This is a genomic window from Paraburkholderia sp. A1BS-2L (assembly GCF_051125205.1).
Lineage (GTDB): Bacteria > Pseudomonadota > Gammaproteobacteria > Burkholderiales > Burkholderiaceae > Paraburkholderia.
The window spans coordinates 510,960-568,630 of record NZ_CP120430.1; the positions used below are offsets into that span (position 1 = coordinate 510,960).

48 protein-coding genes and 2 pseudogenes (2 of these 50 cut by a window edge) are annotated in these 57,671 nt (G+C 65.3%); 10 read left to right on the plus strand and 40 right to left on the minus strand.

Annotation, left to right across the window (positions count from 1 at the left end):
- The 22 genes and pseudogenes from dmeF to tssJ all read right to left on the minus strand — a co-directional run.
- Positions 1-349, minus strand: the start of a protein-coding gene (dmeF, locus tag P5W98_RS26865) for a CDF family Co(II)/Ni(II) efflux transporter DmeF (protein WP_421027770.1). 941 nt of this gene lie to the left of the window's left edge; the window shows 349 of its 1,290 coding nt (coding positions 1-349); it begins with the start codon at positions 347-349; the stop codon falls past the left edge of the window.
- A gap of 7 nt (positions 350-356) precedes the next feature.
- A complete protein-coding gene (locus P5W98_RS26870; RefSeq protein WP_421027771.1) occupies positions 357-629 on the minus strand; it encodes a metal/formaldehyde-sensitive transcriptional repressor in 273 nt (90 codons plus the stop codon).
- Positions 630-848: 219 nt separating this feature from the next.
- The gene (locus P5W98_RS26875) at positions 849-2,054 is read right to left on the minus strand and encodes an MFS transporter (protein WP_421027772.1); all 1,206 of its coding nucleotides are present in this window, start codon (positions 2,052-2,054) and stop codon (positions 849-851) included.
- Between the two features lie 18 nt (positions 2,055-2,072).
- Positions 2,073-2,690, minus strand: a complete 618-nt coding sequence (locus P5W98_RS26880; protein ID WP_421027773.1) for a GAD-like domain-containing protein — start codon at positions 2,688-2,690, stop codon at positions 2,073-2,075.
- Positions 2,691-2,705: 15 nt separating this feature from the next.
- Positions 2,706-6,770 (minus strand): polymorphic toxin type 15 domain-containing protein, encoded by a 4,065-nt coding sequence (locus P5W98_RS26885; protein ID WP_421028037.1) that lies wholly within the window; start codon positions 6,768-6,770, stop codon positions 2,706-2,708.
- A 57-nt stretch (positions 6,771-6,827) separates the two neighbouring features.
- A pseudogene (locus P5W98_RS26890) lies at positions 6,828-7,337 on the minus strand (PAAR domain-containing protein); the annotation flags it as partial.
- The gene (locus P5W98_RS26895) at positions 7,338-8,597 is read right to left on the minus strand and encodes a hypothetical protein (RefSeq protein WP_421027774.1); all 1,260 of its coding nucleotides are present in this window, start codon (positions 8,595-8,597) and stop codon (positions 7,338-7,340) included.
- A gap of 18 nt (positions 8,598-8,615) precedes the next feature.
- Positions 8,616-9,296: a hypothetical protein gene (locus tag P5W98_RS26900; RefSeq protein WP_421027775.1), complete on the minus strand. Its 681-nt coding sequence runs from the start codon at positions 9,294-9,296 to the stop codon at positions 8,616-8,618.
- Between the two features lie 127 nt (positions 9,297-9,423).
- Entirely contained in the window at positions 9,424-11,670 is a 2,247-nt protein-coding gene (locus tag P5W98_RS26905) for a type VI secretion system Vgr family protein (protein ID WP_421027776.1), read from the minus strand.
- 3 nt (positions 11,671-11,673) lie between these two features.
- Positions 11,674-12,843: a type VI secretion system baseplate subunit TssG gene (gene tssG / locus P5W98_RS26910; protein WP_421027777.1), complete on the minus strand. Its 1,170-nt coding sequence runs from the start codon at positions 12,841-12,843 to the stop codon at positions 11,674-11,676.
- A 23-nt stretch (positions 12,844-12,866) separates the two neighbouring features.
- On the minus strand, positions 12,867-14,774 hold the full coding sequence (gene tssF / locus P5W98_RS26915) for a type VI secretion system baseplate subunit TssF (protein WP_421027778.1): 1,908 nt from the start codon (positions 14,772-14,774) through the stop codon (positions 12,867-12,869).
- 14 nt (positions 14,775-14,788) lie between these two features.
- Positions 14,789-15,346, minus strand: a complete 558-nt coding sequence (tssE, locus tag P5W98_RS26920; protein WP_421027779.1) for a type VI secretion system baseplate subunit TssE — start codon at positions 15,344-15,346, stop codon at positions 14,789-14,791.
- A 7-nt stretch (positions 15,347-15,353) separates the two neighbouring features.
- Positions 15,354-15,845, minus strand: a complete 492-nt coding sequence (locus P5W98_RS26925; protein ID WP_421027780.1) for an Hcp family type VI secretion system effector — start codon at positions 15,843-15,845, stop codon at positions 15,354-15,356.
- 44 nt (positions 15,846-15,889) lie between these two features.
- Positions 15,890-17,413 (minus strand): type VI secretion system contractile sheath large subunit, encoded by a 1,524-nt coding sequence (tssC, locus tag P5W98_RS26930; RefSeq protein WP_421027781.1) that lies wholly within the window; start codon positions 17,411-17,413, stop codon positions 15,890-15,892.
- Entirely contained in the window at positions 17,400-17,957 is a 558-nt protein-coding gene (gene tssB, locus P5W98_RS26935; RefSeq protein ID WP_421027782.1) for a type VI secretion system contractile sheath small subunit, read from the minus strand. The genes tssC and tssB overlap by 14 nt, the downstream gene beginning before the upstream one ends.
- A 68-nt stretch (positions 17,958-18,025) precedes the next feature.
- Positions 18,026-19,204 (minus strand): type VI secretion system protein TssA, encoded by a 1,179-nt coding sequence (gene tssA, locus P5W98_RS26940; protein WP_421074010.1) that lies wholly within the window; start codon positions 19,202-19,204, stop codon positions 18,026-18,028.
- Between the two features lie 716 nt (positions 19,205-19,920).
- A pseudogene (locus P5W98_RS26945) lies at positions 19,921-21,114 on the minus strand (protein kinase domain-containing protein); the annotation flags it as partial.
- 128 nt (positions 21,115-21,242) lie between these two features.
- Complete coding sequence (tagF, locus tag P5W98_RS26950; protein WP_421027784.1) at positions 21,243-21,899, minus strand: type VI secretion system-associated protein TagF; 657 nt, start codon at positions 21,897-21,899, stop codon at positions 21,243-21,245.
- Positions 21,881-25,612: a type VI secretion system membrane subunit TssM gene (gene tssM / locus P5W98_RS26955; RefSeq protein WP_421027785.1), complete on the minus strand. Its 3,732-nt coding sequence runs from the start codon at positions 25,610-25,612 to the stop codon at positions 21,881-21,883. Before tssM ends, tagF begins: the two co-directional genes overlap by 19 nt.
- Positions 25,609-26,997 (minus strand): DotU family type VI secretion system protein, encoded by a 1,389-nt coding sequence (locus P5W98_RS26960; RefSeq protein ID WP_421027786.1) that lies wholly within the window; start codon positions 26,995-26,997, stop codon positions 25,609-25,611. The genes tssM and P5W98_RS26960 overlap by 4 nt, the downstream gene beginning before the upstream one ends.
- Positions 26,994-28,412 carry a type VI secretion system baseplate subunit TssK gene (gene tssK, locus P5W98_RS26965; protein ID WP_421027787.1) on the minus strand — a complete coding sequence of 473 codons (1,419 nt, stop codon included), beginning with the start codon at positions 28,410-28,412 and terminating at the stop codon, positions 26,994-26,996. The genes P5W98_RS26960 and tssK overlap by 4 nt, the downstream gene beginning before the upstream one ends.
- 8 nt (positions 28,413-28,420) lie before the next feature.
- The gene (gene tssJ / locus P5W98_RS26970) at positions 28,421-28,957 is read right to left on the minus strand and encodes a type VI secretion system lipoprotein TssJ (protein ID WP_421027788.1); all 537 of its coding nucleotides are present in this window, start codon (positions 28,955-28,957) and stop codon (positions 28,421-28,423) included.
- Positions 28,958-29,423: 466 nt separating this feature from the next.
- Between tssJ and P5W98_RS26975 the strand changes: the two genes are divergently transcribed.
- The 3 genes from P5W98_RS26975 (at position 29,424) to P5W98_RS26985 (ending at position 31,999) form a co-directional block, all read left to right on the plus strand.
- The gene (locus P5W98_RS26975; protein ID WP_421027789.1) at positions 29,424-29,771 is read left to right on the plus strand and encodes a TssQ family T6SS-associated lipoprotein; all 348 of its coding nucleotides are present in this window, start codon (positions 29,424-29,426) and stop codon (positions 29,769-29,771) included.
- A gap of 69 nt (positions 29,772-29,840) precedes the next feature.
- Positions 29,841-31,220 (plus strand): type VI secretion system-associated FHA domain protein TagH, encoded by a 1,380-nt coding sequence (gene tagH / locus P5W98_RS26980; RefSeq protein WP_421027790.1) that lies wholly within the window; start codon positions 29,841-29,843, stop codon positions 31,218-31,220.
- Positions 31,217-31,999 (plus strand): PP2C family protein-serine/threonine phosphatase, encoded by a 783-nt coding sequence (locus tag P5W98_RS26985; RefSeq protein WP_421027791.1) that lies wholly within the window; start codon positions 31,217-31,219, stop codon positions 31,997-31,999. The genes tagH and P5W98_RS26985 overlap by 4 nt, the downstream gene beginning before the upstream one ends.
- A gap of 49 nt (positions 32,000-32,048) precedes the next feature.
- Here P5W98_RS26985 and P5W98_RS26990 read toward each other — a convergent pair whose 3' ends face one another.
- On the minus strand, positions 32,049-32,492 hold the full coding sequence (locus P5W98_RS26990) for a hypothetical protein (protein ID WP_421027792.1): 444 nt from the start codon (positions 32,490-32,492) through the stop codon (positions 32,049-32,051).
- Between the two features lie 239 nt (positions 32,493-32,731).
- Here P5W98_RS26990 and P5W98_RS26995 point away from each other — a divergent pair, with 239 nt between their 5' ends.
- The gene (locus P5W98_RS26995; protein WP_421027793.1) at positions 32,732-33,031 is read left to right on the plus strand and encodes a hypothetical protein; all 300 of its coding nucleotides are present in this window, start codon (positions 32,732-32,734) and stop codon (positions 33,029-33,031) included.
- An 86-nt stretch (positions 33,032-33,117) separates the two neighbouring features.
- On the opposite strand, the gene P5W98_RS27000 is transcribed toward P5W98_RS26995, so the two are convergent.
- The 8 genes from P5W98_RS27000 to P5W98_RS27035 form a co-directional block, all read right to left on the minus strand.
- The gene (locus P5W98_RS27000; protein ID WP_421028038.1) at positions 33,118-34,218 is read right to left on the minus strand and encodes a porin; all 1,101 of its coding nucleotides are present in this window, start codon (positions 34,216-34,218) and stop codon (positions 33,118-33,120) included.
- Positions 34,219-34,418: 200 nt separating this feature from the next.
- Positions 34,419-35,123 carry a response regulator gene (locus P5W98_RS27005; protein WP_421027794.1) on the minus strand — a complete coding sequence of 235 codons (705 nt, stop codon included), beginning with the start codon at positions 35,121-35,123 and terminating at the stop codon, positions 34,419-34,421.
- Between the two features lie 13 nt (positions 35,124-35,136).
- Positions 35,137-36,600 carry a sensor histidine kinase gene (locus P5W98_RS27010; RefSeq protein WP_421027795.1) on the minus strand — a complete coding sequence of 488 codons (1,464 nt, stop codon included), beginning with the start codon at positions 36,598-36,600 and terminating at the stop codon, positions 35,137-35,139.
- Between the two features lie 97 nt (positions 36,601-36,697).
- A complete protein-coding gene (ltrA, locus tag P5W98_RS27015) occupies positions 36,698-38,071 on the minus strand; it encodes a group II intron reverse transcriptase/maturase (protein ID WP_421073477.1) in 1,374 nt (457 codons plus the stop codon).
- A gap of 15 nt (positions 38,072-38,086) precedes the next feature.
- Complete coding sequence (locus tag P5W98_RS27020) at positions 38,087-38,299, minus strand: hypothetical protein (RefSeq protein WP_421073476.1); 213 nt, start codon at positions 38,297-38,299, stop codon at positions 38,087-38,089.
- A gap of 279 nt (positions 38,300-38,578) precedes the next feature.
- On the minus strand, positions 38,579-39,442 hold the full coding sequence (locus tag P5W98_RS27025; RefSeq protein ID WP_421027796.1) for an ABC transporter permease: 864 nt from the start codon (positions 39,440-39,442) through the stop codon (positions 38,579-38,581).
- Between the two features lie 25 nt (positions 39,443-39,467).
- Entirely contained in the window at positions 39,468-40,238 is a 771-nt protein-coding gene (locus P5W98_RS27030; RefSeq protein ID WP_421027797.1) for an ABC transporter ATP-binding protein, read from the minus strand.
- 189 nt (positions 40,239-40,427) lie between these two features.
- The gene (locus P5W98_RS27035; protein ID WP_421028039.1) at positions 40,428-41,414 is read right to left on the minus strand and encodes an ABC transporter substrate-binding protein; all 987 of its coding nucleotides are present in this window, start codon (positions 41,412-41,414) and stop codon (positions 40,428-40,430) included.
- Between the two features lie 615 nt (positions 41,415-42,029).
- Here P5W98_RS27035 and P5W98_RS27040 point away from each other — a divergent pair.
- The 3 genes from P5W98_RS27040 (at position 42,030) to P5W98_RS27050 (ending at position 45,369) form a co-directional block, all read left to right on the plus strand.
- The gene (locus P5W98_RS27040) at positions 42,030-43,196 is read left to right on the plus strand and encodes a porin (protein WP_421027798.1); all 1,167 of its coding nucleotides are present in this window, start codon (positions 42,030-42,032) and stop codon (positions 43,194-43,196) included.
- Between the two features lie 247 nt (positions 43,197-43,443).
- Positions 43,444-44,571 (plus strand): aminotransferase class V-fold PLP-dependent enzyme, encoded by a 1,128-nt coding sequence (locus P5W98_RS27045; protein WP_421028040.1) that lies wholly within the window; start codon positions 43,444-43,446, stop codon positions 44,569-44,571.
- 510 nt (positions 44,572-45,081) lie between these two features.
- Positions 45,082-45,369, plus strand: a complete 288-nt coding sequence (locus tag P5W98_RS27050; RefSeq protein ID WP_421027799.1) for an H-NS family nucleoid-associated regulatory protein — start codon at positions 45,082-45,084, stop codon at positions 45,367-45,369.
- Between the two features lie 22 nt (positions 45,370-45,391).
- Here the strand turns inward: P5W98_RS27050 and P5W98_RS27055 are convergent, their stop codons facing one another.
- Genes P5W98_RS27055 through P5W98_RS27065 form a run of 3 tightly spaced genes read right to left on the minus strand, consistent with a single transcriptional unit; the run spans position 45,392 to position 48,089 of the window.
- Positions 45,392-45,994 carry a phosphatase PAP2 family protein gene (locus P5W98_RS27055; RefSeq protein WP_421027800.1) on the minus strand — a complete coding sequence of 201 codons (603 nt, stop codon included), beginning with the start codon at positions 45,992-45,994 and terminating at the stop codon, positions 45,392-45,394.
- Positions 45,995-46,008: 14 nt separating this feature from the next.
- Entirely contained in the window at positions 46,009-47,430 is a 1,422-nt protein-coding gene (locus P5W98_RS27060; protein ID WP_421027801.1) for an ATP-binding protein, read from the minus strand.
- Positions 47,427-48,089: a response regulator gene (locus P5W98_RS27065; protein ID WP_421027802.1), complete on the minus strand. Its 663-nt coding sequence runs from the start codon at positions 48,087-48,089 to the stop codon at positions 47,427-47,429. Before P5W98_RS27065 ends, P5W98_RS27060 begins: the two co-directional genes overlap by 4 nt.
- A 188-nt stretch (positions 48,090-48,277) precedes the next feature.
- Between P5W98_RS27065 and P5W98_RS27070 the strand changes: the two genes are divergently transcribed.
- Positions 48,278-48,628, plus strand: coding sequence for a YgiW/YdeI family stress tolerance OB fold protein (locus tag P5W98_RS27070; RefSeq protein WP_421027803.1), 351 nt, complete (start codon positions 48,278-48,280; stop codon positions 48,626-48,628).
- Between the two features lie 148 nt (positions 48,629-48,776).
- Here the strand turns inward: P5W98_RS27070 and P5W98_RS27075 are convergent, their stop codons facing one another.
- The 4 genes from P5W98_RS27075 to P5W98_RS27090 form a co-directional block, all read right to left on the minus strand.
- The gene (locus P5W98_RS27075; RefSeq protein ID WP_434716995.1) at positions 48,777-49,172 is read right to left on the minus strand and encodes a hypothetical protein; all 396 of its coding nucleotides are present in this window, start codon (positions 49,170-49,172) and stop codon (positions 48,777-48,779) included.
- Positions 49,173-49,386: 214 nt separating this feature from the next.
- The gene (locus P5W98_RS27080) at positions 49,387-50,223 is read right to left on the minus strand and encodes a MipA/OmpV family protein (RefSeq protein WP_421027805.1); all 837 of its coding nucleotides are present in this window, start codon (positions 50,221-50,223) and stop codon (positions 49,387-49,389) included.
- Positions 50,220-51,140, minus strand: coding sequence for an alpha/beta hydrolase (locus P5W98_RS27085; protein ID WP_421028041.1), 921 nt, complete (start codon positions 51,138-51,140; stop codon positions 50,220-50,222). Before P5W98_RS27085 ends, P5W98_RS27080 begins: the two co-directional genes overlap by 4 nt.
- A 16-nt stretch (positions 51,141-51,156) precedes the next feature.
- The gene (locus tag P5W98_RS27090) at positions 51,157-51,930 is read right to left on the minus strand and encodes a DUF4118 domain-containing protein (RefSeq protein ID WP_421027806.1); all 774 of its coding nucleotides are present in this window, start codon (positions 51,928-51,930) and stop codon (positions 51,157-51,159) included.
- Positions 51,931-52,267: 337 nt separating this feature from the next.
- Here P5W98_RS27090 and P5W98_RS27095 point away from each other — a divergent pair, with 337 nt between their 5' ends.
- Positions 52,268-54,607: a patatin-like phospholipase family protein gene (locus P5W98_RS27095; protein WP_421027807.1), complete on the plus strand. Its 2,340-nt coding sequence runs from the start codon at positions 52,268-52,270 to the stop codon at positions 54,605-54,607.
- Positions 54,608-54,773: 166 nt separating this feature from the next.
- Complete coding sequence (locus tag P5W98_RS27100) at positions 54,774-55,394, plus strand: glycine zipper 2TM domain-containing protein (RefSeq protein WP_421027808.1); 621 nt, start codon at positions 54,774-54,776, stop codon at positions 55,392-55,394.
- A gap of 91 nt (positions 55,395-55,485) precedes the next feature.
- On the opposite strand, the gene P5W98_RS27105 is transcribed toward P5W98_RS27100, so the two are convergent.
- Positions 55,486-57,006, minus strand: a complete 1,521-nt coding sequence (locus tag P5W98_RS27105) for a purine-cytosine permease family protein (RefSeq protein WP_421027809.1) — start codon at positions 57,004-57,006, stop codon at positions 55,486-55,488.
- Between the two features lie 160 nt (positions 57,007-57,166).
- Positions 57,167-57,671: the 3' portion of a LysR family transcriptional regulator gene (locus P5W98_RS27110; protein WP_421027810.1), read on the minus strand. 425 nt of this gene lie beyond the right edge of the window; only the last 505 of its 930 coding nucleotides appear in the window; its start codon lies off the right edge, out of view — the gene reads right to left on this strand; the stop codon is at positions 57,167-57,169.

The window sequence follows — 57,671 nt, forward strand, 5'->3', positions numbered from 1 at the left end:
CGTATCCAATTAGCAGCGCGATCATGGCGAGCACGATGGCGCTGGTAAAGCCCGCGAGGTCGCCCAGCTTGCCGGTGCCGAACACGAAACGGTCATCGCTCGCGTGCCTGCGTGCATAGGTGTACGCCAGCGCTGCAATCAGCATCGCACCCGCATGCGTCGACATATGCAGGCCATCGGCAACGAGCGCCAGCGAGCCGAACATGCTGCCGCCGACGATCTCCGCCACCATCATCGCGCTGCATAGCGCGATCACCATCCAGGTTCTGCGCTCGTTGTCCTTGTGAGCGGCGCCCAGAAAGATATGGTCGTGCCCCGCCCCGAATGCGGCGTCTTCAAAATTGCTCATGGTTGTCTCACTTGAAGTAGCTGTGTACCACTTCGATTAGCTGCTCCTTACCGCTGCCGTGTTCGTCATCGGGCTCCGCGTCGACCAGGTGAGTGCGGATATGGTCCTCCAGCACCACGGCGAGAAGCCCGTTCATCGCGCCCCGGCTGCTCGTGATCAGTTGCAGCACGTCCATGCACCCGCGCTCTTCCTCCAGCGCGCGCTCGATGGCCTCCATCTGCCCCTTGATGCGGCGCACCCGATTAAGGAGTTTCTGCTTCTCGCGGATCGTATGGCTCATGCCTTTGCTCCAGTTATGCGACGTGTGCATATTAGCAAAATAGTATGGGGGGGTATACTAATCTTCGTTCGCAAGCGGCGGGCTGCCGCGTTCAATGGCGCGCCTTTCGCAATCCAGGCGGGGGACGACATCACCGCGAAACGCGGCGCAATGGAACGGGCGGAGTCAGCGTGCGCGGCGGCGGCCATGGCACAGGGTCTGTTCACATTGGAAACAGACCTAGCGATCGTGCCTCCCAAGACGTGGCGCGAAGCGGCACATCACCACGGGGACGACCGCAAGAGCCGCGCCGCCCCAAAATGTGGCCGTAGCGCCGTGCCGGTCCCACAGCCATCCGGCAATGACACTCGCGAGCAGCAAGCAGACACCACTCACGAGATTGAACACGCCGAAAGCGCTGCCGCGCAGCGCCGGCGGCGCCGTTTCCGCGACCATCGCGGCGAGAATGCCTTGCGTGAATCCCATGTGCAGCCCCCATAGGGCAACCCCGATGAGCACCGTGACAATCGACGCGCTCATACCGAGGATCAGATCCGCCGCAATCAAGAGCACGAGCCCGCAGGCCAGCAGAACCCGCCGGTCGATGCGATCCGATAGCGCTCCCACGGGGTACGCTGAAAGCGAATAGGTCAGGCTCATGATGACCATCACACCGGGAATCCATGCGATATTCAACCCTGTCTGCTGCGCGCGCAGCACCAGGAACGCTTCGCTGAAGCGCGGCAGCGTGAAAGCGGCGCCGAGTGCTACCACGAACCAGTAGCGTCCGGAAAACGCTTGCAGTGCGCGCCAGTGCAATGGAGACCGGAACGCATGGGCGGCGCCCTCGCCCGCCGGCTCCTCGATGCCGAATGCGATCAATCCCACCGAGACAAACGCCGGCAATACGGCAAACCAGAGAACCGTGCGAATGTGATCGGAGAACCAGAACATCAGGACAATGGCGGCAAGCGGCCCGGCAAACGCGCCGACCGTGTCCATCGACTGCCTTAACCCAAAACAGGCGCCGCGAATCTCCGGCGGTGCGATATCGGCAATGAGCGCGTCACGCGGCGCGCCGCGAATGCCTTTACCCACGCGGTCGATGATCCGCGCGGTCGCGACCATCAATGGCGTGCTGGCGAGCGGGAAAAGCGGCTTGGACAACGCGGCCATCCCGTAGCCAAGCAACAGCAGCGCCTTGCGTTTGCCCAGCCAGTCGCTTATCGGCCCCGAAAAGATCTTGACGATCATCGCGCTCGCCTCGGCGGCCCCTTCGAGCACGCCTAGCGCGCTGACGCTCATGCCCATCGTGGTGACGAGAAATATCGGCAGCAGCGCATGAATCAGTTCGGAGGAAAGATCCATGAAAAGGCTGACAAACCCGAGCATCCGGATTGCACGCGGAATGGCAATGCGTGGGGCACGGGTGGCATCAGGCAGCATCGTTCGTTTTCCGGAAAATCAAAAACCCCCGACCCGCGGTGCGCCGAGTTGCCGAAGTATCGACAGATGAACGTTCAAATCGACCTTCACGAGATGATCGATGGATATCTCTCCACCCACGATCAGAGCGGGCTCGAAGCCATACATCTCCTCCGGTCCCAGCGGCCCCAAACGCTTGAGCGCGCGCTTGAACAAATTGTCCCGGTCGCAGCCTGCTCGCGAAAGCGTTGCGAAGAAAATACGCAATGCCCGATCGGGGTTCTCAACCCTTTTTTCGACTCTGCCCGGCAGGAAAACCAGCATGTGCAGCGGACATGAAAGAGTGATCGTGGGTCCCGTGACCTCGCCCCACAGAAAAAGATCGCCAAATGCAGTTCTCGCAATGACGTGGTATTTGTCGATGCCTGCAACCGGCGTATTGCGCAGCCACATATCGACGATGCCCTCGTATGCTTGCGGGTCGACGATCCAGACCAGACCGTCTCCATACGAGGACCACCCTTCTTCGCGCCAGATCTCCAGCAAACGGTCGGGCAGTACGCCCCGGTACCGGCTCAATGCGGACTCGGGAACCTGCTGGCGAGTCTTCCCGCGGCCGAACGTCTGGATAAATGCGTCAAATAGCTCGTCTGTCATGTCGTTACAACCCTATCATTTTTTTCCCAGGCCACGGCATAGTTTCAGTTTAATGTTCATGAGATAGCCGCCCCTCCCGATATCAATTGCGGTCTGCGCCCACTGTTCAAGGGCATCCGCGCGACCGTCGCTGTTCCAGCCCGATCCAATCGACGAGTTCACGGGGGAGTCACCCATGCCTACCGGCTCGTAGTGGTGCCACCCTCCGGCGACCATGTCGGGATTATGTAGCGCCGCAAGCGTGTCCATGATTTCTCTGGTGCGTGCCTTTGCTTGCTTCAAGGCTTGTGCTTCGGTGAGGCTCGGGTTTTTCTTCATTATGTCTTCAAGAAGGCTGGCCTGAATCGGAGCTTCGTATAACTTCCGGTAGGCCCGTTGCGCTGCTTTGCCTTTAGGATTTCTTCCGCTTGGCTTCTTTTTGCCGGCTGCCTTCTGCGCCTGGAATGTTGCTTCGAATGCATCGCGCGCGGCCTTGAATTCATCCGCCGTCATGCCGTTGATTCCGCGCTCCTGGCCGCTTAATTGCTTCGCATAGTTTTCCAGGTACTTGCGCTGGGCGCTTTCGGACAAGCCTTTGTAAGCATCTTTGTCGAATGGATGGAAACACGGAATTTTCGGCCATTCCACGTCCACGGGCTCGTTCGATCTCGGGTCCACGACCGGCTTGATGTCCGCCGGATACTCTCCCGGGTGCCCCACATACTCATGATCAGGTCCCTTTCCATCGCAATCGTTCGGATGATCCGCGTTGACACAACGCAGCCCCAGCACGTCGACCTGAACCAGAGGATTCGCCACATACGCGTAGAGATTGATTCCGCCCGACTGCCCGGCCGGGTCGGACTGCAAGTACCGTCCCAGCCCCGGATGATAGGAGCGGAACCGGTTGTCGTGCAGCGACGTGTCCCGGTCGTAATAGTGTCCGGGCCATCGCAGCGCGTAGTCGATGGAATTTCCCGCCGCAACCCGGCTCATCCCGTAGGGATCGATATCCGCCGCAAGCCATGCCGTTTGCCCATCGCAATCGACGATCCGCTCCGGCAATCCCGCCTGATTGCACAGCACGAAATAGGCACTGCCGGATTTCGGATCGGCGTCCAGGCCGGCATAGTCGATGAACATGAACGGCAGCAGCGCGGTTTCGTTCACGTATAGATAAAGGCGAACCCGCCCGTCCGGTCCCACTTCCGCGCCTGGCCGGTCGCCGTCCCAATAGTATTGCGTACACGCGTCGCCCATTCTCGTGGCGGTGCGCCGGCTCAAGCCGTCATACTCGGCGGTCCACAGCTCCGGTCGATCGCTCCATTCGACCTGCACCAGCAAGTCCAGACTGTTATAGCGCCAGGTGGTGCGGCGGCCATCCGCTGCAATCTCGTGCGCGAGGTGATTGCGCTCGTTATAGTGAAACACCGCGGACGACGTATCCGAAAGCCGGTTGCCTTCGGCATGGCGCATCGACGAGCCGTCTGGAGCCAGTAGCAAATTGCCTGCGGCGTCATATTGATAGCGGCGTACTGGCCATCCTTCGCGCGTCTCTCCAATCAGGCGATGAGCCGCGTCGTATTGATACTCGGTTGTCCCCGCTTCGGTATCGATCACGCGTTGCAGTTCGCCCGCCGCGCTGTACTGATAGCGCACGCCCCGCGCCCCGCGCGCCGCCGCGCCCGGACCATCGCGCCATACGAGCCGCCCCGTGCAGCGGCCCGCAGCATCGAAGCTGCACAACAGGTTCAAGCCGTTTCCAAGACTCAAATAGATCCGGCCGTCGTTCGAGCGCAGAAGCCGGTGCCTGCCGCCCTCCGGCGTGCGGATCAGCGTTTCGCCGAGAGCAACCAGGTCGTAGCGAACCACGAAGCGATCAAACCACGTCGTACTAGCCAACCTGTCTTCGAAGTACTCATGATCGACGCCTGATCCATCGCGCTTGTCCGCGGTGCGCCGTCCGTCTTCGTCGTAATCGATCAAGATATCGAACTTGTCGGTCGATGCCTTCGTGAAATTTCCACGGGCGTCGTATTCGTAAAAGTGCGTCTCGCCACTCGCGAGCATTCGCTTGCTATGCAGGCCCTGCTCGCCGACTTCGAATTGAAGCAGCAGATTGCCTTGCCCGTCGTGCTTCTCGATTAGCCGGTCGCCGGCGTCGTACTGATACGTCTCACGCAGCCGACCGTGTCTCGCTACACTGGCGACCCTGCCTTTCAGGTCGTAGGTGTATGCGCTCTCATTGCCATTCGCGTCGATGATGGCGGCAATCCCCGCTTTGGCCGTATACCGGTATCGGACGGTATGGCCCATCGGGTCCGTCTCGCTCTCGCGCAAGTTCCACGACGCAATGGTGTAGTGGTAGTCGCGCCCATCCTTGTCGCGCAGCCGCACCAGATTGCCCGCAGCGTCACGGTGGAGGTGTTCGGCGTTCCCAAGCTCGTCCGTGCGCTCGACCACGCGACCTACTGCGTCATGCTGATCTTTCGGTATGCCAAGGGAGCGGGCCGGCGCGGCAACGGCAACCGCGAGCGCCTCGATTTCCGGCGGCAACAGCATCCGGTCCGGCATGTCCTCGGGATTGTCCTGCCCCCACTGCTGCCCCAACGGCGTCACCGGTACTTCAAGCGCTCTCGCATTGGGCAGCGCGGGCGCATCTTGTCGCGTCGGCCATCGGTTCGCCCACTGATCCAGACGCCCCGTGTTGGCCCCTCGCCTGTCATAGAGCCAGCTCATGACGCGCCCGCCCGAATCGACCTCGCAAGCGACTCGCCCATCGTCGCCCAGCACACGCTCGGTTACGCCCCCGTACGGATCCAGAATGCGCGTCACCGTTTGTGCCGCGTTGTACAGGAACGTCCATTTCCCGCCGTCGGCCCGCGTGACGATGGTGCGGCCCGGCTGATAATCGAGCAGGACGCGCCACAACCCATCCTGCCCCGCACTCTCGACGCAACGCCCACGATCGTCGTAGCGGTAGGAAAACGCATAACCATTCGCGTCCGTTTCCCGGATCATCCGGCGCCCGCTGTCGTAGTCGTGCGTCATCGTTGCGCCAGGCGCATTGGTGGATGCCACGAGGCATCCGGAGCGATCGTAGCGATACCGGGCAATGCATGACACGGCGCCCTGGGCGTCGATCATGTTCACCTCGGTGACATGGTTGTGCGCGTCATAAACGAAGTCGATCAATCTGCGTTGCCCGCCGCGCTGCGCTGCCAGCTCGATTTGACGCAATGCCCCATCGCTCGCATAGCGAAGCGTGCTCTCGACTCCCTCGTTGACATGACGCACGAGCCGCGCCGAACGTTGCGATTCGTCCGCGCGTTCGAACGTGAATTCGCCCGATGCGCCATGCCGCATCACGAAGCGGTTCGCGCTCTGCTGCTCCAGTTCGCAGCCAGCGAACACGCCCGCGTAGCGCCCCATGTCGTCGCGGCGAATCGGATATTGCCGATAAAGACTATCCACGTACACCGCACGCGTGCGCCGCAGGCGCAGCTCATGCTGGAAGACGTGACGAAAGCCGTAGCCGAGGGCGCCGTCCTGATCGCTCCAGGCGCTGCAGTAATAGCGCTCCCATTTGAACGTGGGTGCGACGCGCGTGCTGTAGTCGACGAACTCGTTTTCCGCCGCGCCCGTGACGACATCGACCGGGTGACCATCCTTGCACGGTTCTTCGTGCGTTCTCTTCGGCCCTTCGCCTTCGTCCCTCGGCTTGGTTTTCTTGCGCAGCCCCCATCCCAGCATCAGCATCGCCAGCGCGTCGGGCATTGGAAAGCCGCCGATCAGCACGCTCCCGTCGCCGAGGAGCAGCGTGCCCATTCCCGGCTCCACGCCAGGGTCCTTGCCCATCAGATTGCTCAACGCCATCGCCATGGCATCCGCCGCCGTCTGGGCCGCGGTCACCGCAGCGTCCACCGTGCGGCCGCCGATTGCCTGGTCCGCCGCCGTCGCCCCGCCTGCCACTACGGGCGCCGCCGTTCCGGCAATGTTCATTGCGCGCCTGAACCCGCTCGCCTTCCCCGCCTCCTCGGCAACATGCCCCTTGCCGCTCATCCCGAGCGGATTGCAGTGGCGCGTGAGATCGATCGCCATGCGTGCCGCGCGCGCGCCGCCAATGAAGGTGTTGCTCGAACCGGTGCTGATCTCGAACACCGGTGCGAAGCCGCCGCAGGTGGGCGCCATCCCCACGTCCAGCACGCGTGCGGCGGGCATGCCGCCATACAGCACGCTCAGGCAACCGCTGCCGATGGTCTCGCCGACGCTAGGCAGCGGCACGCCATTGCTCGGAGGATGCGCGTGCGCATGCGGCACGCCCAAATGAGGCACGCCGATGAACGCCGCAGGCATGCCCGGCATCAGATTCGCGCCCGGAATCAGCGCCATGCCGGTATTGAGCAGCTGATCGAACGCGCCAAGGCTGCCCACCGCGCCGTTTACGACATCCGATATGCGGTCCAGCGTGCTCGCCTGGGGATTACCGAGATCCTGAAACGGCTGTGCACCGCTATTGACCGCACTCGCGAGTGCATCGACCGAAGTGTTGCCGGTCGGGGCGATCAGCGGGCCGGGTGGCGCGGGCGGTGCGCTGGCCTCGGTTGCAGCACTGGCCGCTCTGGCCGCTCTGGTCGGATTGCTCGGATTGCCTGGCGGGGTGCTCATCTAGCGCCGTCCCTCCCGTTCCATCTCCCGATGCACAGGAATCCGATCTTTTTCCATTTCGTATGCCATGGCTTGCGTCTTCAACCCAGCCTGCGCGTATAACGCAGCCAGCCGCTCGAGCACCGAATGGCGCTGATGCTCGCAGCCGAAACGCTCGCACAACGCCTTCGCATCGGTCCACGCACGCGCGGCCTCGACGGTCTTGCGCGCGCCCAGCAACGCCACGCCGAGTTTCTCCAACGCATCGACGGCTGCATGCGGGAACATCAGCTTGTCCGCCGTGCGGCTCGCGAGCTCGAAATACTCGACCGCGTGCGCGGGCTGTTTCAGGCTCAGCCGCGATTGTCCGGACGCCATGAGCAAATTCAGCGCGACACTCAGGTTGCCGCTATCGGCCGCGGCGTCGAGTGCGTGCGCATACCAGCGGCTCGCATCGGCATGCTGGCCGCTGCGTGTCGCGACATCGCCGATTCCCCCCAGCGCCAGCGCCTGCCCGAGCGGATTGCGCTGCTCGCGATGCCAGCCATGCAGCAAGCGATATTTCTCGAGCGCCTGGTCGAGGCGGCCATGCGCGAGATCGAGCGCGGCCAGTTGCATGGCCGCCTGCATCCGCTCCGCGAGCGGACGGGCCGCATCGTTGAGCGCGTCCACCAGCGTATCGGCGGTTTTTTCCGGCGAGAAGTCGAGGTCGAGCGCAAGCACATGACGAGCCTTCTCGCGCTGCTCGGGCGTCAGAAGAAAGCGCCGCGCAAGATCCTCGCGCAAGCAGAATCGATGCCCTTCCATCCACGCTTCGAAGCCATCGAGTGCAAGCAGCGGCCAAACTGCTTCCCGATAACTGGTTGCGTCCGCAACTGTCGACGGCATGAGTGCCCAAACGATATCGACGCCCACCTCCACCAGCCCGCGCACATGCTCCACCGCCGCCTTGAGGCGGCTCGCGTGGGGCTGGCCCGGGTCGGTGCAAAGCAGCGGGAGTGCGCCCCAAGGCGGCTCGCCCGCTTTCACGCGCGCGTCGTTCTCTGCGGCGATCTGCGCGGCAAGCGAATCCATGCACTGCTGCAAATAGCGGCCTGGCGCATCGCATGCGAACGGAAACAGCAGATAGATGCGCTGCGCGTCGCGCCGGTCGCGCTCCTGAAGCATCTTGAACGCGAGCACGATGTCGAGATCGGTTGCGCCGAGCACGAGCGTCGGATAGTCGGGCTGCTCGATGAAGTCCCCGAGCGCGGCGTCCGTGGCGGCAAATTCGCGCTGCATTGCTGGCGTGCTCGCGCGTCAGTTCAGCCGGATAAAGCGGCTTCGCACGACCGTATCGGACTCGGTGCGGATGTCGACGCCGCCGCGCCCGGCTTCCAGTTCCAGCGTCTGCGCGCGCAGGCTGAGTTTGCCCGCGGCCTCCAGGTTGATGTCCGGGCTCATGAGCCGCACCACCGGCCCCGCGCCCGAAGCGAGAATCCGAACGAGCGGCTTGCCCTGGACATCGTCGATCTGCACGCATTGGTCGGGCGCGAGTTGGATGGCGTGGCTCGCGTGCGTGTCCTGGTCCTCCTCCAAAGCCGGCGTGACGGGCTCCGCCGCGCCCGGTGCGAAAACACCCGTCACGAGCGGCTCGGCCCAGTTCACCGGCTGCTCCACCAGTACACGATCGCCCCTGCGCGGCCTTTGTCCACGCAGGCAGGCAAGCCAGCACTCCACCATCTCGCCGTGCGCATCGAACCAGCGCACGCGCACCCGGCCCGGACAATCCGGGTGATGCGTATCGATCACCTCGCCGACGAGCAAGCCCTGCGCGGCAGGCGCTCGCGCGGGCGCTGCCGGAGCGGGCGCCATGCCCGCTTCGAACAAGGCGCGCAGCTTCGAGCGCGTGGCGGTGTCGATGGTGTCCGGGTCGATTTGCACGGCTTCCGTTGCCGCCGCGTCTTCGGCGTGATCTGCGTAATTTTCTTGAATATCCATGAGATCCTCTCCGTTTCTCTGCTTGCCTGCCTTCGCGGAGCGATGCAGCTAGTGCAGCACCACCCTTATCGCGTTGCAGTCGGCGGCGGCGCTTGACAGTTAGTTGCATCTACGAGGCGAACCGCAACTAGTTGATGTGCGCGATGGTCCCCTGAATCGTGATGCCGGACGAGTCGAGCGTGATGCTCGCGCCGTCCGTCGAGATCACGATCGTCTTCGCGTTGATATTGACCTGCTTGACGTCCGCGTCGCCCACGTTGATCGTCGGCGCCGAGACATCCACGTTGGTGATGCCATAGACTGCCGTGAAAGGCGTGCCGGTGATGATGACGCCCTTGCCGGTCCCGGTGATGTTCACTCCCCGGCCCCCGCCATCGCCCGTGATGCCGACACCGTTTTCGAGTCCGTTCACGTCCACGCCCGAATCGCTGCCCTTGATCGCGACGCCGCCGGTGTCGCCGGTAATGTGCATGCCCTCGCCTATCGCATGCAGTCGCACCGCCTTTGCGGCGGTCGCGCTGTAGTCGCCGGTATTCACATTCACAATGCGCGAGCCTGCCGCCACCGTATGCGCGCTGGTCTGCTGCACCACTACGGTGTGAGTGCCGGTGGCCACGGTGAAGCTGTGATTGCCATTGGTGACGGCATGCGTGCTGTTGCCCGTCACGGTCACGCTATGGTCGCCGCCCACGCTCGTGGTTTCGTTGCCGCCGATCTGCGCCGTGCGGTGCTGCTTGACGCCCACGGTCTCGTTGTTGCCGATCTGCTTGTTGCGGTTGTTGCTCACCTGCACCGTCTCGTCGCGCCCCACACTGCGGGTGCGGTCGCGGCCCACCGAAACGGAATGATCGACCTCCGCCTCCATGTCGAGATTGCGCTCCGCGTGCATCCACAGTTGCTCCGAGCCCTTGCGATCCTCGAAGCGCAGCGCGTTCGCATGCTCGATTGTGCCGCCCGGCGTAGAACGCGAGAGCAACCCGCTTTGCGTCGCGCTCATCGGCAGGCCCCAGGGCGGCATGCGCGCGGCGTTGTAGCAGCGCCCGGTCACGATTGGATAATCGGGGTCGCCGTTCAGAAAATCGACGATCACCTCGTCGCCCACACGCGGAATCTGCACACCGCCAAAGCCGCCGCCGGCCCATGGGCTCGACACGCGCACCCAGCATGAGGAATCCTGATCATTCTTCCCGTAGCGGTCCCAGTGGAATTGCAGCTTCACGCGGCCGTACTGGTCGGTCCAGATTTCCTCGCCGGGCGGCCCGACCACGACCGCCGTTTGCGGCCCGTTCGTGTGAGGCCGCGGCGTGGCGCACGGCGAGCGGTATGGCAGGCTGTCGGGCTGCGCGAGCAAATCCGTCTCGTGCAGAACGGGCTCGTTGCCCGTATGGCTCGCGTAGGGGTTCTCCTGAAAGCGCCAGGCGCAACGGACGATCAGATACTTGCGGTTCTGATCCGCGCGCGGGCAGCGTGCAAGCTCGAACAGATAGCCCGGCGCACATGCGCGCACGTCGGTATGCGCCTGCGCGCGGTCGTAGACGCCCTGCAGTTCCTCCAGCCGCACGCGGTTGCGATGCTCGCCGTGCGCATCGTCGCGGTAGCCGCCCGGCCACTCGAATACGGCATAGTGGTCGTGATCGTGGCCGCGCGGTTGAGCGCGCTGCACGCCCAGATCGGCAAGCGGCTTCGTGTAGTCGTAGTCGCTCGCCTCGCGGCGTCCCGCGCTCACTTCCTGCACGGGCTGCCAGCGGTCGATATGCTCTTCGTCGGCAATCGCGGCACGGTCGCTGGCGATGAACGGAATCGTCGCGAAGCCGGGCAGGTCGCCATGTGAGGCCGTTGCATCGCAGAGCACCAGCGTATGCGTGCCGGCCTCGTGCCGGAAGAAATAGTAGATGCCCTCCGTCTCCATCAGCCGCGACACGAAGTCGAGGTCGGTCTCGTTGTACTGGACGCAGTACTCGCGCGGCGCGTAGGTCTCGGTGAGCCGGCTTTCGATGGGATAGCCATAGGGTGCGAGCACCTGCTGCACGATCTGCGGCACACTCTTTTCCTGGAAGATGCGGCAGTCGGCGCTGCGGCTCGCGAGCCACAGCCAGGGCCGCACGATCAGTTCGTATGCGTAGTGGCGCTCGGCGTGCCGCCCGATCAGCGTGGCGCGCGCGACGATGCCGTTCAGATAGCGTTGCCCGCCCTCCGCCAACTCGACGCGCACCGTCACCGGCTTGCCGAGCAGATCGCGCAGCGACACGCTATAGCTCGCGGCCAGAGCCTCGATGCGCCATTCGAACGGATGCCCGAGTTCCTCCTGGCCACTCAGGCGATAGAACTTGAGCTCGTCGCCGAGCGGGCTGTCGAGCGTAAAGATGCGCGCCACGCGTCAGCCTCCTTGCGCGCGCGCGAAGACGGGCGGCTCACGGGTGTCAGTGCGCGCAGCATCCACAGCGCGCGCGGCCAGATCGATCACGAGCTCGCGCGCGGGTTCCTCGCTCAGCCGCTGTCCGAGCCAGGTCGAGAAGCCGAGCCGCCCCGCTCCGCCGGGCGCTGCGCGCGGCACCTCGGGCGCGGCCAGTTCGAGTTGCAGGTCCCAGTCGAACTCGGCGCCCACGTACTCGCGCACCCAATGCACGAGTCTCGCGGCATCCGCACCACCGGGCAGGAACGACTGGTAGCGCGCGAGCGGCAGCGGCCCGAGCACGATGCGAAAGCTGCCTTGCGCGTCGCGCACTGCGCGCCCGAGCACCGCACCTTCGCCGAGCGCCGCGCGCGCGCCGCGCCCCCGCCGCCCGCCCTGCGCCACGCCGCGCATGCCGGTTGCGCCTGGCGTACCGGATGCGCCCGGCGTGCCTCGCGCACCGATCGCGCTACGTTGCCGTGCGTCGAGCGCGACCCAGCGAACGACATGCTCGACAATGCGCACCGGCACGCCGAAGTCGTGGTGCAGCATCTGCGCGAGCCCCTCGGGATTGCGCGTCTGGCGCACCCAGTGGCCCGCGTGGAAGTACTTCGCATGACGGCCAGGCGCTTCGCGCGCTGGCAACGCGGGCTCCGTGGCACGCGCGCCGATCAGGCTCGCGACATAGCCGTCGAAGCGCGAGGCACCGGGCCAGTCCAGACCGACGACCGGCTGCGCATCGGCCCAGGCGCGATAGAACAGCACGAGCAGGCGATGATGAAAGACGTCGGCGAATGCGCTCATCGATGCATCGCCCACGCTGTGCGCACGCTCGAATGCGTACTCGGTCACGTGCTGCGGCAGCGCGCCATTGGGACCGAACAGCCCGAAGCCCTGGACGAGCACGCGCGGCGGCGCCGTCTCGCCTGGCGCATCGGCAATGCCGGACACCATCGAAGGCGCGAAGGCAAGCGAAGGAATCTGCCCGAGCCGCACCGGCTCCGCGCCGGGGTGTTGCGCCGCGCCGAGCCGCGCGGGCGCGCTCGCGAGCGCATCGATCCAGCGCAGCAGGTGAAACAGGTCGTGCTCCGCCGGCGCGGCGCGCAGCCGGCGCCAGAACGCCAGGTAGCGGGCGCGGTCATTCTCGCGGCCCATATTTTGATATCCTGATCGATCGTTCATATCGCAGGCCTGCGTCCCACGCGCGCGGGCCATTCGGCGATTTCCCCGCGCTGCGCCGAATACAGCGCGAACTCGACGAACGCGTTAATCGAAGCATGCCGCGCGAAGAATTGCTCCAGCGCCGCGCCAAGCGCGTAAGGACTGTCGCCTGCGAAGGCGTGGTCGTCCACCGTCATCTCCACGCGCACGCCGCGCCCATAGACGAGCGGCCCGGCCACCGGCAAGCGCCTGAATACCGGTTCGCACGCGAGCCGCCGGATGCCGCGGATGCGGCGCGCGAGCGGCGCATCCGCCGGGTCCGCGTAGATCTCCAGTTGCTCGCGCAGCCGCTGTGCGCCGGCCTCGTCGTCGATATCGGCGAGCGGCTGGTAGTTGAGCCCCAGATGCGCGATCAGCCGCCAGTTGGCCTCATCTTGCGCGAGCGGCGGGCGCGGCGTCGAAGGGCCGCGCACGATGTGCACGCGGCTCACCGGTGCGGATATTTTCAGCGTGAGATCGGTCACGCCCGCGGCCGCGAGGTGCAGCGGCAAGTCGCGGTTCGTACACAGCGTGTCGGCGGAAAGCAGTTCGATGCGCTCGTCGAACGGTGCGTGCCTGCGGTCGACGAGCGACACGTAAACGTCCGTGCCCGCATAGTTCGAACGCATGCCGCCGCGCCGCGCCTGAGTACCCACAAGCCGCGTTTCGCGCCGCACGGAAAAGTACGCCCCAGATTCCTCGGCATCGCTGGCATTCGCCATGTAGAGCGGAAGAAACGCAGTCTCTCCCTGGGCGTTTCCATTGCTGCCCTCGCCGGCACGATGACCGATCACGCGCTTCACCGAGAAAATTTCGTAGTCGAGCGCGCGCGTGCGGTCGACCATCAGCCGGTATTCGCTCGCGCCGGGCGTCACAGGTATGCGCTCCGTGCGCTTCGGAAACAGATTGATCGCCGGCGTGCAGTTGAGGGCGAGATGGGTGGCGTCGATGCTGCGTTCGAGATCGGCGTCGTCGCCGTCGATGAGCAAGAGCATCTCGATGCACTCGCCACGCGAGGCCTCGAACGCCTGGCGCAGGCCGCGCACGCTGAAAAATAGATTGCGCGCGCCAAACGCGAAGTGCTCGCGCAGGATCCGGTAGCCCTCGAAGCCGCGCGAGCCGGGTGGAAAGAGCGCCTGGTCCGCGTCGAAGCCTTCGTGAACAACGGCCTCTGGCCCGAGCGAGGCGAGCCGACGGCTTTCCGCGCCACGATCGGATTCAGCGGATTCAGCAGGATTGGCGCCATCGCGCAGCACGACGCCGAGCGTGCGCGCGCACACGAGTTCGAGCAGCCGCATGGCCTGCCGCTCGGGTCCGCCAAGGAAAAACGTCAGCTGGTCGACGGGCAAGCGATTCAGACTCGCCCCGCCTTGCGCGCCCAGCACGACGCGCAAGGCGCGTCTCGCGCCCCTGCCCTCGCCAGCGCCCGCCGGCACCGGCATCAGATCGACGGCGCGCAGCACGAGCGGCCACAGCGTGACTGGCTGCGCGGTGCGAAACTCGCAGGCCGTACCCATGCCGCGCGGCGCGGCCGCCATGAGGCTGGTCCCCGCCGGCACGGTGAAGCCCTGGCCCAGCGTGCCCTGGGCCGGATCGGCCTCGAACTGGACGATCGCCATCGCGGGCGTGGGCGCGAGATGATCGGGATACACGACATCGAGCAGCCGCTCGGAAAAGCGCGGAAACTCGGCGTCCATCTTCAACTGCACGCGCGCGGTGAGAAAGCAGAAGCCCTCGAGCAGGCGCTCGACGAACGGGTCCGCGACGTCGATGCCGTGCATGCCGAGTCCGCCCGCAACCTTCGGATACTGGCGCGCGAACTCCGCTCCCAGTTCGCGCATATAAGCCAGCTCGCGGTTGTAGTAGTCAAGAAAGCGTGCGTCCATAGCGTGACGTTGGTTCAGCGCCGCGCGCGGCCGCTGGTGGAGTCTGCATCGCCGGACCGGTTCAGCGGGCGCAGCAGCGCGAAGCCCGAATCCAGATCCAGCTCGGTTTGCAGCAGCATCGCAATCGGCGGCTCCACGCACGCGAGCCGCCCCGCGATCTCGAAGGTCAGCACGTTGTGCCGGCTCGCGCGCCGTGGGTCGCTCACACACCGCACCTCGACGCTCTCGCTTTGCAGGCGCGGCTCGAAGCACACGATGGCCTCACGCAGCGCATTTTCCAGGTACTGCGTATCGATGCCCGAAAGCGGCGTGCCCGCGAATGCCGGCACGCCGAAGTTGAGCACCGAGCGGCCCGCTTCGGCGTAACGGCGCGCATCGTGCTCGTCGAGGGCGCAGGCCGTGTTCAAAAGCCACGACAGGTCGCGCAGCACCGCTTCGAGCAGCGCGCCTGTGCCGTGGCCGTCGTCGCGCAAGCGGTCGAACAGCATGGGCCGCGCCGTGCGCCGGGGTTCGACCGCATGGCCCGCGCGGGCTTCGCGCACGAAGTCCCGATAAGCGGAATCACTCGCCATGCGGGCCTCACATTTCCGTGTTCTTCTTGATGTCCCAGCCCATCGTCACTTCGGGCCCCTTGCCGCCGTTCGCGTTCTGCTCCCAGTACTGCTTTTTCACGCGCGCGGCCTGAAAGCCGTATTGCATCATCAGCCGGTCGGTGGCGTCGTTCGTTTCCGCGCCCACCACGCGCGCCGTGGTCACGATCACCTCCTCCAGCGTGACGCGCGAGAACTCGATCTGCTCGCCGCCGGTCTTGCACGACGATATCTCCACCTTCGATAAATGCTTGCCGCTCGCGCAATGCTTGATGATGGCGGGCGTGGCCTTGTCCATGAAGGCCATCACCACGAGGTCGTCGAAGTTCGCCTTGCCCGCATTGCCGCCCCCGCCCGTGGCCATGGCCGCCGGTTGCGTCGCGCCCCAGGAAAACGACTGGATGTCACTCCAGCCGCCATGCTGCTTGTCGGCGGATTCGCCCGTTGCGCCATCCACCTTCATGAACATCGCCACGCCCATTGTGTTTCTCCTGTTTGCTCTCGCGGATTGATCAACCATCCTCATCAACTGCCCGATACCTGCAAGGCCGGCAATCGGGACACCAGCCGCAGCGACACCGTCAAGCCCTCCAACTGATAATGCGGCCGCAGGAAAAACCGCGCGGAGTAATAGCCGGGGTTGTCAGCCACGGCGTCCACCACCACGCGCGCCTCGGCCAGCGGCTTGCGCGCCTTGGTGTCCTGCGAAGAGTTCGCCGGGTCGCCGTCCACATAGTTCATGATCCAGTCGTTGAGCCAGCGCTCCATGTCAGGGCGCTCGCGGAACGAGCCCACCTTGTCGCGCACGATGCACTTGAGGTAGTGCGCGAAGCGGCTGCACGCGAACAGATACGGCAGCCGGCCCGAAAGCCGCGCGTTCGCGGTGGCGTCGGGGTCGTGATACTCGGCACTTTGATACAGCGACTGCACACCGATGAAAGCGGCCACGTCGGAGTTCTTGCGATGAATGAGCGGAATCAGCCCGTTCTTCGCGAGCTCCGCCTCGCGGCGGTCGCTGATCGCGATCTCGGTCGGGCACTTCAGGTCGACGCCGCCATCGTCGGTGGGGAACGTGTGACACGGCAGGTTCTCCACGGCCCCGCCCGACTCCACGCCGCGTATTGCCGAGCACCAGCCATAGAGCTTGAACGAGCGGTTGATGTTGGCCGCCATCGCATAGGCCGCGTTGGCCCATGTGTAATGGTCGTGGCGCGCGCCATCGGTTTCTTCTTCGAACTCGAATTCGTCGACGGGATCGGTGCGCGCGCCATAGGGCAGGCGCGCGAGAAAACGCGGCATCGCGAGCCCGACGTAGCGCGAATCGTCCGATTCGCGCAGGCTGCGCCACGCGGCGTACTCGGTGTTCTGGAAAATCTTCGTGAGATCGCGCGGGTTCGAAAGCTCCTGCCACGAGTCCATCTGCATCAGCGACGACGACACCCCGCCGATGAACGGCGCATGCGCCGCCGCCGCGATCTTCGAGATCGATTGCAGCATTTCGACATCGGGCGGGCTGTGGTCGAAGTAGTAATCGCCCACGAGGCAGCCGAACGGCTCGCCGCCCAATTGTCCATACTCCTCTTCATAAACCTTCTTGAAGAGCGGGCTCTGGTCCCAGGCAATGCCCTTGTGGCGCTTGAGCATGCGCGCGACTTCCTGCTTGCTCGCGGGCAGCACGCGAATCTTGAGCATCTCGTCGGTTTCGGTGTTGTTCACGAGATAGTGCAGCCCGCGCCACGCGGACTCCAGGCGCTGGAAATCGGGGTGATGGAGCATCGCGTTGATCTGCGTGGACAGCTTCTCGTCGATCGCGGCAATCATCTGCCGCACGCCTTCGTAGGCATCCGACGATAGAGTCACCGTGCGGCTCTGTTCGAGCGCCTCGCGCGCGAGCGTCTGCACCGCGGTTTGCACGGCCACGCGCGCGAGCTCGGTCTTGGGACTGATCTCGCGCTCCAGCAGCACCGAGAACTCCCCGCCGCTCAGCGTAGCCGCCGGCAGCGTGGTGGCGGCGCTGCACAGTGCGCCTTGCGTTTCACTTCGGCTCATGGTCGTCCTCCTCGCTGGCGTTGCGTGCCGGCGGCGCGCCGAGCGCCTTGGGCTCGGACAGCTCAGCGAGCAGCGCCGGGTCGCCCAGCGCCCGCGCGATCAACTCCTCCGCGCCGCGCTTGCCGTCCATGTACGAGAGCAGGTTCGCAAGCTGAGTGCGCGCTTCCAGCAAGCGTCGCAGCGGCTCTACGTTGCGCGCGAGCGCGGCGGGCGCGAAGTCGTCGATGCTGCGAAACGCCAGCTCGACGCTCATCGTGCCGTCGCCCGTGAGCGTGTTGGGCACCTGAAACGCGAGCGCTGGCGCGATCGACTTCATGCGGTCGTCGAAGTTGTCGACGTCGATCTCCATGAAGCGGCGCTCGGCGAGATCTGGCAGCGCCTCGCTGCGGTTGCCCGCGAGGTCGGCCAGCACGCCCATCACGAAGGGCAACTGCACCTTCTGCTCCGCGCCGTAAAGCTCGACGTCGTATTCGATCTGCACGCGCGGCGCGCGATTGCGCGCGATGAACTTCTGGCCGCCGTCCAATGACTTGTTACGAGACATGTGAGTCAACTCCCGCGCAATCCGTGCGCTTTAATCCACAATCCAGCAATACGATTGAACCGGGCGCTTCACTGCGGCGATTCATTGCGGTTCCCGCTCAGGTGGTCGAGCTCCCGCACGCTTTCCGGCGCAATGTCGCGAAAGATCTCGTAGAAGTTCAGCGAGAGCAGGCGCTGCGCCCGGCGCAGAAAAATGGGCGCCGGGTGGCTCGGCTCGTGCAACTCGAGGTAGCGGCACATTTTTTCGAGGCCGAAATCGATGTCGGCGCGGCTCGAAATCTCGGCGTCGCGCCATGCCGTGCCATTCGTGCCATTCGTGCCATTCGTGCCATTCGTGCCATTCGTGCCATTCGTGCCATTCGTGCCATTCGTGCCATTCGCGGCGGGTGGTCCCGCTGCGCGCTGCTGCGGTAGTACGCTTTGCTCTGCGTTTTGCTCCGCGTTTTGCCCCACGTTTACGGGCGTGCCTTGCCCCGCGGCTTCCGCCATGGCCTGAGGCAGCTCGGCAGCCAGCGCGGCTAGCTGCCGTTCGAATGCGCTCCTGTCGATCGCCCACGCCTCGCCGAGCCTCTCGCTCGTCCTGCGCCGCAAGCCCTCCAGTTGCTCCCGCACCGCGAGCGCGGCCAGCAGCGCGGGGCTGTCCGCAGCGTGCGCCTCGCGCAATTCGCGCAGAAGGCGGGCGCGTCCACCGGCGTAGCTACCCACGCCGTTGCCGGCATCGCTGCCGCTTTCGCTGGACATCACACCTTCGCCTTGCTGCAACAGTTCTGCCGCCGCGCTCACGCTCAGCGTCCCGATGAGCGACTGCTCGCGCGCCGCGCGCACGCAGCCCTGTGGGCCGGCCAGTTCCGCCAGCGCATTGAAGCGCGGCAGCGGATCGGCCTCGTCGTCGAAACGCAGCGCCGGATGCAGCGGCTCCCAGTACGCGTCGAGCAGCGCCGACGCAAGCCGCAATCCATCCGCATAGCCTTGCAGGCCGCGGCTGTCGATCCACGCCCAGGTGAGCGGCACGACGATGCGCAAGTCCTTCGTGCGCGCCAGCAGCGCGAGCGCGAGGCGCTCCACCTCGCGCCACGCAGGCGACTGCGCAGCGATGACCACGTCGCCGTACTGCTCTTCGGGCTTCGCCGTGGCGCAACGCTGCAGCTCCAGAAAGTCCGCGTCGTATTCGAGGTCCGGTCCGCACGGCGCGTCGGCGCTGATCGGTGCGAGCAGGGTGTCGATCATCGTTCGGTCTCCTTGACGCATTACTCGAACTTGTAGCTGATTTCGAGCGGCGGGCTGCCCGCGTCGAGCGTCACGGTCCGCACGTAGGGCGCGAGCGAGCCGTTGCGGATCTCGATGCGATGCGTGCCCGGCGAAAGGCTTGCTGTATGGAACGGCGGGCTCACGCCGCGCCTCACCCCATCGACATAGACCTCGCCCCACGGCAGGACCTGGAAGTGCACGCGCACGGGGCGCATCGGCGCAGGTGTGCGCACGGTGGGCGCAATGGCTGGCCGCGACGGCACCTGGGCGACCTGCGGCTCCGAAGGCGCGGCCTGCGTGGAGTCCGCGGCTTGAGCCGTTTGCGAGGATGCGGCGGCGGATTGACTGGTGGCATTGTCGACGGTGTTATCCGTGGCATTGGCGGGCTTGTCCTTGCCGGCGTGAACCTCCACCACCGTGGTGTCCGTAGTCAGGGCCGGCGCGGCGGGCGGCATGACGGAAGCTGGCGTGGCCGCTGTGGCCGCTGCGGCCGCTGCGGAAACTGCCGCGCCGGGTTGCGCCTGCGCGGGCGGGTTGGCGGCGGGGGCCGCCAGCGCGAGGGTAGCCGGGTGGCTCGCCGGTGCAACTGGAACCGCAGGCGCGCTGGAGGTCGCTGCCGTCTGCGTCGAGTCTTGCGGCGTGTGAATCGCATAGCGCAGCGCCAGAATGCCCACCGCCAAAACGAGCAGCAAGACAAGCGCGGGGATGCGCATCGACCGCCATGCAAAACGCGGCGCTAACGATTCGGATGCCGAATCGTCTGGTTGCGCGGCAGCCGAAGCAGTAGCGTTATCGGCGGATGGCGGCCGTGGCTTGTCCGGTTCGACTACGCGCGGGCTTGCCTCCGGCACCGGTGCCGCCACCGGTGCCTCCACGTCATCGCGTTGCTCTACCACCCTCGCCTCTGGCTGCGCATTCGCCACGGTTTGCGCGGGCTTTTCGGCGGCGGGCGCCGGCAGATCGGGCGTCGCCGCGCGCTGCATCGCTTCATACCCGGCAGGCACGAACACTCCCGGCGTAGGCTCGTGCAGGCCAAGCGACTGGGCAAACGCCGCCACCGACTCGGGCCGGTCTTCGATCCGCAGCGCGAGCGCATGGTCGATGGCGGCCCGCACGCGTTCGCTGTAGTGCTCCTGTTCGTGTTCGCCTTCGTTGGCCGCCGCGCGCCCCGCCAGCGGCCGATACTGGTCCTGAATGCTGCGCACCACCGCCGCCGGCGGCAGCTCCCCCGTCATCAGCACATGCGCGAGCGCGCCCAGCGCATAGATATCGGTCCAGGGCCCCTGCCGGAACGCGGGGTCGTCGGTGTATTGCTCGATCGGCGCGTAGCCTGGCTTGAGCATCATCGCGGTCTCGTCGACCATGTCGCCGATCAGCTTGCGCGCCGCGCCGAAGTCGAGCAGCACCGGGTTGCCGTTGGGCAGGATGAGAATGTTGTCGAGCGAGATGTCTCGATGAAAGCACTGCGCGCGATGCAGCACGTCGAGCGCACCCAGCACCGCCGCCAGCATGCGCAGCAGCGCGGGCTCGCTCATGCGCTGGCCGCGCTGATGCAACTGTTCGAGCGTCTGGCCCTCGTAGTACGGCATCACCATGTAAGCGGTGCCGTGGCTTTCCCAGAAGTGCAGCACCTTCACGAGGCCCGGGTGATCGAATTGCGCGAGCAGGCGCGCTTCGTTCAGGAACGCGGCGCGCCCTGCATCGAAGGCCTGCGAGAAGCGCGCGGCGCGCAGCGCGACCGTGAAGTCGCCCGCGCGCGACGCGAGCATCGCGGGCATGTACTCCTTGACCGCGACCGCGCGCTGCAAGGTGCGATCGAACGCGCGATAGACGATGCCGAAGCCGCCCGTGCCCAGCACCGAGTCGAGCTCGAAGCCGGCCAGCCGATGGCCGTTCGGCAAGGGCCGCACGCCGTCGCTGCCGGGCGCCGAGCCCGCTTGCGCGCCCCCGTGCGAACCGCTTTTCGAACCGTTTTTTGAGCTGCCTTGCGAGCCCGCGCGCGCGGCGTTCGGCGCGGCTTCGGCGTAGTGCGGGTCGGTCATGCCAGTCCTCCCTGCGGCTCGCCGAAGAGCCGCTGAAACAGCGCGGCATCGAGCCCGCCCGTGTGGACGTCGGTGCGCGGCGCGCCGCCATCGGCAGCGGTCCACCAGAAGCTCGTCATGCCGTGCGGGTCGAAGTATTCCCACAAATTCGGCCAGCCGCCTTCAACGCCCGGCGCATCGCTGCCTGCGAGCGCTGCGTCGTCGCGCAGGCCCTGGGCCAACGCCAGATCGAAGTCCTCCGGCCCCAACGCGCCGCGTATCGCGTCGCGCACGATCGCCCCCATCAAGCGGATGCGCAGATCGGCGCGCTCGCGCTCGCCGCTCTCGCGCCCATACCGCTGCGGCGCGAACGGCTGCGCGACCACGAGCGGATAGCGCCGCCCGACGCGGTCGCGACTCGGCGCGACGCAGCCGAGCTGCACCCAGCCCTCGCCGCTGCCGGCGGGAATGGCGAAGCTCCAGAGCGGCGCGTGCGCATCGAGCGTGGCGCCGCCCGCCGCCATCCCCTGCGAAAGCCATTGCTCCCATGTGCGTGCGAGCGCGCCCTGCATGCGGCGGCCCACGAAGTCGCCTGCGCCCGGCAGCTTGCCGTACCAGGCGGGCAACGCGAATTCAGCGCCAAGGAGCGCGCCGTTCATGATTTCCCCGGACACGAAAACGACTCCAGTTGCGCGAGACGCAAGGGATTGCGCACGCTGTCCGCGCTCACCTGCATGGCGAGCGCGTGATGATCGACGTTGAAACCGGCCACCATCTGCTCGGGGCCCTGGCCGCGTCCCGGCGCGGCGCGACCTGAGGCGGCCCCATCGAACAATCTCATGAGCGCCCACGGCCCCTCGGTCACGATGCCGTCGGTCGCGCCCGACTGATCGACGACCTGCAGCCGCACCTGGTTCATGCCGCGCGGCCCCGGCCACTGCACCGTCACGGGCGCCTGCGGACCGTGCGCATAGCGCACCTGCTGGCCGTCCACATCGAGCGTCCATTCGGAGATGTCGGGGTCCATGTCGAGCGGCTTGATTTCCAGCTTGATGGTGGGCGTGCGCGCGCCGCCCGCGAAAAACGCATCGCGTATCACGGCAGCTTTTTCGAACGAGGCAAGCAGCGCGCTATCTCCCGAAACGCCCGATGCCCCCGCACCGCCGATGAAGCGCCACGGCTGCACGCTCGTATCCACGCGGTTTTGCAGGTTCTTCTGGAAGAACTCGTCCATCATGCCGCCCTGCGCGAACAGGCGCGCGAAGTCGCCGGGCGCGACGTCGCGCGACGAGCCCCGCGCGAACGGATAGCGCCCCGCGATGGCCTGGCGGCAGAAGTCACCGATGTTGACGGACGCGCTCTGCGCGAGGTTCTGGTCGACGTTGTGCGTGACGGTGCCCTGCGCGGCGTTTGCGAGGTCGCCCAGCATCTGCCGGAACGGCGCGGGCATGCGGCCGGCCTCGGCGCGGATCTGGTCGGCACTGTCCGATTGAGGCGGCGTCCCGCCACCGCGCAGCGCGGCATCGGCGGCGGTGAGCCACGTATAGAGGTTGTCGATCGACTTGAGCACCGCGGCCATCGCGGGATTCGCGCCGCCGCTGCCGCCACCGCTGCCTTCGCTGCCGCTGCCCGCGCCGCCGAACTCGCGCAGGCCCGCGAAGTGTGCATCGACCACCGCTTCGGGCCGCGCGTCCGCGCCCGATGCATCGCTGCCGCCCTGCGGCTGGCCGAAGATCTGCGCGAGCGATTCGCGCGCCTGGTTCACCTTGTCCTGTGCGCCCGCCGCGAGCCCGCCTGGCCCGCTGGCGCTTTGCGTGAGCGTGGTCTGCCGCGCGGCGGCGTTGGCCAGACGCGTGAGCGGCGAGTCCGGCGCGGACAGCACGCGCGCAATCTGCGTGACCTGCGCGATTGACGCCGTGCCCTGCAGGCGCAGATCGCCAAGCAAGGCGTCCCAGCGGCGCATGTAGTCGTCGAGATAGAGCGCGCGCACGTCCTTCGCCTGGGCGCTTGCGGCAGCGGGCGTCGCGGCCTCCTGGGCGCGCAGCCCGAGCACCCAGGTTTCGTCGCGGCCAAACGCTTCCACCGCCGCCGCGAGCCGCTTGTCGAACACCTTCCAGTAGCCGTCCCAGGTATAAAGACCCGGCACGCCCTCGTTCAGGCTCGCGCCGCTCGCGCGCCTGAACACCAAGGCGCCCGAGGGGCCCGCCATCTGCGTCACGTTCACGTCGTAAGCAGCCGCCGCCGGGCGCAGCGTGCGCGCAAGCTGGGCGTACAGACGCTGCGCGAAGGTGAGCCGCAACAGCTTGTCGCGCGCGGCGGCCACCATCTGCTCGTTCTGCGCGAACGGCGAGACCACCACGCGGCCCGAGAACAGCGCCGCCATGTGCGCGCGCAGGTCGTTGCGCTGCGCGGGCGTCAGCTGAACGCCGGGCGCGGAGGCAATCTCCAGGTCCAGCACCGCCTGCACGAAGTCGGGATCGTAATGGGCGCTGTCGTAGAGCATCAGATACGCCTTGAGCGCCGCGTACACATAGGCGGGGTCGTCGGGCGGCGCGTCGTGCACCGCCGTTTCGAGCCGCCGCGCGGCCAGCGGCAGCAGCAGCTCGTCGAGCGCGCGGTGATAGACGTTCTCGGCGGCCGACTGCACCTTGTCGCCCTGGAACAGCCCCCAGCGATACGCAAGCGGCGCGTTGGCCGGGTCGACGCCTTCCACGTGCCCGATGTTGCGCATCGCGTCTAGCATCGGCAGCACACGCGCGATGTTGTCGGCGTCGGTGATCGTCACGCCTTGCAGCGCGCGGTCGATTTGCGGCACGCGCGCCTCGACCGACGCCAGATACGCACGATTGCGCGCGTAGCTGCCCACCCACGCCGCCAGCGCGCCGGCCAGCAGCAGCGCGAGCGCCGCGTAGGCGGCGAGCGCAAACATTCGCTGGCGCTGATACCAGCGCATATCGGTGCCGGCGAGGCGCGCTTCCTTGAAGATCAATTCCTGAAGCAGGTCCTTGAGGAAGAAGCTGCGCCCGCTCGCCGCCGACCCGGCCACATGCGGCGCGGGCGGCGCGCCGTCGATCTTGAGAAAGCGCTTGATGCCGCCCATCACGCGGTCGAACACGGTCCCCTCTTGCGTGCCGCTCGTGAAATAGACGCCGCGCAGGAGCGGCATGGCGTCGAAGCGCGAGGTCGAGAACACCTGCTCGACGAATTGCCCGAGCACTTCGTGCAAGCCGATGAATTGCTGCGGCAGCGAATAGATGAGCTCGCGCCGGCGCGCATCGGGCTCGGCGGTGAAGAGCTCGGGCAGCGCGTCGTTCAGGCGGCGGTGCAGCAGCCGGTATTCGCGGTCGAACACGGGGCGCAGGCTGAAGTCTCGCGCTTCGGTCTCGGCCAGCGGGATCGTGAAGCCCCACACCTGCGCGCGCTCGGTGCGGTTCAGGCGCGCGAAGTAGTCGGTGAAGCCCGAGAGCAGGTCCGCCTTGGTCACGAGCACGTACACGGGGAACTGGATGCCCAGTTCGGTGCGCAACTCCTGCAGGCGCTTGCGCAGCGCCATCGCATGTCCGGTGCGCTCGACCTCGGAGGCGCCCAGCAGATCCGATACGCTGATGGTCAGCAGCGCACCGTTCAGCGGCTGGCGCACGCGGTACTTCTTGAGCAGCGCGAGAAAACCCGACCATTCGTCCTGATCGAGCGCGCGATTGCTTTCGTGCGTAGCGTAGCGGCCCGCCGTATCGATCAGGACGGCTTCGTTGGTGAACCACCAGTCGCAATGGCGCGTGCCGCCCACGCCGCGGATGGCCGCCTTGCCGAACTGCTCGGCGAGCGGAAACGTGAGGCCCGAGTTCACCAGCGCCGTGGTCTTGCCCGAGCCGGGCGCGCCGATGAAGACGTACCACGGCAACTGATAAAGATACTGGCGCGTGAGGCCTTCGAACCAGCGGCCGATGCGGCCGCGCAAACCTTGAACGTTCTGCGCGCCCGACTGCGCACCCTGCAGTGCGCCCTTCTGCGCGCTCCCGAGGCGCGCGCTGCGCAAGAGCCTGGCGGCCTCGTCGAAGCGGCTGCGCAACTCCTGCGCATGCGGCGCTTCCTCTTCGCGCGCGTGGCGGCTTTCAACGGGCTCGCGCAACTGGCTCAGCAATTGCGCATTCAGCTGCGCGGCGCGCCAATGCCGATACCCCACGCGCGCGGCCCACACCGCGAAGATCAGCGCGATGAAGAGCACGCGTGCGAGCGCGCTGTCGAGCGGGCGATACGTGCCCACCGAGATCAGCGGCCCCACGAGCCAGATCAGCGCCGCGAACGCCACCAGGCCGATGACGGCCCACACGCGCGCACTCAGGAGCGCGCGCAGCGCGTGCCATGCCGAACGCCCGACGCCGCTCATGGCGCACCTCCCGCAACGCCCATGTCCGGCGTCGCGAGCTTCGGCGGCGCGGTGAGCAAGGTAATTTCCACGCGCCGATTGCGGGCGCGGTTCGCGGCGCTGTCGTTCGGCGCGACGGGATCGGCGGCGCCGCGTCCTTCGGCGCGCACGCGGGCGGCATCGCCAAGTCGCGCGGCAAGAATGGCCGCCACGGCCTGGGCGCGCTCGACCGAGAGGTTCCAGTTCGACGGAAAACGCGCGCTGTGCACCGGCACGTTGTCGGTATAGCCGGCCACGACAATCGCGCCCGGAACGCGCGCCAACGCGGCCGCCACGCGCGCGAGCGTCGGCTGGTAGCGGTCGATCACGGTGGCGGAGCCCGATTCGAACAGCCCGTCGCCGCGCAGCACGATCACGCTGCGGTCGGCGGCGTCGCGCACTTCCACGAGCCCCTCGGTAATCTCCGGCGCAAGGAAGCCCGCGAGGCGCGGCGGCGGCATCGGGTGGACCGCCGCGGGCTCGGCGGCTTGCAGGCGCACGCTCGGGATCTGCAGCCGGCCGATCATCGCGAACGCCTTGTCGGAGCGCCCCGCCAGCGCGAGATCGAGCCCGAGGTAGACGCCGAAGCCCACCAGCAAGGCGAGCGCGGCGCAGGCCCAGAGCGGCACGGCGAAGCGATGCGGGTCCTCGCGCGCGATCTCGTCGCGCCAGTGCGCCGAAAGCGCGGCGTCATAGTCGCCGCGCACGCTGCGGATCGTGCGCGCGAGCGAGTGACGCAGATCGTCGAGCTGGGCGCGGCCATTGTCGAGCACGCGATAGCGCCCTTCGAAGCCCAGCACGAGGCAGTAATAAAGCAGTTCGAGCAGATTCAGCTGCTCGCGCGGCTGCTGCATCAAACGGTTCAGGAGTTCGAAGAATTTTTCTCCGCCCCACGTCTCGTTGTGAAACGCCACGAGCAAACTGTTCGACGACCAGTCGCCGGCCCCGCCCCACGGCGTGAGCGCCGCCGCCTCGTCGAGCGCCGTGCACAGGCAGTAACGCGCCGCGCCGATCTGCTCCGGCGACGCCCCCGCGTCGCGCGCACGCTCTTCGAACTGGCGGATCTCGTTGGCGAGATGTTCGCGCAGCCAGGCCGGGTTCGGATGGTGCACGGTGTAGCGAATCTGCGGAATCAGGTTCAGCAATGCGTTGGCGGCGGCCACGAGCGGATTGCCGCCCTCGGCAGAGGCCGCCGATGCGGCGGAGGCCGCCAGTGCGTCGCCCGCGAACCCGCGCGCCTCGCCGGCCGGCGCGTCGGCGCGCCACGGCTCGTCGCCGGTTGCCCGGGCGAGATCCGGCGGCGCGGCCATGAAGGCGCCATGGCCGGCCTCGCGTTGCGCGGCGAAGGGATCGTTGAGCGGATTCATCGCGTGTCACCTGCGCGCATCTCGCCCATGCGCACGCCGCCTGTGCGCACGCCACGGATCGCCCAGAACTCCATCGCGAGGCCCGGAAACTCGCCGGCCAGATGCAGCGCGAGACCACCCGAGCGTTCGAGTTGCCGCCACAGGTCGCCGCCCTTGTCGATCTCGAAGTAGCTATGGCCGGCGTGATACGGAATCTCATGCGGCGCGACCGGCAGCGCGCGCACCGGAATGCCCGGCAACTGCAACTGAACCAGATCGCGGATGCGCTCGACCGGCCCGAGCTTGACCTGGGCGGGAAAGCGCGTGCGCACGCTTTCGGCGGGCACATCGGCGCGCACCGCCAGCACGAAGCCCGCGTCGCGCAGCAGCGAGGTGTCGGCAATCACGGCCACCTGCACGCCGTTGCCCGCGTCGGTGAGCGCGATCTGCACGGCGTTCTGGTCGAGCACGGTGGCGAGCGAGCGCCGCAGTTCGGCGAACAACTCGCCGAAGCTCGCGCGCAAGTCGTCGTGACGATAGGCCGGCAGCACCTCGGGCCGGCGCGAGGCCGCCGTAAACGTCGCGAAGTCGCAGGCGAGCTTGAGCCAGTCGCGAAATAGCAGCTCGGGGTGAACGCCTGGCGTTTGCGCGGTGTGCGAAGTCACCGCCAGATAGCGATTCACGAGTTGCAGCAGCAGGAAGTCGGCGACCTCGGAAACGCCGCCGCGCCCAGCCTGCGCGAGCCGCCCGGCAAGCAGCTCGCTGCGCTGCGCGAGCAGCCGGTCGAGCTCCTGCACATAGCCAGCTAGCTGCGGATGCGCGTGCGCGTCGAGCAGCGGCGGAATATAGGTCTCGTCGATCACCAGTTGGCGGTCGGCGCGCCGCTCGATCACACGCAGCACGCCCATCGCGTGCCAGTCGTCGTCCACGCTGCTCGCGAGCGCGAGCTTGAGCTTCAGGCGTCCTAATTGCACGAGCGCGGGTTCGAGGCACACCTCGTTGACGTCGGCGATCTCGGCCTCATGGGCTACATAGCGCGCGAGCGCCGCCGCACCGCCGCCGAACGTCACCTGCGCGCTGCTGCTGCGCGGCGCCGGCAGCGCCAGCACGACCGTGGTATCGCGCACGTCGGCGCCCACTTCCAGCGCCTCGGGCGCCTCGTCGAGATGCGAAAAATCGAACGGCGTGCCATCGGGCAGCATGCCGCTCGCGGCGCGCAGCATCACCTTGCCGTGCGCGAGCGCCTCCTCGTCGATGCGCAGCGACGCGAAGCCCCATGAATAGCACTGCAGCGGCGCGCAGCGCAGGTGCACGTAGCGCTCGAAGTAGCGTTCGAGTTGCTGGAAATGCTGGGGCCGCAGGAACATGCCCTCGGACCACACCACGCGGTCGCGCTGGCCGGCGCCGCCCGCGACGGGCACAACAGGAGCATTCATGCGGTCGTTCATGGAGCCTCACCGGAATGGGGTGTGGCGACGAGTCCGTCGCCCTGCACCGCGATCACGTAGCGCATTTCGGAGGGCTTGCCCTGCCAGAACTTGAACAGGTTGGTGCTCGCGGGCGGCGGCAACGCCACCACGACCTTCCAGCGGCGCTTCTCCAGCTTGCGGTAGCCCGCCACCACGCCGAGCGCCCGCACTGCTTCGCCGCCCGGGTAGTGAATCGTGCGCGACTCGCCCGGACGCAGAACGATGCGGTCCGTGCCCGCCAGTTCCGCGCCGAGCGCGTCTTCGGGTTTGCTTTGCAGCGAGAAATAATCGGCTCGGCCGAAATTATTACCGGATTTCAGCTGAAAAGTTTGCAGCGCGATAGGCGCGGGGCGATTTTGAGAATCGCGATTGACGTCGGCCGCCACCTGAAATGTGACCGAATAGGGAACCGGCAAATCCTTCTCGGTCGATGCACACCCCCATAATAATAAAAAGGCAAAATAAATCCCCGCGCGCGGTTGAAGCACGCGCTTAATTTGCGCTCCGTACATACCGTGCCAGTCCTCTGATTCAGCGCGAAAACACGTTGCTCATGCACAGGCACGAACACGCCCCGTCCCCGGTTCATGCCTGCAAACAGGGGCTAAGAGTGCTGCTCCAGGAATACCCACCCTGACCCATGCGTGCCGGATAACGAGCCACGGGGCCACGACGCCATGCCTTTTGCTGTTTCGCGGAATTAAATTAATCTATCGCCGACGCTGTCTCACGAGTAATAATTCATATGAGGAAAAATCAGGTGACTAGACTATAGTTCGTACGATTCCTTACCGCAACGATCTCCGAATACGCGCTCTACAAATAAATTTTTCATGCCGTAGTATTTACACTGCGCGCTTGAATCCAGAATTAAATACCGGACTGCCGACGATGAATTGGCCGATACGCTGGAATTTATTACGTGCGAATGGCACGCCGGCCGCCCTTGGCGGCGTATTTTTACTGGCGCTTGCTGCAATGCTTTTTGCAACGGGCGGCTGCAGCAGCCTCTCGCCCGCGCAACGGGCCGCCGCGAATACCGTTGCGTCCGCAAACGATGCGTATCTCGCGGGCGACTACTCGCGCACCATCCAGCTGCTGCGCAACAGCAACGCTGTGGAGGACGGCGACCGCGCCACCCAGATTGAAGCGCACAAGCTGATGGCATTCAGCTATTGCGTGACGAACCGCGTCGCGCAGTGCCGCGCCGAGTTCGAGGCCATCTTGCGCATCGACCCGCACTTCGAGCTGTCCGCCGCGGAGAAGGGTCATCCCGTCTGGGGCCCCGCCTTCGATGCGGCTCGCCGCAAGGTCGCGCCATCGTGACAGGCTGCCGTGACACAGCGGCGCGCCGCAAGCATCTTTTGTCCGTTATTGAGTGAGTCAGTCAGCATCATGCAATTGACCGTCATCGAATATGCAGGGGAGCCGGTCCGCACCGAGACCAGCGTGATGTTTCATGCGCCGGGCGGCACGATCGGACGCAATGCCGATAACCAGATGGTGCTGCCCGATGAAACGCGCCAGGTCTCGCGGCTGCAAGCGCTGCTGCAGATCGACGGCGAGCATTGCGTGCTGAAGAACTTGAGCAGCGTCTCGGTGGTGGAGATCAACGACACGCCGCTCGAGTACACCGAGGAACATGCGCTGGCGTCCGGCGATGCGATCCGCATCGGGCCTTATGTGCTGCGCGCCCATGATGGCGAAGCCGGCGTGGAGGACGTGGCGCAGACCGCGCCGCCGGCGCCGGTCGAGCGACGCATTGCAACGCCCTCGCGCGAGCGGGAAAGCGAAGGCCGCGCGCCACTCAACGGAAACGTCAAGGAAAACGTCAGGGAAAACGCGCCGATCCCGACCGATCCGCTCGCGCTGTTCGCGCGACCGAGCCGTGACGAAACGGGCCACGCATCGGCACAAACACTGGCACCTACGCCGCCCCCGACATCGACGCAAAAATCCGCGCCAACGCCGGCCCGAGAACAAGCAGCCGCGCACACCCTCAATATAGATGCGCACGCAACTAAATCTTCAGAGAGCGAGCCGGAGCGCGAATTCCCGCTACGGCCACCGCTGACACGCGCATACGACCCGGCATCCGCGCCAACCCAGGCAGCAAGCACCACAACCCGCGCCGGTGCGCCCACGCCTTCGGCCGCACCCGATTCCGCCGATGCGCTGCTTTCCGCTTTCCTGCGCGGCGCGGGCCTCGACAAGGCCACTTGCGACTGGCAAACCGAGCAGTTGTATACGGCCGGGCAATTGCTGGCGCTGTTCGCGAACGGCACGGTCGAACTGCTCTCCTCGCGCAGCATTCTCAAGCGCGAAGTGAAGGCCGACATGACCGTATTGCTCGACCGCGAAAACAACCCGCTCAAGCTGCTGCCCGATGGCAGCGCGGCGCTGCGCCAGATGTTCGGCCTGCCGTTTCCCGGCTTCATGACGCCGCCTGGCGCCGTCGAAGACGCGTTCCACGACTTGCAGGCGCACCAGATCGCCATGGTCGCGGGCATGCGCGCCGCGCTCAATGACGTGCTGCTGCGCTTCTCGCCCGAACGCCTGGCCGCTCGCAATGCGCCGAGCCGCTACGAAGCGTTCCTGCCGGTGCTGCGCAAGCTACGTTTGTGGAACCGTTACGAACGCCTGCATCACGAGACCATGCTCGCCGTCGAGGACGACTTCAGCGCGGTGTTCGGCCGGTCCTTCCTGCGCGCCTACGACGAGGAAGTAAGGAGCTATCACGCGCGACGCCGCCCGGCTCGCGCGAGCGACGCATGAACCTCTCGTGCGCCCAGTTCTCGCGCGCGGGCTCGCGCGAAAGCAATCAGGACGCACTCGGCTATACGATCTCCGACGACTACGCGTGCTTCGTCGTGAGCGACGGCGTCTCGGGCGAGCCCGGCAGCGAGATTGCCGCGCGCTGCGCGGTCGAGCGCATTCTGGAGCGTGCACAACACAGCGATTCCACTCGCACGCCCACGCTCGCGCACATCCTGCATGCCTGCATCGAGGACGCGCACGGCGCGATCCGCGCGGGCCAGCAGCGCGAGCACGAACGCGGCCGCATGAGCGCGACGGTGATCGTGCTGCTCATCGACCGGCGGCGCAACCTCGCCCAATGGGCGCACCTTGGCGACAGCCGGCTATACCGCTTCGCGCGCGGCGCGCTGATCGAGCGCACGCGCGACCACAGCGTGCGACAGCAGTTGCTGGACGCGGGGCTGCCGAGCGACGGCGTCAATCCTGGATGGCTGCATATGGCACTGGGCATGCGCGGGCCGATGGCGCCCGCGATCAGCGAGCCGCATGCGCTGGAAGACGGCGACGTGTTTCTGCTATGCACCGATGGCCTCTGGCAGACCGTCGCGGAGGATGCGCTCGAAGACCGGCTGCGCATCGTCCATAGCGTCGACGACTGGGCGCTGCTGATCGAGCACGAGGCGATGCGCCATTCGGGCAGCGCATCGAATGCCGATAATTATTCCGCGCTGGCGGTGTGGGCGGGGAGCCCGCAGAACGTGACGCTGCAGCGGATCAGGACGCGGCGGGAAGGGTAAGGCCGGAAGGCCTGGGAGAAGCCCCCGCCGCGCAAGGGCGAAGCACCGATTAGTCGTAATGCTTCTTGTGCTTCTTGTTCTTGTGCTTGTAGCTGTTGTCGTGATGGTAGTCGTTGGAGTACGAGTTGTTGCGCGAGATGTTGCCCCCCAGCGCAGCGCCACCGGCGCCACCCGCCGCCGCGCCCACGAGCGCGCCCGTCGTACCGCCCATCGCGTTGCCCGCTGCCGCGCCTGCGCCGCCGCCCAGCGCGCCGCCCACCACGGCGCCCGTGCGCTCGCGATGGTTCGACGTTACCGCTGCGCCCGCGCCGCCGCCCACGGCGCCGCCGATCACCGCGCCCGTGCTGCCGCCCACGGCGTTGCCCACCGCCGCACCGGCCACGCCGCCAAGCGCGCCGCCCACGGCATTGTTCATGTCACCCGCTACGGCGGGCAGCGACGCCACGGCCATCGCAGCAGCAATCGCCGTCGTTCCTGCAAGCTTCTTCAGCATTGACTTGTCCTTTGCCTTGTTGAGATATGGGGGCAAGTTTAACATTTAATATGAAAGTATAATGTTAGATAGTGTCAAAAACCATGCATCGCACGCCATTTCACGTCAACAATTGGTCTTTCTACTGATATCTCGCTCCATCCGGCGAAAACGCAGGTCGCGCTGCGGGTCGTGCCATTTGCGCTGGCGCGCGCGGTGGCTTTGGCAGAACATAGGCCATTGCCATTGAGGAGCGCGCCATGAAATTCGTGCCACTCAGGTACGCAGCCGGCATAGCCGCTGCGTTATGGAGCATTTGCGGCGTGGCGACCCTGCCCGGCGCGGCTTACCAGACCACGGTCCAGCTAGCGAGCGGAAAACACTTGCTGTGCAGCGTGAACGAAGCGCGGCCCGCCGGCGAACCGGCGGTGTTGACGCGCCGCGAGCAGGACCAGGCCGAGGTGCTGGCGACGCAGCGCCTGCGGCTGCTCAGCGGGCCGTATTCGGATTACCCATCGGACTACACCGCGCCTGCCGTCGCGTGCGTGAATGCGGACTAATTGCGCAGACCGAAGCCGGTGCAATGACATGAAGAAATAGAAAAAAGCCCGGCGCGCGGCCGGGCCAAGCGTGGAATCAGACTGCCTTAGAAGCGCGTGCGCACGCCCGTGGTCAGTTCGAGCTGATTGGACGCGCCAAACGTCGAGCCGACCGTGTAGCCGCCGTGCAGCTTCATGTAGTCGCCGGCCAGATACAGCTCGGTGCGCTTCGAAAGGTGATAGAAGACCGAAGCGTAGAGCGTTTCCTTGAAGCCGTTGTGCAGGCCGCTGGTCAGATCGAAGGTGCCGAGGTTGGCGTTCGGAATGTTGCCATCGGAGTTGTACGCGGCGTTATGCACGCGCATCTGCTGATAGCCGAGTTCGTAGTCGAACGCACCCTTCGGCGCGACCTTGAGCGACACCGTCCACGAATTGTCCTGACGCTGGCCCAGCGCGCCCTGGTTGCCCCAGTAACGGAAGTAACCCGCGTTGGCGCGCACGATGCCCAGCGTGTAGTTGCCGCCGACCGAGAACGACTGGTTCGTGTTGCCGTTCAGGTTCACGTGGCTATAGTACGTCGACGCCGCGTACGAAGGGCCGTTATAGCCGAGCGCAAACTGGTAGGTCGCGTTGTTGCCGAAGCTCGTCTGGTTGCCGAACGCGTAGCCCGCGCTCGCGAAAATGCCGTTGCTGAACAGCTTCTTCCACGCCAGGCCGTTGTTATAACGGGTGCCGGTCGCGCCGGCGGCGTAGAAGATCATCTGCTTGAAGTTGTTAGAGTTGGTCCAGCCGCCCTCTTCCGTGGTCAGCTTCGCGCTGCCATACGCGTCGCCGTAGATGGCCGAGGCGTCGCGCGCGATCGTGTTCTGGAAGCCGGCGGTGAACTTGCCCAGGCGTTCGTCTTCCACGCCCACCCATGCGTCGCGGTCGAAGATCTGGCCCGGGTCCTCCATCGCGCCGTTATTCACGGTGTATTCGCTTTCCAGACGGAAGATCACCTTGGTGCCGCCGCCGATGTCCTCGGCGCCTTTCAGGCCCCAGCGGCTGCCGCTGAACCACGGCTCGCCGTCGTTGCCCATGCCGATCACGTGGTTGCCGTTGGCGTCCGCGTGCGTGCGGTAGGTGGGAACGCTCAGGTCGATCAGGCCGTAGAGTTGAACGCTCGACTGGGCGTGTGCGCCGCTCGCCGCCAGAGTGCCGGCCGCCATGGCGAATGCGAGATGCTTCTTCTTCAAGATTGTCTCCTCAGGTAACTGCATTGAAGTTCTGTTTATTCCGTTGCCCTTTTCTGGCCGGCTGCTGCTCCCGGTTTGCATGACAATCAACGGATTGGTACGAATCGTAGTGCGCCCAATCCTTCGCGCTCCTTTCGCGAATGCTTCGCATCGCTTAGTGGATTCACCAATGTCTAAACCGGGGAAATGGCGCTTTGGTCGCGCGGCGTGGCGTCCTTCGCGCGCAGGATGTAGCCAAGGCCGCGCAGCGTCATGATCTGCGCGCTCGACTCTGCCAGGTGCTTGCGCAGCCGGTGGATATAGATGTCGATGGCGTCCGCGCTCGGCTCGTCGTCGAGGCTGTAGACGCGCTCCATGAGCGTGTGCTTCGACACGGTCTTGCCCTGCTGCAGCATCAGCGCTTCCAGAATCGCGTGCTCGCGGCGGCGCAGCGCGAGCGGTTCCTCGTTGTGGCGGAATTCGCGCGTGTCGGACAGGTAATGCAGATCGCCGCAGGTGAGCCAGCCCGACTTGTCGCCCACCTGCCGGCGTATCAGCGCCTTGATGCGCGCAACGAGCTCGCGGCTGTCGAAGGGCTTCACCACGTAGTCGTCGGCGCCGGCGCTGAAGCACGCCACCTTGTCGTCGATCGAGCCGTGCGCGGTGAGCATCAGCACCGGCACGTTATCGCGCCGGCGCCGCAAGCGGTTGAGCACGTCCTTGCCGCTCATGCGCGGCAAGCGCATGTCGAGCAGCACCACGTCGTAGCGCTGCGTCATCAGCACCGAGTCCGCGGCCTCGCCGTCGGCCACGCAATCGACCGTGAAATTCTCGGCACGCAGCAGATTGACGATCCAGTGCGCGAGCTCGGCGTTGTCTTCCACGAGCATCAGCTTCATTGTTGTTCCTTGTTCACGTCAGCGCTGTCTCCAGCATCGCGGGCCGCTCCTTCGAGCCGCTGCGCGCCGCCGCCTCGCGCCACACCGGCAGGCGCACCGTCACGACGAGTCCGACCCGTCCAGCGCCGGACCCCACGCTCACCGTGCCGCCATGCGAGCGCGCCACCTGGTGAACGATGGCGAGCCCAAGCCCGGTTCCTTCGGTGTCCGTTGCAATGCGATAGAAGCGCTCGAACACGTGCTTGCGCGCTTCAGCGGGAATGCCGGGGCCGTTGTCGACCACCTGCAGAACGACCTCGGCGCCCTCGCGGCGGCAGATGGCGGTCACGTTGCCGCCCGTCTGGGTGTAGCGGATCGCGTTGTCGACCAGATTCGCGGCGAGCGAGGCCAGCAAGCCCGCGTTGCCCGCCACCACTACGCCGTCGTCCAGTTCCGCGCCCAGATCGATATCGCGCTGCTGCGCGGCTTGAATCAATTCTTCGAGCACCGAGGACACCACCGCGCCAAGATCCACACGCGTACCCATGCGCTCGGGCGCGATCGATTCGGCCTGGGCGAGCAGCAATAACTGGCTCGTCAGTTCCGCCATCTTCTGGCTCGTGCGGCGCACGCCGTGCAGCGCGACGAACAGCGCCGGGTCTTGCGCATCGCATTGGCTCGCGAACTGGATCTGCGTGGCGAGCAGCGTGAGCGGCGTGCGCAGTTGATGCGCCGCGTCGGCGATGAATTGGCGCTGGGTCGAGGCGTGCACCTTCAGGCGCGCAATGCATTGATTGATGGCGTCGACGATCGGCCTCAGCTCGGAGCGCAAATGATCGGGCCGGATAGGTTCGAGCTCGGTGGGCTCGCGGTCGGCCACGTCGTTCTTGAGCTTCATGAGCGGGCGCAGTTCCAGCGTGAGCCCGAGCGGCACGAGCAGCGCGGCGAGCGCGAGCATCAGCCACTGGCGCATCAGCTGCGGCCGCCAGAGACCGTCGATCATCGCCTGGCGCGAGGCCACGGTCTTGCCGACGATCACCGTGACGCGCTCGGCGCGGCCCGAGTCGTAGAGCGTGCGTTCGTAGGCCACCGCGCGAATGGGTGCGCCGTCGTACTGGCTGTCGTAGAACGCGGGCAACGGCGCTGACGACTGCGCGGATGATTGCGCGGACGACTGCGCGCTCGCGGGCGGCGGCGCGAGTTCCGGCACGCCACCGAGCAGCCGGCCGTCGCCGGCGAGCACCTTGTAGAACACCCGGTCCTGGTACGGCGACTCGAACATCTCCAGCGCCGCCGGGGGAATGTTCGCAACGAGCGCGCCGTTCTCCCAGTCGACGTCCTCGATGATCGTGCGCGCCGAAGCGAGTAGCGAATTGTCCTGCAACAGATCCGCGGTCTGCCGCGCGGCATCGTAAGACATGCCGCCCGTGACGACGGTGAACGCCGCCAGCGGCAGCAGCAACCACAACAGCAGACGCGCACGCAGGCCATGCACCATGTCACGTTCTCCGGTAATCGGGATAGGGGCAGGCCTCGCGGCCCGGCCCCTCCCACGCCACCGTGCGTACGGGTCCGTACACGGCGGCTCGGATCGGTTAGCCGACTGGGCCGACCGAGGGAAGTCCAAGAGAACGTAGATACCGGTTTGGCAGTGCGAGACTCAGCGCGGGGCTGCAACTAAGCCGCCATACATTGTGCGGCGATCCAACGGTCTGAGCGGCTAGATCACGGCTAACCCCGCGGGCAGTCAATTCCTTGAAACGGGTCCGGCCACGCTTCCATTGCTTCCAGAAGAAGCAGCGGAGACGGCGACGAATCCATTCATCGAGGCGCTTCAGCACGCTTGGGGTTTCGCAGAAACCAAAGTAGCCACGCCAGCCCGTGAGATACCGCTTCAGCGTACCAATCATCTGGTCGACGCTGACGCCTCGGGTGCGCTGTGTCAGTTCCCTGATCCTCTCCTTGAAGCGAGCCAGTGCCTTGGGTGCAATGCGCCGTTTGACCTGTTCCCGGTTCGAGAAGGTAAAACCCAGAAACTTCCGCGTGTGTGGTGGCGCGACCGCGCTTTTCGCTTCGTTGACCGTCAGCTTGAGCTTGCCAGTGAGGAAGGTTTTGAGACCCATCATCACTCGCTGGCCAGCGCGTTCGCTGCGTACGTAGACGTTACAATCGTCGGCGTACCTCACGAACCGCAGTCCGCGTTGCTCAAGCAGTTTGTCAAGATCGTCGAGCATCAGATTGGATAACAGCGGCGACAGGGGACCGCCTTGTGGCGTACCTTCGTCCGTTGCACCAACCAGCCCGTGCTCCATCACGCCTGCCGTCAGGAACGAGCGGATCAGCTTCAGGACGCGCCTGTCGCTCACCCGCTTTGCCACCCGGCTCATCAGGATATCGTGGTTCACGCGGTCAAAGAACTGCGCCAAATCCAGGTCTACCACCCAGCGGTGTCCCGCCTGGATGTAGCCCTGCGCGCGCGCCACGGCCTGATGTGCCGAGCGTCCCGGACGAAATCCGTAACTGGAGTCCGAGAACGTCGGGTCCCACTGCCTTTGCAGCACCTGCAACACCGCCTGCTGAACGAGCCGGTCGAGCGCAGAAGGAATGCCGAGCTTGCGCACGCCTCCTCCGTCCGGCTTGGGTATCTCGACCCGTCTCACAGGTTGGGGTTGGTAGGTGCCTTCGAGCAGTGAGGCCCGTATCGTCGGCCAATGCTCCCGCAGGTACGCCGGTAATGCCTGAACTGTCATGCCGTCCACACCCGGTGCGCCCTTGTTCGCTTTCACACGCTTCAACGCCTGCTTCAGGTTCTCCCTTTCGCAGACTTCTTCCATCAGTCGGTCACAAGCCGACGGGCTTTCAGGCTCGGGGTTCGCCGTCATAGGTTCAGCCCCTCGATCAGCAGCCACCGGAGCTTCACCCCTTCTTCCGCTATCAAGGACGCGATGCGTTTTCTGCTGCGCTCCCATGTCGAGTTCTCCGGCTTACTCGCCGCTCCTCTCCGTTTGGGCCTTCAGGCGTCGCCGCCCTAATATGCCCGCTGCTGACTCCTGCACGGCGATCAACAGCCCTTGCGAGCTGTTCAGTCCTGATTCCAGGACACCGGGCAGGCCTCCCGGGGTAAGCTCAACCGCCTTCACCACACACCCGCCTGATTTACCACCCCAGCCTTTGATGGTGGAGGACTTCGCGATCATTGGCTCGCTCGTCCGACCGGGTAGGCCTCATATCAGGTTTCTGTTCGTCAGGTCGTGGCTTTGCTACACGCTTCCTTCAGACCCCGCCTCGCGACGACGCCCTTGCGTTTCACTAGTCCTTCGCCCCATCAGGCTGGACAGGGGACTTTCACCCCCAAGCTGTTGTGCATGCTCGGCACACCAAAAGAAGCCGTCCCGCAGCGCGGGACGGCGTTAGAACGCTTCGGACCTCGCCCGCCGGAACGGTCTCCGGCCGGGTCCTTCAAGTGATCGAAGCGCTCAGAATGCGGAGGGCCGCCATTTGAGCAGGCGCTTTTCCAGCGAGCTCAACAGGTAATCGGTTGAGAGCGCAACCACTGCGAGCACGATCATCGCCGCGAACACGCCGCTCGCGTTGAACGCGCCTTGCGCGGTCGAGATCAGCAGACCGATGCCTTGCCTGGAGCCCAGGAATTCACCCACCACGGCGCCCACCAGCGCGAAGCCGAAGCTCACGTGCAGGCTCGCGAGAATCCACGAAAGCGCCGAGGGAATCACCACCGACGTGGTCACCTGGCGGCGCGATGCACCGAGGATCTGCGCATTGGCGATCATGTAGCGGTCCGCTTCGCGCACGCCCTGGAACGCATTGGCGAACACCACGAAAAACACCATCACCACGGCGAGCGCCACCTTCGACGCCATGCCGAGTCCCAGCGCGATCACGAACACCGAGCCCAGCACCACGCGCGGAATCGAGTTGGCGATCTTGATGTAGAGGCTGAAGACGTCGGAGAGCAGCTTGTTGCGGCCCAGCACCACGCCGCATACCACGCCGCCCACGGCGCCGATCAGAAAGCCGAGCACGGTCTCTTCAAGCGTGACCCACACCTGCAGCAGCAGCGGGCCTTGCGAGGTGCCATTCACGAACCAGTCGACGATCTGTTGAAAGATCAGCGAAGGCATGGAGAAGAAGAACGGGTCGATCCACTTGTTGCGTCCCGCGAGTTCCCAACCGCCGAGCACGACGACCAGCACGAGCACGCGCAGGCCGATCACGAGCGCATGGCGCTGGCGGATGCGGCGCTGCGCGGCGCGCTCGACTTGCGCGAGCGAGTTGCGGTCGAGTGCGGCCGCGTTCGAAACAGTTGCAGGAGCAGTCATGGGCGGTTTCCGGAGTTGAAGCGTTTCAGGCAATTTGCACCTCCTCGCGCAGGTCGTGCCAGATGTCACGGGAGATTTCGATAAAGCGCGGTTCGTAGCGGATTTCCGAGGTGATGCGCGGGCGCGGCAAGTCGATTTCATAAACCTTCTTGAGCGTCGCGGGCCGCGCCGTGAGCACGAACACGCGGTCGGCCAGCGCAATCGCTTCTTCGAGGTCATGCGTGACGAACACCACCGAGCCCGTGCCGCCCCACAGTTGCAGCAGTTCGTCCTGCATCAGCGTGCGCGTTTGCATGTCGAGCGCCGAGAACGGCTCGTCCATCAGCAGGATTTCGGGCTTGTTGATGAAGGTCTGCGCGAGCGCGACGCGCTTGCGCATGCCGCCGGAAAGCTGATGCGGATAGTGCTTGCCGAACTTGTCGAGGCCGACGCGGCGCAGCCATTCGTTCGCCTCGTCGTAGGCCGCCGATTTCGAGCGGCCGCGAAACAGCGGGCCGGCGGCCACGTTGTCGAGCACCGAGCGCCACGGAAACACGGCGTCGGCCTGAAACACGAAGCCGATGCGCGGATCGATGCCGTTCACGGGCGCGCCCATCACGCGCACTTCGCCCGTGGTGGGCTTGAGCAGGCCCGTGATCATGCTGAGCGTGGTGGACTTGCCGCAGCCCGTGGGACCGACGATGGCGATGAATTCGCCCTGAGCGACAGCCATGCTGAAATCGCGCAGCGCCACGGTGGCCTTGCCGTCGGGTGCGATAAAGCGGCACGAGACGTTGCGGAATTCGATGGCCGGCATAGTGGATTGCGCAGGGTCTTGCGCGGAAGTTCGCGCGCCTGGTTGAACTGGAGCTTGCTTCATCAAGGACATCTCACGATTGTTCGGACTCGGCCAGAGAAGCAGCCGGCGCCGAAACCACAAAACACAGGAAAGCAGCAGCACGGCGGTCCTCGCGGACCGCCTTGCCGTAACGACGTCGAAACGCAGTTATTTCGCGCTGACGAACTCGTTGGTGTACGTCCTGGCCAGGTCCACGTGCTTGCCCTTGACCGACGGATTGAACGCCGAGAGCACCTTCAGCACGGTAGCGGGACCGTCGGCGGGCATCTTCGCGTCCGCGGTGTACATCGGCAGCGACGCCTTGAGCGCGGTGACGTAGAGCGCCTTGTCCTTCTGGTAGTCGTCGGGCATCTTTGCCGCGATGTCCTCGGCGCTATGCGTGTGGATGAACTGCATCGTGCGTGCGAACGCATGCGCGAGCTTCGCCGCCTCGGCCTTGTGCGAGGCCACCCAAGCGTCCTGCACGTACAGGCTCGCGGCCGGATAGGTGCCGCCGAGCGCGGCGCGCGTGCCGTCCACGGTGCGCATGTCCACCAGCACCTTCGCGTCGCCGGTCTGCAGCAGGCGCGAAACGGTGGGCTCAGTGGTCATGCCCGCATCGATGCGGCTCTGCTTGACGGCGGCGATGAAGCTTGCATCGGCGCCCACGGGCAGCATCGTGTACTCGGTCGACGCAATGCCATGCTGGCCCGCGAGATACTGCGTGAGGAAGCTCGTGGACGAGCCCAGCCCCGTCACGCCAAGGGTCTTGCCCTTGACGTCGGCCATGCTCTTGATCGTGTCGGCGGACTTCGACGACACCACCTCCACTTCGCCCGGCACCTGGCCGAACACGGCAATCGCCTTGACGTCCTTGCCCTTCGTCTGCAAGTCGATGGTGTGGTCGTAGAAGCCCACCACGCCTTGCACAGCGCCGGCGAGCAGTTCGTTCTCGGCGTCCACGCCGGCCGGCTGCGAAAGCAGTTCGACGTCGAGCCCTTCGTCCTTGAAGTAGCCGAGCTGCTCCGTGAGCTTCGCGGGCAGATAGATGAGCTTCGTGATTCCGCCGACCATGATGGTGATCTTGCCGGGCGCGTCGGCGGCCTGCGCATTTTGCAGCGCAGCGCCGAACAACAGGCCACAGGCGATCGCCATGGCAGGCAAACGACGGCGCAATGCGCGGGAAGTGGGTTGCATCGACTGTCTCCATTATTTTGGGCCGGCGGCACGATACCGCCTGCCTCGATGAATGGCGGCATTCTAGCCAGCGCAACCCTTCTCGATGCTTTCGCGCCAGGCGGCGAAACATGGGGGATTTCCATGAAATGCGGCCTGGTAGCCGGCAATCTTCTCAACGAGAATCACTTGCATTCAGTCCGCATCGCATCGCGCCGAATTTCAAAGCGAACAAATAATCTTCCATTCCAGCCAAAATGTTTATAAACAACTCAACGATTATTCGGATCATTGTTTTTATCGTATGAAAATATGCAATCCGACTATGACAAAAAGTCGCTTCTTTTTATTGTTGCCGGGTAACAACAGGTTATTGCCGCGGCGCTCGATATTGAAGAAACTGACTACGGGCTTACCGTTAAAGCCGATAAGATACAAACTACGCGCAGCAGTTAAATTTCCGCGCAAACGGCATAAAAGCCGTTATGCACTTCCTGTATTCCGATATGCAAATGTTTTACAACATGAATATCAAACGCATTCGCGGCGCATGAATTTAGCTGTTTACTCCACCCTGTACAGGAATTGACGACGATGAAAAAGAAGACCCTGGTTTTTGCTGCGGCGACTGCGGCTTTTGCGGGCGCAGCCCATGCCCAGAGCAGCGTGACGCTGTACGGTATCGTCGACGCCGGACTGACCTATGTGAGCAACGAAGCGAGCCGGACTTCCACCATCACGCCGAACGGGCTGGCCGATGGCAAGGCGACGGTTGGGCTGTTCAGCGGCAATGTGCAAAAAAGCCGCTGGGGTTTGCGCGGCGTTGAAGATCTCGGCGGCGGCCTGAAGACAATCTTCACTCTCGAAAGCGGTTTCAATGTCGCGAACGGCACCCTCGAGAACAGCGCGCTTTTCAATCGTCAGGCTTATGTCGGTCTCACGCATAACGACTACGGCACGCTGACGCTGGGCCGCCAATACGATTCCGTGGTCGATTACCTGGGCCCGCTTTCGGCAACGGGCACGTGGGGCGGCACCTACTTCGCTCACCCGTTTGACAACGACAACCTCAATAGCTCAATCAGCCTCAGCAATACGGTGAAGTACCAGAGCCCGGTCTACGCCGGCTTCTCGGCGAACGCCCTGTATGGCTTCTCCAACAGCTCGGGCTTTGCGGACAATCGCGCGTATAGCTTTGGTGCGGGCTACGAGTTCAGCGGCTTCAAATTCGGCGCCGCCTACCTGCAGCTTCAAGGGCTGAATACCAACAACCCCAATGGCGCAGTGCAGGGAACGCAGACGTTCGTCACCGTCAATCTGCCGGGCACCCAGAACCAGCGCACTTGGGGTGTGGGTGGCAGCTATGCGTTCGGCCCGGCGCTGGTTGGCCTCGTGTTCACGCAGACCCGTCTGCAGAACCAGATCGCCAACAGCTCGCTGCGGTGGAACAACTTTGAAGTCAACGGCCGCTACAACTTGACGCCGCAGTTCTACCTTGGCGCCGTGTACACCTACACGCAAGGCCTGCGCAACACGCCGGCAAGCGGCACGTCGAACAACCTTTCCGCGCACTGGAACCAGTTCGGCCTGCAGGCCGACTACGCGCTGTCGCGCCGCACCGACCTCTATGGCGAGACCATGGCCGTCCTCGGCGCGAACAACCAGAACGGTTTCAACGTGGCGCAAGTCAACGGTACGGGAGCACCGTCGACGAGCCGCAACCAGGTGGTCGTGAGCGCGGGTATCCGTCACCGCTTCTAACGTGTCGCGGTATGGCCTTGGGCAGGCCTGCTGGCCTGCCCGCCGCTCTTCGTTGTAACTCCGATTACCCGCCTCGCGCGGGTTTTTTTCTGCCTGGAATACCCTAAGCGTAAAAAAATAGGCCCCAAACAGGCCGCCGCTTTCGCTAGAATTTGCTTTCATCGAGGCGAAAAGCATATTTGTGTTGTTGCCGTCGTATCGAATCACAAATACTGCTCACCTCATTCATCTCATACCGGAGGCGAGCGTGCCAGGTTTACTCCCCAATGTCGACCGCGAGGGACTCCTCGAATATTCAGTGGTCTACACCGACCGCTCGATCAACCATATGTCGCAGCTCTTTCAGGGCGTCATGCGCGACATTTCCGGTCTGCTGAAAAAGGTCTACAACGCGAAGGCGGCCATTGTGGTCCCGGGCAGCGGAACTTTCGGCATGGAAGCCGTGGCCCGGCAGTTCGCGACGAATAAAAAGTGTCTGGTCATCCGCAACGGCTGGTTCAGCTTCCGCTGGTCGCAGATCTTCGACATGGGCGGCATTCCGTCCGAATCAGTCGTATTGAAGGCCCGCCCGGTCGAGCCCGGCAGGCAAGCCGCCTATGCACCAGCCCCGATTGAAGAAGTCGTCGCTGCCATCAAGGCGCACAAGCCCGATCTGGTTTTCGCCCCGCATGTCGAAACGGCATCGGGGATGATCCTGCCCGACCATTATTTGCGCGCAGTGGCCGACGCCGTGCATGCGGTCGGCGGCATGTTCGTGCTCGATTGCATCGCCTCCGGCACGATCTGGGTCGATATGCAGGCAAGCGGCGTCGATGTCCTGATCAGTGCGCCGCAAAAGGGCTGGAGCGCCTCGCCCTGCTGCGGGCTGGTCATGCTCAGCCCGCTCGCGCGCGAAAGAATCGACGCCACCACCAGCACCAGCTTCTCCTGCGACCTGCGCAAGTGGCTGCAGATCATGGAAGCCTACGAGAACGGCGGTTTCGCATACCACGCCACGATGCCCACGGACAGCCTCGCGACGCTGCGCAACGTGATGAAGGAAACCGAGGCTTACGGCTTCGACAAGGTGCGGGCGGAGCAGCTCGAACTCGGCAAGCGCGTTCGCGCGCTGCTGGAGAGCAAGGGGTTCAGGAGCGTGGCGGCCGAGGGTTTTCAGGCGCCGGGCGTGGTGGTCAGCTACACCGACGACGATGGCATCCGCTCCGGCAAGAAGTTCGCCGATGTCGGCTTGCAGGTCGCCGCCGGCGTTCCCCTGCAATGCGACGAGCCGGAGGACTTCAAGACCTTCCGCCTCGGGCTGTTCGGCCTCGACAAACTGCATGATGTCGATAGCGCGCTCGCCAGACTCGCCAACGCGCTGGATCGTATCCTTTAAAGCGCGTCTTCAGTTTCAGGCGGCCGCTCGCGCGGCCGCCGGCTCATACCTTCTCCGCCTCTCTCGCGGTAACGAGCGCTTCGTATTCTTCATCGCTCATCGCCGGGCCCGGCTGGCCCTCCCATTTCGCCACGACCGCCGCGGCCGCGCCGTTGCCGGGCACGTTGGGCGGCCGCGCGCCCCATGTCGAGGAACGTATCCGTGCGGAGGATCAGCCACAACCCCGCTTCGGGAAGTCAGTGCGCCACGTTGAAAATCAGTGATCCTGATGACTTGCCGGCGCGTTATCAGACGCAGCGCCGAGCGTGTCTTGTGGCCGAGCAGGTAAGCGGCGAGGCTATCGGGGCCTCATACTGCACGCACTTTTTCATCCACGCAGGCGAGTGCACGACAAGGTCATACTATCAATGACCTTACGTGCGCCTTGATTTAACGGCGCGCAGCGGTTTAATCGAGCACGCGCCCGCTCGCGTTAAAATATGCGCATTACCCTCAACACCCCACCCGCCGATGTCCAGCTACAAAGAATTGATCGCCCAGCGCGAGCAGCTCGAGGCCCAGCTTCAGGAAGCGTTCAAGGAAGAACGCGTGAACGTGCTCGACGAGATCATCTGCAAGATGAAGCTTCACAGAATCACGCTCGATGACATTCGCGGCCCTGTGCAAGCCGCGAAGGCCAGCAAGGTGCCGCCGAAGTATCGCGACCCGGCAACCGGCGCGGAATGGTCGGGGCGCGGCAAGCCGCCGAACTGGATCAAGGACGAGCCGGACCGGACGAAGTTTCTGATTAACCACTAATCGGAAGCCGGCTCTGCGAGACTCAGGGCCGCAGCCAGCCCTGGCGAATGGGAAGCGCAAGCAGCATGCGGTACAGCGTGACGGCAAACTGCGTGAGCGGCGTGCCGTACGCACCCCAGACCGGCGTAATCACCGCGTAGACGAGGCACGAGATCACGAGTGCGCCGATCATGTCGAACGGAAAGTGCACGCCGAGAAAGACCCGCGCCCAGGCAATCGCCACTCCCGCGACCAGCGCGAGCAAACCGCTGCGCACCATGCCGCCCAATAGCAACGTGAGCACGAACACCGAGCACACGGTCCCGTGATCGCTCGGAAACGACGAGTCGGGCGCGTGCTCGAAGAAGGTATGCCCAAGCCCGATCACGAATGGCCGCGGATGCGGCCAGGCGAAAGCGATCGCCTGATTGATGCCCAGCGTAACCAGCGCGACCACGCACACCCGAAGGGCGATGGCGCGCTTGCGCTCGTCGCCGGACAGCCACATCAGCACCAGCGCGAGCGGCACCAGCAGGATCAAGTCGTTCGCGACAACGAGCGCCGTTTCGATGAGCCAGTGCGGCGTGGCCGGCGTGGCGTTGATCGCGAGAAAGAGCGAACGGTTCAATGCTTCGAGTGTTTCCATTGCAAAAGTCGAATTCAGATTGATGTACAGGCGCTTGTTTCAGCGCCAGGCTGCGCGAGCCGCTGCCGCGCCGGAAAGCGCACGCGGACCGTCAGCCCCCGGCCATCGGCCCCGCTGTCGAGCGTAACGTACGCCTGATGCTGCTCGGCAATGCGCCGCACGATCGAAAGCCCCAGCCCGCTGCCCGAAATCGCCTGGGCTGCATGGCCGCCGCCACGATAAAAGCGCTCCCACACACGCTCGCGATCCCGCTCGGGAATCCCTGGGCCGTTGTCGCTGACTTCGAGCACCGCGCACGGGCCCTCCTTGCGCACCACAACGTCGACGCGCGCGTGCGCGCCGGCATAGCGAATCGCGTTATCGACCAGGTTATTGAGCAGCACGCGCAGGTTCTCGCCATAACCGCGCACGCTCACCGCCTGCTCGCCCGCGAGCCCGAGGTCGATCTGGCTCGCCTCGGCAAGCCGCACGCGCTCGGCCACCACAGAGCGCGCGAGCGCGGTCAGATCGACTTCCTGCCTTCCTTCGCGGCCCATATCGTGAGTGTCGGGATCGAGCCGCGCGAGTGTGAGCAGCTGCGCGACCAGGTGCGCGAGCCGCTCCGTACCCGAGCGGATCTGCATGACGATTTCGTCGCGCTCCTGCACGCTCTCCGCTTTCGGCAATAGTTCGGCCTGCAGACCAAGCCCCATGATCGGCGTGCGCAATTCGTGCGCGGCATCCGCGATGAAATGCTTCTGCAAGGTAAAGGCTTGATCGAGTCGCACGAGCAGGTCGTTGAGCGCGTCCACGAGCGGCTTCACTTCGTTGGGCATCTGCGACGTTTCTATGGTCTGCATGTTGTTGGCGTCGCGGCGCTTGAGCCCCGAAGCCACCTCGCGCAGCGGCCGCAAGCCGTAGCCGATGCCGAACCACAGCAGCAGCGCGACCACCGGCACCAGCGAAAGCACCGGCCAGAACAGATGCATCGAGACCTCGGCCAGCGCCTCCCAGCGTGCGAGGCGCGCCTGCGCCACACGCACCAGCATGGTCCCGCTCGGGCTCGCCCAGGTGTGCCAGACCTGGCCGTCGACGGTCATGTCGGCATAGCCCGGGCCTTGTGGCGCAGGCAGCCGCGCATCGGGGTCGCTGCTGAACACGAGCTTGCGGTCTTCCCACACTTGCAGCAGCACGCCGTGCGACTGCTTGCCCGAAAGCCGGCCCTTGCGGTCCGCGCCCGTGAGCGAGAGACGGCCGTCGGCGTCCACCACCACGTGCCGCGCGACCGCCTTCATCTGGTCGTTGAGGATTTCGTCGATCTCGCCCAGCGAGCCCCACCAGGTGGCCGCGCTCGCCAGCACGCCGGCGAACAGCATGGACGGCAACAGCCACAGCAACAGGCGCCGGCGCAGCGACGACATGAACCAGCGCGCGGAACGCGCACGCAACGTGGTCATTCGATCTTCCCGATACCGTAGCCCACGCCGCGCACATTGCGGATGGCATCCGAGCCCAGCTTGCGGCGCAGGTTGTAGACGTGCACCTGAATGGCGTTGCTCTCGATTTCCTCGTTCCAGCCATACAGGCGTTCTTCGAGCTGCTCGCGCGTGACGATGGCGCCCGGATCGCGCATCAGCTCTTCGAGCAGCGCGAATTCGCGCGCCGTGATGGAGATTTCCTGATCGTGGAGCCAGCAGCGGCGCCGCGCCGGATCCAGCCGCAACGCGCCCGCCGTCAGCATGGCCTGGGCACGCCCGGCCTGGCGGCGGTTCGCGACGCGGATGCGCGCGAGCAGTTCCTCCAGCGCGAATGGCTTGACGAGATAATCGTCGGCCCCGCCATCGAGCCCGGCGACGCGGTCCGGCACGCTGTCGCGCGCGGTAATGACGATCACGGGAGTCGAGTCGTCGCGCTTGCGCAATGCGGCAAGCAGCGTCATGCCATCCTGGTTCGGCAAGCCCAAATCGAGCAGCACGAGCCCATAGACCGTGGTGCGCAGCGCCAGCGCGCCGGCGTCGCCGTCCTGCACCCAGTCCACGGCAAAGCCTTCCCGACGCAAGCCGATGCGCAGCCCATTGCCGATCAGCGGATCGTCCTCAACCAGCAGTATTCGCATGCTGTCGCCATCTCCTGTACTGGCCGGTTCTCCAAAATAGGCTCACGAGCTTACCTTTGCGCAGATTAAGAGAGCATTAACGCGACGGACCGCGCCGCTGCTCCCGCTTCATACGGACTTCAGTCTCGCTTTCGTAGACTGCTTCCTGTCGCGGCCTCGGGGGCCGCACCTTTGAACAAGGAAAACCGATGAAAAAGCTCATTATCGCCGGCCTGATCGCAACCTTCGCTGCGGCTGCGCATGCCCAGTATACGGGCCCGGGCGAGCGGCCCGCGGCCACGACGGTCCAGCAGTTGGCCAGCGCGGGCAAGGACGACCAGCGCGTGGTGCTGCGCGGTCAAGTGGTGAAATCGCTCGGCGATGAGAAATATACGTTCAAGGACAGCACCGGCGAGATTCCGGTCAAGATCGACGCGAGGCACTGGCCGTCGGGGCAGCCGGTAAACGACACCACCACCGTCGACCTCACGGGCAAGTACGACAAGGAATGGTTCGGCACGCCAAAGGTCAAGATTCACGACGTGAAGGTCGTGCAATAACCGGCACGGCGCATTCCATCAGGAATGCAGATTATCGTGCGGCAGGCCAGAAAGAGGCCGTGCCCTTTCTTTGAGCATGAGAATGCGCACGGGAACGTGCGCGAAGCCGTGCGCCCTCGCCGGCGCGCGGCTTCGTTCCTGCACTACATCAGATCTTCTGGTCAACGGCGAGGTGCTCGCCGTTCTCGCCGCGCTTGCCCGCCTTGCCGACATGCTTGCCATCGTGCTTGCCCGGATGCGAGACCGCATGCATGCTCGCGCGATCGGCGGCACGCTCATGGCCGGTATCGCGATCGGCGGACAAATGGCCGTTCGTGTTGGCCTCGCCCTTGCCGCTCATATGACCGCCCGACATGCCGCCCGCAGCGTGGCCGCCGCTCATTCCGCCGCCCATTCCGCCGCCGACACCGCCATTGCCCCCTCCGTTGCCGCCGCCATTACCTCCGCCATTGCCGCCACCGCCGGCACCTGCGAATGCCGGTGCGCTTGCGCAAGCCACCAGAAAGGCGGACACCGCAACGATTGCTCGTACTTTTGCCATCATCTTCTCCCCAAAATTCGCTTCGATGAGGGATTGTATGAGCGCCGATATCGCCCGCACGCGTCAGATATGTAATCGTCTGTAAAAGCTGTTTCGGGCCGGTTTTCAGCCGGTTTTTAGCCGCTTACCCGCGGGTCTGCCGCCAGTTTCGGGCCGGATCGGACCCGCCCGTGCGCCGGCCCTGGGGCGTGCCGGCGAGGCGTAGAAAGCCAGTTCATCAAAACCGGTAGTCGAGCGCCGCGAACGTGGTCAGTTCGCGGCGGCTTTCGGTGATCGGGCTGCCCGCGGCGTAGTGCTGCAAACGCCCGAGCGTCGCGTTCACGGAGCCCACCCAGTGCTTCGAAAAATCGTGCGACGCGTAGAGCGTCATGTGCAGGTCGCGCACGCCGGAACCCGTTGCGTACTGCGGCAAGCCCGACGCCGCGCTCTGCGCCGCCGACACGCCGAACAGTGTGCGCGTATAAACGGCATTGGCCCATGTGAGCCCCGGGCCGACCGAAAGGAGCCAGCCCTGCAGCGGCAACGACGCGTACAGGTCGGCGCTGGCCGTCGTTCCCTGACCATTGCCGCTGATGTCCTGATACATGGCCACTGCACCGGTGAAAGCCCACACGGTGTAGTCGGCGAACAGGCGCAGCTTCGGGCCCTCATCGACATTGCCGAGGCCGTGCAGATGCGGTTCGTCCGCGACGTTGCGCGACTGGAAGTCGAAGCTCAGCGACGCGCCCACGTGATAGTTTTCCCCAGTCAGCACGTTGATGCCGAGCACGTCCGGCCCCTGCGAAAAAATGCGGTCGCGGTACGAGATGTCGAGCGCCGGGAACGGATACACCTTCATGTGCTTCGCGCCCGGATACTGCGGCGCGAAGTACGCGCCGGGGCCGATTGCAATCTTCCAGGGCGAGTCGGCCTGCGCCCCTGACTGCGACCCGGCCCGCGCAGCGGCAGCGCTTTGCTCAGGCGCCGCTGCGTCGTCGGCCCATGCCGTGCGCGCCAGCGCGAGCACCATGACAGCGGCGCACGCGATGCGTGCCGTCGATATGAACGGCTTCATGCTTTCTTCCTTCCCACGGCGGCCAGCTGGCGCAAGCGCCGCGCGAGCGCCTTCGAAACAACCGGTTGATTGGACGCGTCGCCCGAGCCGCGCGCCACTTCGCTCTCGCGCAGGAACAGCGCGGTTTCGCGCGCCACGATCTCGCGCTCGTTGTCCGAGGTGATCATGTGGTACGAGTCGTCGAGCCACAGCGTGCGCAGAAAATTCGCGCCGACATGGTCGATCACATAGCGCGGGTTGCGCGGGCTCGAGGTCTCGTCGTCGATGGCGTGAATCACGAGCGTGTCGGTCTCGATGCTCGGGACGTCCTTGCGCGCGGCGCGCGACAGACGCAACGCCTGGTGCAGCGCGGGCAGCGAGATCGTCGACGGCCCCACCTCGCTGAACGCATTGCGCTGCATGGCGCGCGCGATCTTCTTGCGCAACGCCTCGTTGCGCACGCCGAACGGTTCCGCCTCGCGATACCGGTAGCGGTGGCGCAGCGGCGTGTAATACGCCCAGTCGAGCAGAAAGCGATACCACGGTATCGCCCAGCCGTCGTAGGCGAGCGTGAGCGAAAGCAGCACCAGCGACTGCGCGGCGGGCCGCTCGCGCACGAGCCGCAGCGCGAGCGCGCCGCCAATCGAAAGGCCGCAGACGGACACGCGCTCGTAGCGTGTCGCAAGCGCATCGAACTCGCGCACCGCGCCCTCGACCCAGCGTTCCATGACCTGCTCGCGCGAGCCCGCGCTATACCCTTCGATGAGCGGCGCGCGGACCGTGAATCCTTCGTTCTGCAAATAACGCGCGAGGTAGCGCAGCTCAATCGGCGAGCTCGACAGCCCATGCAGCAGCAAGACCGCGTGGCCATCGCCTTCGCTGAAGATGCCCTCGGGCTGAACCGCTGATGCGGGCGCCTCGGGCGCGGTCCGCTCCATTTCGACCGTCGTCATCTCAGCGCTCTGTGCGCAGCACGAGAAAATCGCCCGCGTGCGTGGTGAAGCGTTCGCAGCTGCAATTCGTCATGCGGAACTCGCGCTCGTTCGACTCGCGCCGCAGACGCACCCGGTGCTGCCCCGGCCACAGCGCTTTGCTCACGCGCTGGATGTCCTCGGGATGCACCGCGTCGAATAGCGGGCCCGGCGCGACTTCGGTCGCCGCCGGCAATGCCGCAATACTCTGCCCCACGCTCGCGCGCTGCGCGGCATCGCGCTCGAGCGCCTTGATGAGGATGAAGCCGTCGTGGTGCTGCGCGAGATGGCGCAGCAGGCGATGTGTCTCGTCGACGGCGCGGCGCGCCAGCACGCGCTCGTTGTCGTGCCGCAGCAGCATCTCGTAGCGCGACTGAGCCACTTCAGCGAGCAATTGGCCGCGAAACTGTTCACGCCGCAAACGCTCGATCAAGGTCATCACGATGATCGTCAGGAACGGATAAGACACCAGCAGGACCACATCCCGACGATCGAGGTAGCTGAGGTTCCCGTAAGGAGGGACGAACAGAAAGTCGGCAATGCCGAGCCCGAGCACCATGACGACCGCTGCAGGCGCGAGGCCCAAATAGTATTCGACCAGCGAAGCCGCAATGCAGAACAGCGTTCCCGGCATCATCGGCCCGAGCACGGGGTGCAGCGCGATGCGGATGGCACTCGCGACGGCGAGCGCGGCAGCGGCCAGCCACCAGCGGCGCGGGCCTCGGGGTGCCCAGTTGCGGGCATTGCGGACTTTCATGTCTGGTTCAATGCCCCGGCATTCAGACAGGCCGGCGCAGGTCGATGGCGCAATCAACGGCGGCTGGCGCTGCGTTGTTGTCGCGTTGTAACGAGGGCGGGAAGACAGGGCCAGTGGCGATGGCCGACACCGGAACGTCCAAAAATATGACGAATCCTTCCACTGGTGGCTATGTTACTGACCTTTGCATACAATCAGCTTTCGGCAGCAGGAATTGACACAAATTAAAAGACGTGGCGGTTTCAGCCTGCGCCGATAGCTCCGCCCCGGTCCTGATTCGTAGACTTCCGGCCCCGCACCGGCATCCCGGCCGTGCGGCTAGCCAGCCTACGGACCCGTGACCGCCTTCCCGATTTCCCTTCGCATCGCCTGTGCCGCACTGTTCGGCGTGCTGTCCGCGTTCATCGCCTCCATCGCACTCGCGGCACCATCCGTCCCCGTGGCGGCGCCGATGCCCGGCGCGATCGGTACGCCCGCGCCGCGCCGGCCGCGCATCTGCCTGGCGTTGTCGGGCGGCGGCGCGCGCGGCTATGCGCATATTGGCGTGCTGCGCGAACTCGAAAGGCTGCACGTGCCGGTGGACTGCATCGCCGGCACCAGCATGGGTGCCGTGATCGGCGGGCTCTACGCGAGCGGCTTGTCCGCCGACCAGATCGAACACGCGCTCACCGCGCTGAACCTGAACGACGTGGCGTACGATCGCGACGCCCGCGAGCACTGGCCGCAGTCCATGCGCGAGGATAACCTCGCCTACCCCATCGGCATGCCCGTGGGCTTCGGCAACGGCCAGTTGAAGATGCCCAACGGTCTCGTGCAGGGCAACAAGCTCACGGCGCTGTTGCGCGCCAACACCGCGCAAATTCCCGCGGACGTGGACTTCGACCGGCTGCCGATTCCATATCGCGCCGTGGCGACCGATCTCGAGACCGGCGAGCGAATCGTGTTGCACGACGGCTCGCTCCCGCAAGCCATTCGCGCGAGCATGGCGGTGCCTGGCCTGTTCGCGCCCGTCAAGATCGGAGGCCGCACGCTGATCGACGGCGGCCTCGCGTCGAATCTGCCGATCGATATTGCGCGGCAGATGGGCGCCGATATTGTGATTGCCGTCGACATCGGCACACCGTTGAAACGCGCCGACCAGATCACGTCGATGGCGGGCGTCACGTCGCAAATGCTTCGCCTGATGATGACGCGCAACGTGCTCGAGCAAAAGGCCACGCTGCGTCCGGCCGACGTGCTGCTCGAGCCGGATCTGGGCGAGCTCTCGTTCAGCGACTTCGGCGCGATGCAGCAGGGCGTGGCCGCCGGCACCGCGTCTGCGCTGGCGCACGCCACGCAGCTGGCCGCGCTCTCGATCGGCGACGCCCACTATGCGGCGTATCGCGCCGGCCTCTCCCATGAGGTGTTCCTGCCGCCCGGCACGCGCATCGACCGCATCGACATCGCCACGCACGGCAACGTGCCGGCAAGCCGCGTGCAGGCGGCGCTGCAGGTCAAGCCGGGGGATGTGTACGACGCCGCCGCCATCGACAGGCATCTGGGCACGCTGATCAACACCGCCGACCTCGAAAGCGTCTCGCAGTCGTTGAGCGGGCCGCCCGGGGATCGCGTGCTGCACGTGGACGCCACCACGAAGAGTTGGGGGCCGAATCTGCTGCTGTTCGGACTTGGCGTGTCGACCAACTTCAACGGCGACGGCGGCTTCACGTTGCAAATCGGCCATCGCCTGCCCTGGATCACGGAGAGCGGGCTCTCGTGGCGCAACGACGTCGTGCTCGGCAGCCGCGATCTGGGCTGGCGCACGGAGCTGCGTCAGCCGCTCCTTCACAGCGACGTGTACGTTGCCCCTTACGCATCGATCCGGCGCAACGACATCAATCTCTACCCCGACGACAACACCGACGCCAAGGAAAACAGCCGCCCGATCGCCTCGTACATGCAGCAGGATTTGCGCGCCGGGCTCGGCCTCGGCGTGCCGCTCGGCACCTGGGGCAAGGCGCGCGCGGGCATCGCACAAGTCTGGACTGCATATCATCCGCGCTCGTCCATCATTACGGCGACCGACAATGGCGAAGGCGACTGGTCATATCAGGCCGCCGCGCTATCCGCCGGGTCGACGAGCCAGACGGTGGGCACGGTCGGCATGACGGTCGATCAACTCGACGATTCGCTCTTTCCGCGCCACGGCTTCTACCTCGACAGCGGCGCGCAATTCAGCCTGAACCGGAACGACGGCAGCTACAACATCGCGCAGGCGCGCGGCCTGTGGGCGGCGAGCCACGGCATCTATAGCGTGAATGCGGCGCTCGAAGCAGGCGGGCAATTCGGCGGCAATCGCGATTCGTCGGCCTATATGTTCAACCTCGGCGGCTTCCAGCGGCTCTCCGCGTACGCCCCCGACCAGTTCAGCGGCAGCTATATTCTCTACGGACGCGTGACCGGCTTCGCGCAGCTCTCGAAGTTCGATTCCGGGCCGTTGCGCGGCGTGTTCGCTGGCGCGAGCCTGGAGGCCGGCAATGTCTGGAACTCGCCCCAACACTTCGCGCGCGGCCCCTGGCTTACCAGCGCGAGCGTGTTTGCCGGCTCGACAACCGTGATCGGGCCCGTGTACCTGGGGCTGGCCATGGCGCCGGGCGGCACCTACAACGTCTATTTCCAGCTTGGCAACCGGTTCTGAGAATGGCGGGAACCCTCGCGCCCGTGGGCGGGCGCCTCGTCAACCACGACGCCGCAACAAACTTTACACGTCGTTACACGCGCGCAGCGGACGGCCCGCCGGGCATTCCTTATACTCCCGCGCATCCGCCTTCTCGATCATGCTCGCCGCGCCCAATGCGACGCCGATGCACACCAGACCCATGACCATGTTCTCTACCCAGTCCACCCTGATCGTCGCCCTTGCCACCGCCGCCAGCCTTTCGCTTTCGGCGTGCGTCGCGCCGGGCTATCCGCAAGGCTATACGCCGTACGGTGCACAGCAACAAGGCTACCAGGGCCAGCCGGTCTACGCGCAACCGGGCACCGTGCAGCAGCCGTATCAGCAGCAACCCTATCAACAGCCGCAATATCAGCAACCGTACGACTCGCAGTACGGCAATCAGAGCAGCAGCCAGTACGGGAATCAATACGGCACGCAGTATGGCACCATCGCGAACATTCGCGCTATCAGCAACGCCACGGGTGCTTCAGGCATCGCAGGCACCGTAGTGGGCGCGCTGGTGGGCGGCGTGGTGGGCAATCAGTTCGGCGGCGGCCATGGCCGCGACGTGGCGACGGTTATCGGCGCGCTTGGCGGCGCCTACGCGGGCAACCAGGTCGGCCAGAGCATGGGCCAGCCCGCGGGCTATCGCATCGACGTCCAACTGAGCGACGGTTCGATGCGCTCGTTCGACGTGCCGACGCCGGGCGACCTGCGCCCCGGCGAGCGCGTCCAGGTGAACGGCAGCCAGCTTTCGCGCTATTGATGTAAAAACGCGTTCGATTCGTCATCCTGAAGAATCGAACGCGTCAACGCTGGATTGCTCACTGCGCAGTGCTGCCATGCACTGCCGTCGATTACTCGGCAAACTCCTCCACATGCTCGCGATTGGCCGCATACGCCTGGCTCCGCATGCCGCGCACGAAGCGGCGCCCGTTGGGCCCGTACACCGCATCGGGTTCCGGGAACATCCCCAGCAGCGCCAGATACAGCGCGCCACCCGCGATCAGCGAAGCCGGCACGCTCAGGTCGCAGCCGCCCGCGAGATTGCCCAGCGGCCCGACGAACTGCCCCGGCAGATTCACGAACGCCAGCCCGATAAACGCGGCCGGCAGCCACGCGCCCATCGCACGCAGATTCCAGCCGCGCGTGAACCAGTAATGGCCGCCGCGTCCGCCACGATTGAAGATCTGCAGGTCGTCGGCGAGATAGAAGCCGCGGCGCTGCAAGAAGCCAATCACCATGATCGCCATCCACGGGCAGCTGAAGGTGTCGATGAGCGTCGAGAACGTCGAGACGCTCTCCACCAGATTGAACGCGAAGCGGCCCGCGAAGATGAAGCCGATGGCGAACGTGCCGATCAGCAGCGTCGCACGCACGCGGTCGAGCAGCCTGGGGAACATGCTCGACATGTCGAGGCCCGTGCCGTATAGCGCAGTGGTGCCCGTCGACATCCCGCCGATGATCGCGATCAGGCACATCGGCAGCAGGAACCAGCGCGGCGAGACCGCGAGCAACCCGCCCACGTAATCGTTCGAAGCGATATAGCTGGGCGCATGCGTGGCGATGATGGTGGCCGTGGCAAGACCGAAGAAGAACGGCACGAAGGTGGCGATCTGCGCGGCAAACACGGCGCCCATGATGCGATGGCGCGGCGTGGTTTCGGGAATGTAGCGCGCCCAGTCGCCGAGCGTCGAGGCGAACGACACCGGGTTGCTCAGCGCGACGAGCACGGAGCCCACGAACGCGGCCCAGAAGCCCGCGCCGCCCGCTTGCAGCGTGCCGGCATAGTTGATATCGAACGTGCCCGCGAACGCAAATGCACCGACGATGAACATGAGGCTGGCGGCCCACACCGCAATCTTGTTCACCCACAGCATGAAGCGAAACCCGTAGATGCAAACGATCAGCACGAGCACCGCGAAGATCATGTACGCAGTGCCGAGCGTCCAGTGATTGACCGGCACGTCCGCGAGGTTGTGCGCACCGCCCACGAGCGCATCGCCCGAGCTCCACACCGCCAGCGAGAAGAACGCAATCGAAGTCAGCAGCGCAAGAAACGAGCCGACGATCCGCCCATGAATGCCGAAGTGCGCGCCCGAGGAAACCGGATCGCTGGTGCCGTTGCGCGGACCGAACAGGCTCATCGGCGCGAGAATGCAGGTGCCCACGAGCACGCCCAGCACAATCGCGTAGACGCTCGCCCTGAACGAAAGGCCGACCAGAACGGGAAAACTGCCGAGCACCGAAGTGGAGAAGGTATTGCAGCCGCCGAACAGCAGCCGGAAGAGATCGATGGGACGCGCATAGCGCGAAGCGTCGGGAATGCGCTCGAAGCCGAATGCTTCGATCTGCGTAATACTGGTATTTTCAGCCATGATGTCTCACTCCTTGGCGCACCGGCACGGCGCCGCCCCGAGGATCGCTCGAGGCCGGCCGGTACAAGTCTCAGGCGGTCACTCTAAATTAGTCGAGTGCGCGCCATATTGCGTATTTAAAACGTTCACTTCGAGCCCGCGCGATGTATGCGCACACGCATCACGCGCACGCCGGCTCCTCCACCAGGACACGCGCACCGTACACATTGAGCAAGTCGTCGCAGAAAGCGCGCACGATCGGCTTGTCCGCTGCGCCACGTTTGATCGCAAGGTGTAGCGGCACGTCGAAGCCGAACGCCGAACGCCCGAGCACGCGAATCAGGCCACGCTGCTCGAAAGTCTGCGCGTGATGCTCCGGCAGGTAGCCGATATGGCTGCCCGAGAGAATCAGCACGGTGGCGGCGTCGATGCTGTCCGCGATGGCGGTCACCTGACGCTCGCCGATGCTCGCAAGCTCTTCGGGCACCGGGTAGCTGCGCCAGATCCAGTCGTGCGCGCGCAGGTCGTCGAGCGTGACGTGCGGCTCCGCGTGAAAAAGCGGATGCCCGCGCCCGCAGCAGATCACCTGGCGCTCGCTGAATAGCTCGGTATAGGTGAGCCCGGCCACGCGGTGCCAGAAGTAGCCGATCGCGAGATCGAGCTGCTGATTCACGAGGCCTTCTTCG

What these genes read in the sequence shown, in the direction of transcription:
- P5W98_RS27065 (WP_421027802.1), bottom strand. Translation starts at nt 48,089, where the DNA reads ATGCGAATACTGCTGGTTGAGGACGATCCGCTGATCGGCAATGGGCTG.
- tssB (WP_421027782.1), bottom strand. Translation starts at nt 17,957, where the DNA reads ATGTCTCGTAACAAGTCATTGGACGGCGGCCAGAAGTTCATCGCGCGC.
- P5W98_RS27090 (WP_421027806.1), bottom strand. Translation starts at nt 51,930, where the DNA reads ATGAAAGTCCGCAATGCCCGCAACTGGGCACCCCGAGGCCCGCGCCGC.
- P5W98_RS27030 (WP_421027797.1), bottom strand. Translation starts at nt 40,238, where the DNA reads ATGCCGGCCATCGAATTCCGCAACGTCTCGTGCCGCTTTATCGCACCC.
- P5W98_RS27035 (WP_421028039.1), bottom strand. Translation starts at nt 41,414, where the DNA reads ATGGCGATCGCCTGTGGCCTGTTGTTCGGCGCTGCGCTGCAAAATGCG.
- ltrA (WP_421073477.1), bottom strand. Translation starts at nt 38,071, where the DNA reads ATGGGAGCGCAGCAGAAAACGCATCGCGTCCTTGATAGCGGAAGAAGG.
- P5W98_RS26895 (WP_421027774.1), bottom strand. Translation starts at nt 8,597, where the DNA reads ATGCAGCGCGAATTTGCCGCCACGGACGCCGCGCTCGGGGACTTCATC.
- tssC (WP_421027781.1), bottom strand. Translation starts at nt 17,413, where the DNA reads ATGAGCCGAAGTGAAACGCAAGGCGCACTGTGCAGCGCCGCCACCACG.
- P5W98_RS26880 (WP_421027773.1), bottom strand. Translation starts at nt 2,690, where the DNA reads ATGACAGACGAGCTATTTGACGCATTTATCCAGACGTTCGGCCGCGGG.
- P5W98_RS26985 (WP_421027791.1), top strand. Translation starts at nt 31,217, where the DNA reads ATGAACCTCTCGTGCGCCCAGTTCTCGCGCGCGGGCTCGCGCGAAAGC.
- tssG (WP_421027777.1), bottom strand. Translation starts at nt 12,843, where the DNA reads ATGGGCCGCGAGAATGACCGCGCCCGCTACCTGGCGTTCTGGCGCCGG.
- P5W98_RS27080 (WP_421027805.1), bottom strand. Translation starts at nt 50,223, where the DNA reads ATGAAGCCGTTCATATCGACGGCACGCATCGCGTGCGCCGCTGTCATG.
- P5W98_RS27070 (WP_421027803.1), top strand. Translation starts at nt 48,278, where the DNA reads ATGAAAAAGCTCATTATCGCCGGCCTGATCGCAACCTTCGCTGCGGCT.
- P5W98_RS26870 (WP_421027771.1), bottom strand. Translation starts at nt 629, where the DNA reads ATGAGCCATACGATCCGCGAGAAGCAGAAACTCCTTAATCGGGTGCGC.
- tssE (WP_421027779.1), bottom strand. Translation starts at nt 15,346, where the DNA reads ATGGCGAGTGATTCCGCTTATCGGGACTTCGTGCGCGAAGCCCGCGCG.
- P5W98_RS26900 (WP_421027775.1), bottom strand. Translation starts at nt 9,296, where the DNA reads ATGGATATTCAAGAAAATTACGCAGATCACGCCGAAGACGCGGCGGCA.
- P5W98_RS26925 (WP_421027780.1), bottom strand. Translation starts at nt 15,845, where the DNA reads ATGGGCGTGGCGATGTTCATGAAGGTGGATGGCGCAACGGGCGAATCC.
- P5W98_RS26875 (WP_421027772.1), bottom strand. Translation starts at nt 2,054, where the DNA reads ATGCTGCCTGATGCCACCCGTGCCCCACGCATTGCCATTCCGCGTGCA.
- P5W98_RS27055 (WP_421027800.1), bottom strand. Translation starts at nt 45,994, where the DNA reads ATGGAAACACTCGAAGCATTGAACCGTTCGCTCTTTCTCGCGATCAAC.
- tssK (WP_421027787.1), bottom strand. Translation starts at nt 28,412, where the DNA reads ATGAATGCTCCTGTTGTGCCCGTCGCGGGCGGCGCCGGCCAGCGCGAC.
- tssM (WP_421027785.1), bottom strand. Translation starts at nt 25,612, where the DNA reads ATGAGCGGCGTCGGGCGTTCGGCATGGCACGCGCTGCGCGCGCTCCTG.
- P5W98_RS26975 (WP_421027789.1), top strand. Translation starts at nt 29,424, where the DNA reads ATGCTTTTTGCAACGGGCGGCTGCAGCAGCCTCTCGCCCGCGCAACGG.
- P5W98_RS26990 (WP_421027792.1), bottom strand. Translation starts at nt 32,492, where the DNA reads ATGCTGAAGAAGCTTGCAGGAACGACGGCGATTGCTGCTGCGATGGCC.
- tssF (WP_421027778.1), bottom strand. Translation starts at nt 14,774, where the DNA reads ATGGACGCACGCTTTCTTGACTACTACAACCGCGAGCTGGCTTATATG.
- P5W98_RS26995 (WP_421027793.1), top strand. Translation starts at nt 32,732, where the DNA reads ATGAAATTCGTGCCACTCAGGTACGCAGCCGGCATAGCCGCTGCGTTA.
- P5W98_RS27010 (WP_421027795.1), bottom strand. Translation starts at nt 36,600, where the DNA reads ATGGTGCATGGCCTGCGTGCGCGTCTGCTGTTGTGGTTGCTGCTGCCG.
- P5W98_RS27100 (WP_421027808.1), top strand. Translation starts at nt 54,774, where the DNA reads ATGCACACCAGACCCATGACCATGTTCTCTACCCAGTCCACCCTGATC.
- P5W98_RS27040 (WP_421027798.1), top strand. Translation starts at nt 42,030, where the DNA reads ATGAAAAAGAAGACCCTGGTTTTTGCTGCGGCGACTGCGGCTTTTGCG.
- P5W98_RS27105 (WP_421027809.1), bottom strand. Translation starts at nt 57,006, where the DNA reads ATGGCTGAAAATACCAGTATTACGCAGATCGAAGCATTCGGCTTCGAG.
- P5W98_RS27050 (WP_421027799.1), top strand. Translation starts at nt 45,082, where the DNA reads ATGTCCAGCTACAAAGAATTGATCGCCCAGCGCGAGCAGCTCGAGGCC.
- P5W98_RS26960 (WP_421027786.1), bottom strand. Translation starts at nt 26,997, where the DNA reads ATGAATCCGCTCAACGATCCCTTCGCCGCGCAACGCGAGGCCGGCCAT.
- tssJ (WP_421027788.1), bottom strand. Translation starts at nt 28,957, where the DNA reads ATGTACGGAGCGCAAATTAAGCGCGTGCTTCAACCGCGCGCGGGGATT.
- P5W98_RS27085 (WP_421028041.1), bottom strand. Translation starts at nt 51,140, where the DNA reads ATGGAGCGGACCGCGCCCGAGGCGCCCGCATCAGCGGTTCAGCCCGAG.
- P5W98_RS27025 (WP_421027796.1), bottom strand. Translation starts at nt 39,442, where the DNA reads ATGACTGCTCCTGCAACTGTTTCGAACGCGGCCGCACTCGACCGCAAC.
- tssA (WP_421074010.1), bottom strand. Translation starts at nt 19,204, where the DNA reads ATGCGTCAAGGAGACCGAACGATGATCGACACCCTGCTCGCACCGATC.
- P5W98_RS27060 (WP_421027801.1), bottom strand. Translation starts at nt 47,430, where the DNA reads ATGACCACGTTGCGTGCGCGTTCCGCGCGCTGGTTCATGTCGTCGCTG.
- P5W98_RS27000 (WP_421028038.1), bottom strand. Translation starts at nt 34,218, where the DNA reads ATGGCGGCCGGCACTCTGGCGGCGAGCGGCGCACACGCCCAGTCGAGC.
- P5W98_RS27005 (WP_421027794.1), bottom strand. Translation starts at nt 35,123, where the DNA reads ATGAAGCTGATGCTCGTGGAAGACAACGCCGAGCTCGCGCACTGGATC.
- P5W98_RS27020 (WP_421073476.1), bottom strand. Translation starts at nt 38,299, where the DNA reads ATGATCGCGAAGTCCTCCACCATCAAAGGCTGGGGTGGTAAATCAGGC.
- tagH (WP_421027790.1), top strand. Translation starts at nt 29,841, where the DNA reads ATGCAATTGACCGTCATCGAATATGCAGGGGAGCCGGTCCGCACCGAG.
- P5W98_RS27075 (WP_434716995.1), bottom strand. Translation starts at nt 49,172, where the DNA reads ATGATGGCAAAAGTACGAGCAATCGTTGCGGTGTCCGCCTTTCTGGTG.
- P5W98_RS26885 (WP_421028037.1), bottom strand. Translation starts at nt 6,770, where the DNA reads ATGGCGATCGATCTCACGCGCCACTGCAATCCGCTCGGGATGAGCGGC.